General features: G+C 64.2%; 51 protein-coding genes and 1 tRNA gene (2 of these 52 cut by a window edge). 21 read left to right on the top strand and 31 right to left on the bottom strand.

Annotation, left to right across the window (positions count from 1 at the left end; genetic code table 11):
• From FHY55_RS05145 to fghA, 3 genes are all read right to left on the bottom strand, one after another.
• Positions 1 to 2748: the 5' portion of an error-prone DNA polymerase gene (locus FHY55_RS05145; RefSeq protein ID WP_140013165.1), read on the bottom strand. It extends 231 nt beyond the left edge of the window; only the first 2748 of its 2979 coding nucleotides appear in the window; its start codon is at positions 2746 to 2748; its stop codon lies beyond the left edge, outside the window.
• A 187-nt stretch (positions 2749 to 2935) separates the two neighbouring features.
• On the bottom strand, positions 2936 to 3385 hold the full coding sequence (locus FHY55_RS05140; RefSeq protein ID WP_140013164.1) for a YaiI/YqxD family protein: 450 nt from the start codon (positions 3383 to 3385) through the stop codon (positions 2936 to 2938).
• Complete coding sequence (gene fghA, locus FHY55_RS05135; protein ID WP_140013163.1) at positions 3382 to 4209, bottom strand: S-formylglutathione hydrolase; 828 nt, start codon at positions 4207 to 4209, stop codon at positions 3382 to 3384. Before fghA ends, FHY55_RS05140 begins: the two co-directional genes overlap by 4 nt.
• A 193-nt stretch (positions 4210 to 4402) precedes the next feature.
• Here fghA and FHY55_RS05130 point away from each other — a divergent pair, with 193 nt between their 5' ends.
• Together FHY55_RS05130 and FHY55_RS05125 are read left to right on the top strand one after the other, a co-directional pair.
• On the top strand, positions 4403 to 4606 hold the full coding sequence (locus FHY55_RS05130) for a hypothetical protein (protein ID WP_140013162.1): 204 nt from the start codon (positions 4403 to 4405) through the stop codon (positions 4604 to 4606).
• Between the two features lie 106 nt (positions 4607 to 4712).
• A complete protein-coding gene (locus FHY55_RS05125) occupies positions 4713 to 5333 on the top strand; it encodes a TetR/AcrR family transcriptional regulator (RefSeq protein ID WP_140013161.1) in 621 nt (206 codons plus the stop codon).
• Positions 5334 to 5677: 344 nt separating this feature from the next.
• Here FHY55_RS05125 and idi read toward each other — a convergent pair whose 3' ends face one another.
• On the bottom strand, positions 5678 to 6223 hold the full coding sequence (gene idi / locus FHY55_RS05120; RefSeq protein WP_254695421.1) for an isopentenyl-diphosphate Delta-isomerase: 546 nt from the start codon (positions 6221 to 6223) through the stop codon (positions 5678 to 5680).
• 110 nt (positions 6224 to 6333) lie between these two features.
• On the opposite strand from idi, the gene FHY55_RS05115 reads away from it, so the two are divergent.
• Together FHY55_RS05115 and FHY55_RS05110 are read left to right on the top strand one after the other, a co-directional pair.
• On the top strand, positions 6334 to 6822 hold the full coding sequence (locus FHY55_RS05115) for a cytochrome c family protein (RefSeq protein WP_140013160.1): 489 nt from the start codon (positions 6334 to 6336) through the stop codon (positions 6820 to 6822).
• 124 nt (positions 6823 to 6946) lie between these two features.
• On the top strand, positions 6947 to 7963 hold the full coding sequence (locus tag FHY55_RS05110; protein ID WP_140013159.1) for a hypothetical protein: 1017 nt from the start codon (positions 6947 to 6949) through the stop codon (positions 7961 to 7963).
• 120 nt (positions 7964 to 8083) lie between these two features.
• On the opposite strand, the gene FHY55_RS05105 is transcribed toward FHY55_RS05110, so the two are convergent.
• The 6 genes from FHY55_RS05105 to FHY55_RS05080 all read right to left on the bottom strand — a co-directional run bounded on the left by FHY55_RS05105 (position 8084) and on the right by FHY55_RS05080 (position 13557).
• Entirely contained in the window at positions 8084 to 8962 is an 879-nt protein-coding gene (locus FHY55_RS05105; protein ID WP_140013158.1) for an SPOR domain-containing protein, read from the bottom strand.
• Between the two features lie 68 nt (positions 8963 to 9030).
• Positions 9031 to 9663, bottom strand: coding sequence for a uracil phosphoribosyltransferase (gene upp / locus FHY55_RS05100; protein WP_140013157.1), 633 nt, complete (start codon positions 9661 to 9663; stop codon positions 9031 to 9033).
• Positions 9660 to 10646, bottom strand: coding sequence for an adenosine deaminase (locus FHY55_RS05095; protein ID WP_140013156.1), 987 nt, complete (start codon positions 10644 to 10646; stop codon positions 9660 to 9662). The genes upp and FHY55_RS05095 overlap by 4 nt, the downstream gene beginning before the upstream one ends.
• A complete protein-coding gene (locus FHY55_RS05090; protein WP_140013155.1) occupies positions 10643 to 11839 on the bottom strand; it encodes a phosphopentomutase in 1197 nt (398 codons plus the stop codon). Before FHY55_RS05090 ends, FHY55_RS05095 begins: the two co-directional genes overlap by 4 nt.
• Entirely contained in the window at positions 11840 to 13147 is a 1308-nt protein-coding gene (locus tag FHY55_RS05085; RefSeq protein WP_140013154.1) for a thymidine phosphorylase, read from the bottom strand.
• 2 nt (positions 13148 to 13149) lie between these two features.
• Positions 13150 to 13557, bottom strand: coding sequence for a cytidine deaminase (locus tag FHY55_RS05080; protein ID WP_140013153.1), 408 nt, complete (start codon positions 13555 to 13557; stop codon positions 13150 to 13152).
• 391 nt (positions 13558 to 13948) lie between these two features.
• Between FHY55_RS05080 and FHY55_RS05075 the strand changes: the two genes are divergently transcribed.
• Entirely contained in the window at positions 13949 to 16228 is a 2280-nt protein-coding gene (locus tag FHY55_RS05075) for an NADP-dependent malic enzyme (protein ID WP_140013152.1), read from the top strand.
• Positions 16229 to 16247: 19 nt separating this feature from the next.
• On the opposite strand, the gene FHY55_RS05070 is transcribed toward FHY55_RS05075, so the two are convergent.
• A complete protein-coding gene (locus FHY55_RS05070; protein WP_140013151.1) occupies positions 16248 to 16613 on the bottom strand; it encodes a hypothetical protein in 366 nt (121 codons plus the stop codon).
• Positions 16614 to 16885: 272 nt separating this feature from the next.
• On the bottom strand, positions 16886 to 17842 hold the full coding sequence (locus FHY55_RS05065) for a Hint domain-containing protein (protein WP_140013150.1): 957 nt from the start codon (positions 17840 to 17842) through the stop codon (positions 16886 to 16888).
• Between the two features lie 640 nt (positions 17843 to 18482).
• On the opposite strand from FHY55_RS05065, the gene prpE reads away from it, so the two are divergent.
• The 3 genes from prpE to FHY55_RS05050 all read left to right on the top strand — a co-directional run bounded on the left by prpE (position 18483) and on the right by FHY55_RS05050 (position 23549).
• A complete protein-coding gene (gene prpE / locus FHY55_RS05060) occupies positions 18483 to 20372 on the top strand; it encodes a propionate-CoA ligase PrpE (protein ID WP_140013149.1) in 1890 nt (629 codons plus the stop codon).
• 148 nt (positions 20373 to 20520) lie between these two features.
• The gene (locus FHY55_RS05055) at positions 20521 to 22134 is read left to right on the top strand and encodes an ATP-binding protein (RefSeq protein WP_140013148.1); all 1614 of its coding nucleotides are present in this window, start codon (positions 20521 to 20523) and stop codon (positions 22132 to 22134) included.
• On the top strand, positions 22131 to 23549 hold the full coding sequence (locus FHY55_RS05050) for a sigma-54 dependent transcriptional regulator (RefSeq protein ID WP_140013147.1): 1419 nt from the start codon (positions 22131 to 22133) through the stop codon (positions 23547 to 23549). Before FHY55_RS05055 ends, FHY55_RS05050 begins: the two co-directional genes overlap by 4 nt.
• Positions 23550 to 23566: 17 nt before the next feature.
• On the opposite strand, the gene FHY55_RS05045 is transcribed toward FHY55_RS05050, so the two are convergent.
• Positions 23567 to 24736, bottom strand: coding sequence for a MalY/PatB family protein (locus tag FHY55_RS05045; protein WP_140013146.1), 1170 nt, complete (start codon positions 24734 to 24736; stop codon positions 23567 to 23569).
• A gap of 92 nt (positions 24737 to 24828) precedes the next feature.
• Between FHY55_RS05045 and def (FHY55_RS05040) the strand changes: the two genes are divergently transcribed.
• From def (FHY55_RS05040) to FHY55_RS05010, 7 genes are all read left to right on the top strand, one after another.
• The gene (gene def, locus FHY55_RS05040) at positions 24829 to 25350 is read left to right on the top strand and encodes a peptide deformylase (protein WP_140013145.1); all 522 of its coding nucleotides are present in this window, start codon (positions 24829 to 24831) and stop codon (positions 25348 to 25350) included.
• Positions 25351 to 25352: 2 nt separating this feature from the next.
• The gene (def, locus tag FHY55_RS05035) at positions 25353 to 25811 is read left to right on the top strand and encodes a peptide deformylase (protein WP_371707701.1); all 459 of its coding nucleotides are present in this window, start codon (positions 25353 to 25355) and stop codon (positions 25809 to 25811) included.
• Positions 25808 to 26299, top strand: coding sequence for a peptide deformylase (gene def, locus FHY55_RS05030; RefSeq protein WP_140013143.1), 492 nt, complete (start codon positions 25808 to 25810; stop codon positions 26297 to 26299). The genes def (FHY55_RS05035) and def (FHY55_RS05030) overlap by 4 nt, the downstream gene beginning before the upstream one ends.
• A gap of 87 nt (positions 26300 to 26386) precedes the next feature.
• Positions 26387 to 27289 carry a methionyl-tRNA formyltransferase gene (gene fmt / locus FHY55_RS05025; protein WP_140013142.1) on the top strand — a complete coding sequence of 301 codons (903 nt, stop codon included), beginning with the start codon at positions 26387 to 26389 and terminating at the stop codon, positions 27287 to 27289.
• The gene (locus tag FHY55_RS05020; RefSeq protein ID WP_140013141.1) at positions 27289 to 27525 is read left to right on the top strand and encodes a hypothetical protein; all 237 of its coding nucleotides are present in this window, start codon (positions 27289 to 27291) and stop codon (positions 27523 to 27525) included. The genes fmt and FHY55_RS05020 overlap by 1 nt, the downstream gene beginning before the upstream one ends.
• Positions 27526 to 27620: 95 nt before the next feature.
• Complete coding sequence (locus FHY55_RS05015; protein WP_254695420.1) at positions 27621 to 29039, top strand: mechanosensitive ion channel domain-containing protein; 1419 nt, start codon at positions 27621 to 27623, stop codon at positions 29037 to 29039.
• Positions 29040 to 29105: 66 nt separating this feature from the next.
• A tRNA-Gln gene (locus FHY55_RS05010) sits at positions 29106 to 29180 on the top strand.
• A gap of 371 nt (positions 29181 to 29551) precedes the next feature.
• Here the strand turns inward: FHY55_RS05010 and FHY55_RS05005 are convergent.
• The 17 genes from FHY55_RS05005 to FHY55_RS04925 form a co-directional block, all read right to left on the bottom strand.
• Positions 29552 to 32608 (bottom strand): efflux RND transporter permease subunit, encoded by a 3057-nt coding sequence (locus tag FHY55_RS05005; RefSeq protein WP_140013140.1) that lies wholly within the window; start codon positions 32606 to 32608, stop codon positions 29552 to 29554.
• Between the two features lie 4 nt (positions 32609 to 32612).
• On the bottom strand, positions 32613 to 33692 hold the full coding sequence (locus FHY55_RS05000; protein WP_140013139.1) for an efflux RND transporter periplasmic adaptor subunit: 1080 nt from the start codon (positions 33690 to 33692) through the stop codon (positions 32613 to 32615).
• 15 nt (positions 33693 to 33707) lie between these two features.
• Complete coding sequence (locus tag FHY55_RS04995) at positions 33708 to 34280, bottom strand: TetR/AcrR family transcriptional regulator (RefSeq protein WP_140013138.1); 573 nt, start codon at positions 34278 to 34280, stop codon at positions 33708 to 33710.
• A gap of 459 nt (positions 34281 to 34739) precedes the next feature.
• The gene (locus FHY55_RS04990; RefSeq protein ID WP_254695419.1) at positions 34740 to 35426 is read right to left on the bottom strand and encodes a GntR family transcriptional regulator; all 687 of its coding nucleotides are present in this window, start codon (positions 35424 to 35426) and stop codon (positions 34740 to 34742) included.
• Positions 35427 to 35517: 91 nt separating this feature from the next.
• Positions 35518 to 36333, bottom strand: coding sequence for an HpcH/HpaI aldolase/citrate lyase family protein (locus tag FHY55_RS04985; protein ID WP_140013137.1), 816 nt, complete (start codon positions 36331 to 36333; stop codon positions 35518 to 35520).
• Complete coding sequence (locus FHY55_RS04980) at positions 36330 to 37745, bottom strand: FAD-binding oxidoreductase (protein WP_140013136.1); 1416 nt, start codon at positions 37743 to 37745, stop codon at positions 36330 to 36332. Before FHY55_RS04980 ends, FHY55_RS04985 begins: the two co-directional genes overlap by 4 nt.
• Before the next feature lie 78 nt (positions 37746 to 37823).
• Entirely contained in the window at positions 37824 to 38825 is a 1002-nt protein-coding gene (locus FHY55_RS04975) for a DctP family TRAP transporter solute-binding subunit (RefSeq protein WP_140013135.1), read from the bottom strand.
• 38 nt (positions 38826 to 38863) lie between these two features.
• Positions 38864 to 40141 carry a TRAP transporter large permease gene (locus FHY55_RS04970; RefSeq protein ID WP_140013134.1) on the bottom strand — a complete coding sequence of 426 codons (1278 nt, stop codon included), beginning with the start codon at positions 40139 to 40141 and terminating at the stop codon, positions 38864 to 38866.
• Positions 40138 to 40638, bottom strand: coding sequence for a TRAP transporter small permease (locus FHY55_RS04965; RefSeq protein ID WP_140013133.1), 501 nt, complete (start codon positions 40636 to 40638; stop codon positions 40138 to 40140). Before FHY55_RS04965 ends, FHY55_RS04970 begins: the two co-directional genes overlap by 4 nt.
• Entirely contained in the window at positions 40635 to 41345 is a 711-nt protein-coding gene (locus tag FHY55_RS04960; protein WP_140013132.1) for an SDR family NAD(P)-dependent oxidoreductase, read from the bottom strand. The genes FHY55_RS04965 and FHY55_RS04960 overlap by 4 nt, the downstream gene beginning before the upstream one ends.
• Entirely contained in the window at positions 41342 to 42199 is an 858-nt protein-coding gene (locus FHY55_RS04955; RefSeq protein ID WP_210410538.1) for an oxaloacetate decarboxylase, read from the bottom strand. Before FHY55_RS04955 ends, FHY55_RS04960 begins: the two co-directional genes overlap by 4 nt.
• A gap of 418 nt (positions 42200 to 42617) precedes the next feature.
• Positions 42618 to 43670 (bottom strand): ABC transporter permease, encoded by a 1053-nt coding sequence (locus tag FHY55_RS04950; RefSeq protein ID WP_140013130.1) that lies wholly within the window; start codon positions 43668 to 43670, stop codon positions 42618 to 42620.
• Positions 43667 to 45202, bottom strand: a complete 1536-nt coding sequence (locus FHY55_RS04945) for a sugar ABC transporter ATP-binding protein (protein WP_140013129.1) — start codon at positions 45200 to 45202, stop codon at positions 43667 to 43669. The genes FHY55_RS04950 and FHY55_RS04945 overlap by 4 nt, the downstream gene beginning before the upstream one ends.
• Positions 45199 to 45843 carry a DUF2291 family protein gene (locus tag FHY55_RS04940; RefSeq protein WP_140013128.1) on the bottom strand — a complete coding sequence of 215 codons (645 nt, stop codon included), beginning with the start codon at positions 45841 to 45843 and terminating at the stop codon, positions 45199 to 45201. The genes FHY55_RS04945 and FHY55_RS04940 overlap by 4 nt, the downstream gene beginning before the upstream one ends.
• Positions 45844 to 45918: 75 nt before the next feature.
• Positions 45919 to 46845: a D-ribose ABC transporter substrate-binding protein gene (locus tag FHY55_RS04935; RefSeq protein WP_140013127.1), complete on the bottom strand. Its 927-nt coding sequence runs from the start codon at positions 46843 to 46845 to the stop codon at positions 45919 to 45921.
• A gap of 66 nt (positions 46846 to 46911) precedes the next feature.
• Positions 46912 to 47937: a Gfo/Idh/MocA family protein gene (locus FHY55_RS04930; protein WP_140013126.1), complete on the bottom strand. Its 1026-nt coding sequence runs from the start codon at positions 47935 to 47937 to the stop codon at positions 46912 to 46914.
• Between the two features lie 169 nt (positions 47938 to 48106).
• Positions 48107 to 50071 (bottom strand): hypothetical protein, encoded by a 1965-nt coding sequence (locus tag FHY55_RS04925; RefSeq protein WP_140013125.1) that lies wholly within the window; start codon positions 50069 to 50071, stop codon positions 48107 to 48109.
• Between the two features lie 192 nt (positions 50072 to 50263).
• Here FHY55_RS04925 and FHY55_RS04920 point away from each other — a divergent pair, with 192 nt between their 5' ends.
• Positions 50264 to 51580, top strand: coding sequence for a GAF domain-containing protein (locus tag FHY55_RS04920; protein WP_140013124.1), 1317 nt, complete (start codon positions 50264 to 50266; stop codon positions 51578 to 51580).
• A complete protein-coding gene (locus FHY55_RS04915; protein ID WP_140013123.1) occupies positions 51577 to 52299 on the top strand; it encodes a response regulator transcription factor in 723 nt (240 codons plus the stop codon). The genes FHY55_RS04920 and FHY55_RS04915 overlap by 4 nt, the downstream gene beginning before the upstream one ends.
• 115 nt (positions 52300 to 52414) lie before the next feature.
• On the opposite strand, the gene FHY55_RS04910 is transcribed toward FHY55_RS04915, so the two are convergent.
• Positions 52415 to 53107, bottom strand: coding sequence for a GntR family transcriptional regulator (locus tag FHY55_RS04910; protein ID WP_140013122.1), 693 nt, complete (start codon positions 53105 to 53107; stop codon positions 52415 to 52417).
• A 166-nt stretch (positions 53108 to 53273) separates the two neighbouring features.
• Between FHY55_RS04910 and FHY55_RS04905 the strand changes: the two genes are divergently transcribed.
• The 4 genes from FHY55_RS04905 to FHY55_RS04890 all read left to right on the top strand — a co-directional run.
• Positions 53274 to 54461 (top strand): alanine--glyoxylate aminotransferase family protein, encoded by a 1188-nt coding sequence (locus tag FHY55_RS04905; RefSeq protein ID WP_140013121.1) that lies wholly within the window; start codon positions 53274 to 53276, stop codon positions 54459 to 54461.
• Positions 54458 to 55867 (top strand): FAD-dependent oxidoreductase, encoded by a 1410-nt coding sequence (locus FHY55_RS04900; protein WP_140013120.1) that lies wholly within the window; start codon positions 54458 to 54460, stop codon positions 55865 to 55867. The genes FHY55_RS04905 and FHY55_RS04900 overlap by 4 nt, the downstream gene beginning before the upstream one ends.
• A gap of 52 nt (positions 55868 to 55919) precedes the next feature.
• Complete coding sequence (locus FHY55_RS04895) at positions 55920 to 56981, top strand: hypothetical protein (RefSeq protein ID WP_140013119.1); 1062 nt, start codon at positions 55920 to 55922, stop codon at positions 56979 to 56981.
• Between the two features lie 66 nt (positions 56982 to 57047).
• Positions 57048 to 57254, top strand: partial view of a tripartite tricarboxylate transporter permease gene (locus FHY55_RS04890; protein WP_140013118.1) — the 5' end (the start) only. The gene runs 1638 nt beyond the window's last position; only the first 207 of its 1845 coding nucleotides appear in the window; it begins with the start codon at positions 57048 to 57050; its stop codon lies beyond the right edge, outside the window.

The raw sequence follows: 57254 nt of genomic DNA, 5'->3' as shown, positions 1-57254 counted from the left end.
CTCGGCGATGCCCTCGCCCTCCAGCGCCCCGGCGAAAAGCGGCAGCGGCGCATCGCCCTTCAGCGCCTTGGCCTGCCACAGCGCCTCGCGTCGGCTCAGCCCCAGCGTGGCGAACACATCGGCCTCTGCCAGCGCTTCCACCATCTGCGGTGCCACCCCGGCGCGCCGCCAAACCGCAGCCACATCGAGATAGCCGTTGCCCCGCGCCGCGCAGATCCACCGCGCCTCCTCCTCGCGCATCGACCTGATCTGGCGAAACCCGAGCCGCAGCGCCAAACCGCCCTTGCCGTCGGGCTCCATCGTATTGTCCCAAAAGCTCTCGTTGATATCGACCGGGCGCACCTCGACCCCATGCTCGCGAGCGTCCCGCACGATTTGCGCCGGGGCATAGAAGCCCATCGGCTGGCTGTTGAGCAGCGCGCAGGCGAAGATGCCGGGGTGGTGGCGCTTGAGCCAGGCCGAGGCATAGACCAGCAGGGCGAAGCTGGCCGCGTGGCTCTCGGGGAAACCATAGGAGCCGAAGCCCTCGATCTGGCTGAAGCAGCGGGCGGCGAATTCGGCGTCATAGCCGTTCTTCAACATGCCCGCCATGAACCGCCCCTCGAAGTCGCTCACCCGCCCGAGCTTCTTGAAGGTCGCCAGCGCGCGGCGCAGCTGATCGGCCTCATCGGGGCTGAACCCCGCCCCGATGATCGCGATCTGCATCGCCTGTTCCTGAAACAGCGGCACCCCCAACGTCTTGGCCAGAACCTCGCCCAATTCGTCGGAGGGAAACTCCACCTTCTCCTCCCCGTTCCGCCGCCGCAGGAAGGGGTGGACCATGTCGCCCTGAATCGGGCCGGGGCGGATGATCGCCACCTCGATCACGAGGTCATAAAAGCAGCGGGGCCGCATCCGGGGCAGAAAGTTCATCTGTGCCCGGCTCTCCACCTGAAACACGCCGAGGCTGTCCGCCTTGCAGAGCATGTCATAAACGCGCGGGTCTTCCGGCGGCAGCGTGGCAAGGTCAAACCGCTGGCCGTGGTGCTCGGCCAGCAGGTCAAACGCCTTGCGGATGCAACTCAACATCCCCAGCGCCAGCACATCCACCTTCAGGATGCCCAGCGTGTCGATATCGTCCTTATCCCACGGAATTACCGTGCGATCTTCCATCGTGGCATTTTCCACCGGCACCAGCTCATCCAGCCGCCCCTCGGTGATGATGAACCCGCCGACATGCTGGCTGAGGTGCCGCGGAAAGCCCTGTATCTCTTCGATCAGGCTCAGCGTCAGCGTCAGCCGCTTGTCGGCGGGGTCCAGCCCGATCTCGCGCAGTCGGCTGTCCATCATCTGACCAGAGACCGAGCCCCAGCCCCAGATCTGCGAAGACATGGCCGAAAGCGTATCGTCCGAAAGCCCCATCGCGCGGCCCACCTCCCGCGTGGCCCGCTTGCCGCGATAGTGGATCACCGTGGCGCAGAGGCCGGCGCGGTGCCGCCCGTAGCGCTCGTAGATGTGCTGGATCACCTCCTCGCGCCGCTCATGCTCAAAATCAACGTCGATATCCGGCGGCTCGTCCCGCGCCTCGCTGACGAAACGCTCGAAGACCATCGTGCCGATCTCCGGGCTCACGGAGGTCACCCCAAGGCAGTAGCACACCACCGAGTTGGCCGCCGAGCCGCGCCCTTGGCAAAGGATGCCCCGCGAGCGGGCAAACTCCACCACGTCATGCACGGTCAGAAAGTAGGGCTCGTAGCCCAGCTTGCCGATCAGCTCCAACTCATGCTCCAGCATCCCGCGCACCTTTTCCGGTGCGCCCGAGGGGTAGCGCCAGCGCAGACCCGCGCGCGCCAGCCGCGCCAGCCGCTCGCCCGCCGTTTCGCCGCCTGTCACCTCCGAGGGGTATTCATAGCGCAGCTCGTCGAGCGAGAAGGTGCAACGCGCCGCCACCTCGCCCGCCCGCGCCACCGCGCCCTCATGGCCGGCAAAGAGCCGCAGCATCTCCGCCTCGCTGCGCAGCCGCTGCTCGCTATTGGCCAGCGCGGCGCGGCCCAGCTCATCCACCCGGCAGCCCTGCCGGATCGCGGTGAGCACATCGGCCATCCGCCGCCGCGCGCCGTGGTGCATCATCGGGCGGGCCGAGGCCACCAGTGGCACGCCCAGCCGCTTCGCCTCCCGCGCCAGCTGTGCAATGCGCCCGGCGTCCCGCCCGTCATAGCGCGGCGCGGCACAGAGGCTTACCGCCTCGCCGAAGCGCCGCACAAGCCGCTGCGTGACCCTCTGCCAATCGCCATCGGGATGCACCAGAATTTCCAGCCCCTCGCCCCATTCCACCAGATCGCCCACATGCAGCAGGCAGGCCCCCTTCTCTGCCCTCAGCCGCCCGAGCGAGAGCAAACGGCACAGCCGCCCCCACCCCGTGCGATCACGCGGCAATACCGTCGCCTGAAAGCCGCAGCTCAGCACCACCCGCGCGCCGGGCAGCAGGCGCGGCACACAGTCCAGATCCAGCGAGGGGCCCCGCTCTGCCCACTCCGGTGCAGGCGGGCCAATCTCTCCATCTGCCTCGATCGCCGCCCGCCGCGCCGCCACCGAGCGCGCAATCTCCCGGCCCCGTTGATGCGCCCGCACGATGCCCGCCACCGAGTTCTCATCGGCGACCGCCAGCGCCTGCACGCCCATAAGCCCGGCACGCTCCATCAGCTCCTCGGGATGCGAGGCCCCGGTGAGGAAAGTGAAGTTCGATGTGGCAGAGAGTTCGGCAAACACGGGCGATTCCTTCGCCCCATATTTTCACGTTTTGTTCTCGCGCTCAACGGGAGCCGACACGCGCCATCGCGTTGCATTTTCTTGCTGCAAATACTCCATCCCGCCCCTTCGGCCCGGCACCAACGCTCAAGGCAGAGCTGCGCAGGGCGGGCGGGGTGGGTGGGTGGGAGCCTGCCCTGCGCAGCTCTCAGCGTGCCGCGGCCCTGAGTGCCCGGTCCAGCCCGTCTACAAACCGCGCCCTGTCGGCCTTGGAAAACGGCTTTGCCCCGCCGCCCTGCTTCAACGGGTTCGCCGCCCGCAGGTCGGTCATCAAATCGCGCGTCGCCAGCGCCGCGCCCATGTTGCGCGAGGTCAGCCGTTCGCCATCGGGCTTCACCACCAGCGCCCCGGCCTCCACACAGCGGGCGGCGAGAGGGATGTCGGCGGTTACCACCACGTCCCCCTTCCCGGCGTTCTCGGCAATGAAGTCATCGGCCACGTCCAGCCCCTCGGAGACGTAGACCACCTCCACCAGCGGGTTGGCCGAGGGCCGCAGCCCGCCGTTGCAGACGATCTTCACCGGCACCTTCACCCGGCTGGCCACTTGCTCCACCTCGGCCTTCACCGGGCAGGCATCTCCATCGACCCAGATCGTCACTTTGACCAGAGCGCCTCTGCGTGGAAGCTCACGTGCTCTTCCATGAAGCTGGAGACGAAGAAGTAGGAATGGTCATAGCCCTTTTGCACCCGGAAGCTGCCCTCCTGACGCCGCGCCGCCATTGCCTCGCTGAGCGCCTCGGGCTTGAGAAGATCGAGAAACTGGTCGCTGCCGCCCTGATCCACCAGCACCGGCCCGTCAAAGCCGCGCTCGCGCATCAGCAGCGTCGAGTCATGCGCCTCCCAGCCGCTGTCGCCCAGATAGGCGCCGAGTTGCTTTTTGCCCCAGTCGGACTGGGTTGGATGGGCAATCGGCGCGAAGGCCGACACGCTGGCAAACCGGCCCGGCTGGCGCATTGCCAGCGTCAGCGCGCCGTGGCCACCCATCGAATGGCCGGTGATGCCCTGGCGCTCCATGTCGACGGCAAACTCCGCGCCGATCAGCGCCGGCAGTTCCTCGGCCACGTAATCCCACATGCGGAAGTGCTTGGCCCAAAGCTCCTGCGTGGCGTTCACGTAAAAGCCCGCGCCCTTGCCAAGGTCATAGGCCTCGTCGTCGGGCACATCCTCGCCGCGCGGCGAGGTATCGGGGAAGATCAGCGCGATCCCCTGCTCGGCAGCCCATCCCTGCGCGCCCGCCTTGGTCATCGCGTTCTCATGTGTGCAAGTGAGGCCGGACAAATACCACAGCACCGGCACCGGCCCATCCTTGGCTTCTTCCGGCAGGAACAGCCCAAAGGTCATATCGCAGCCACACGCCTCTGAGCCGTGCCGATACACGCCCTGAACCCCGCCGAATGCCCTGTTTTCCGCTACCGTTTCCATCGGCCCGTCTCCTCAAATCAGATTTGCGGCGACTATCTCGGCCCCCTGCCCGAATGTCCACCATCCGCAACGGCGCAGGGCCAAGCGGAGAAAACTGCACCGATCGGTTCAGAAAAATCTTGCAAAACGAACCGAACGGTTTAGATACCCATCTGAACCGAGTGGTTCAGTTCAGATTCGAAAGGATAATCCGATGCTGCGCATCTCTGCCCTCACCGTTCTCATCGCCCTCGGCGCGTCCCTTCACGCTGCCAACGCCGGCAGTTTCGCGACCGACCTGCCCCGCGTGACCTTTACCAGCGCCTCCACCGCAAGCCCCAGCGCGCCCGAGTTGCCTGACCGCTCCCACAGTGCGCCCGCCATCCTTGCCACGGGCACCCAAGCCGGCTCCAAGTGAGCGAAGCCACCACTCTTCCATCGACGGAAAGTTCCGGCGAGGCCCGCATTGCCTTGCCGGAACTAAACTGTCTGGTTTATAGTTGGTCAGGGGAACGGAGTTGGACATGAACGCACCGGTGGGTGAAATCAAACGCGGCAGGAAGTTCGATCAGGTGCTGGAAGGCGCCCGCAAGATCTTTTTGGCTGATGGATTCGAAGGCGCCAGTGTTGACCTGATCGCCAAGGAAGCCGGGGTTTCCAAGGCCACGCTCTACAGCTACTTCCCCGACAAGGGCCTGCTGTTCATGGAGGTTGCCACTTGCGAGTGTCAGCGTCAGGCCGAGATCGCTGTGTCGGAGATCGACCCGAACCGCCCGGTGCGCGAGGTGCTGCGGCTGGTGGCTGAGCGGATGCAGGAGTTCATGCTCTCCGAACTCGGGCGCGGCATGTTCCGCATCTGCGTGGCCGAGAGCTGCCGCTTCCCCGAGCTGGGGCGCGAGTTTTACAAGTATGGCCCCCGCTTTGTGCGCGACAGCATCGTACCGCTTTTGCAAAACGCCGAAGCCCGCGGCGAGCTGCATGACATCGACGATTACGAGCTGGCGGCCTATCAGCTCATGGAGCTGTGCAAGGCCGAGCTTTGGGTGAAATGCCTGATGGGGCTGGAGTGCGAGTTCACCCCCGAAAAGCGCAAACAGGTGATTGACGGCGCGATTGACATGTTCATCGCCCGCTACGGCACCTAACCGCACAACCAAACTTTCTTTTCCTAAGTTTCTGCAACTTACCGCGCGTGAGGTGCATTTTTTCGCCATGCCGTCAAAGGATTGGCCGTGCTGATGCGTATTACCTTCAACGGGCCCGCAGCGGCCCGGTGTGAAACGCACCCGGAGGACAGCCCATGGCACGCATCGCCGCCCTCACCCTGCTCATCGCCCTTGGCGCCACCCTGCGCTTCGAGGCGATGGCCGATAGCAGCGCCTGCGCTCCCACGGCCTGCGCCCTTGAGGTAACGCCCTAGCCGCCCCTCGGGCCATGTGGCCCTCATCCGCTGGTGCGATGAAAGCCGACAGCACGCGAAGCGCTGGCTTTAGCGCTCAAACACGCCCCGGTGCTCTGCCATGTAAATTCGCAGCCAAGGTGTGAAGCGCTCTGGCGTCGCCGCGATTTCGCCCGCGAGCGCCTCCAGCGTCAGCCAGCGCACGGCCTGCACTTCCGCCGAGTCTGGCTGAAGCGCGGCCCCCGGGGCCTCGCCACGAAACATCGCCACGACCTCGTGCTCCACCATGCCGCCGCCCACGTCGGCGCGATATTCTACCTCGCCGACCGGCTCCAGCGCCACGCCGTGCAGGCCCAACTCCTCACCGAGCCGCCGCTCGGCGCACTTCGCGTCATCCTCGCCCCAATGCGGGTGGGTGCAGCAGGTGTTCGCCCAGAGGCCGGGCGTGTGATACTTCTCCGCCGCCCGTTGCTGGATCAGCAGCCGCTCTCCATCAAAGACGAAGACAGACACCGCCTTGTGGCGAAGCCCCTGACGGTGCGCGGCCAGCTTCTCCACCGGCTGTAGCTGCCCCTCCACCCAGGCCGGGATCATCCCTGCCTGCACCTTGGTCGGATGGTCGGCGCCTTTGCTCATCTCTATGAATCCCTGTGCCACAGCGTCGCGTGTTTATCGGGGTGCGGCTTGGCTAACAAGGCAACACGAACGCGCGGGTTCACACAGCACAACCCCTCAAGGAGGAAGCCATGAGAACACCTATCACCGCCATCGCCCTCGCCGCCCTGCTGGCCGGCCCGGCGCTGGCCGAGAGCCATGAGGCCGCAGAGACCGCCGAAACCGAAATGGCCGAAATGCCCGCCCCGAGCGGCGATGCGGCAGAAGGCGAAGCGATTTTTGCAAAGCGCTGCGTCACCTGCCACGTGGTCAAGAACGAGGCGGGCGATACGCTGGCGGGCAAGGCCTCCAAGACCGGGCCCAACCTGTTCAACGTGGCCGGCCACAAGGCCGGGGCGGTTGAAGGCTTTCGCTACAGCAAGGATCTGGTGGCTGCCGGCGAAGAGAACGGACTTGTCTGGAGCGAGGAGAACTTCGTGGCCTACGTGCAGGATCCGCGCGGCTTTCTCAAAGAGTTCACCGGCAACTCGAAGGCCAAGTCGAAGATGTCGTTCCGCCTGAAGGGCGAAGAAGATGCGGCGAATGTTTACGCCTATCTCGTGAGCCTCAACAGCATGTAACCACTTCAGAGTGTGCCGCCCCGCCTCACCGCAGGGCGGCACAGCTTGCCGATTCCCTTGTGAGCGAAAACCCGCTAGTGTTGCCGTAACGAACAAGAGCAATAACGAGCAGGCCACCCCGCGCATGACAGCGCTCAAAGAATATCAACGGTTGGAATGTGCCGGCCTCTGGCGCCCTGAGCCGGAGGCGCAGCGGCAGAATGTTGTCGTCAACTTTGGCGATGCCTCCCTTGCGATCACCGATGGCGCGGGGCGAGTGCTTTCGCATTGGTCGCTTGCTGCCGTGGAGCGGGTGAACCCCGGCGAGATGCCTGCGCTTTATGCTCCCTCTGCCGAAGCGCTGGAGCTGCTAGAGCTTGAAGACGAGACCATGATCGAGGCGGTCGAGCGGGTCCGTCAGGTGATTGCACGGCGCAGGCCGCGCGAGGGCTGGCTGCGGCGGGTGATCCTTTGGGGCGGCTCGGCGGCGTTGGCGGTGGCTGCATTTGTCTGGCTGCCCGGGGCGCTGACCTCGCACACCGTGCGCGTGGTGCCGGAGCCGACCCGCGCAGAGCTGGGCGGGCATGTGTTTCGGGCGATCGGGCGGGTCTCCGGTGCGCCCTGCCGCAGCCCGCGCGGTGACAGGGCGCTGGCCCGGCTGCACACCCGCCTGCGCGCGCCTGAAAAGGGCGGGCTGCTGGTGCTGCGCGGTGGAATCACCAATACCGTGGCCCTGCCCGGCGGGTTGATCCTGATGAACCGCGCGCTGGTGGAGGATTATGAGAGCCCCGATGTTGTGGCTGGCTACATCCTTGCCGAAGCCACCCGCTCCGCGCAGACGGACCCGCTTGAACGGCTGCTGGAACACGCCGGGCTCATCGCCACCATCCGCCTGCTGACGACGGGCGCGCTGCCCGAGGCTGCGCTGGATGCCTATGCTGAGGAGCTCGTGACAGCGCCGCAAGCGCCTGTGCCCGATGAGGCGCTGCTTGCGCGCTTCGCAGAGGCCAAGCTGGCCACGACGCCCTATGCCTATGCGGTGGATGTTACCGGGGAGGGCACCTTGCCGCTGATCGAGGCCGACCCGATGCGCGGTGGCGGTGCGGAGCCCGTGCTGGAAGATGCCGACTGGGTTGCTCTGCAAGGCATCTGCGGCGAATAGGCAGCCCACCACCAGCCCCCGCGACGCAGGCAGGGGGCGAATGGGTTGCCCTCCCGAAACGCAACGCGCCCCGCGAGGTTTCCGTGCGAGGCGCGCTCATTTTCAGAAGTCTCTTGGCCCCTAGCGGACGTAGGCCGAGCTGAAGCCCAGAGCGCGAGCCTTGCGCAGCCCTGCCGTCAACGCGCTTCCGGCCAGCGGGCCGGCCATCACGATGGTCATCCGTTTGCCGCTGCGGGTCATCGCGCGGGTGCGCACCGGAAGGCCCGCGCCGCGCAGCCGCGATGCGGTTTGCCGGGCTTCGATATCGTCAAAGAAGGTGCCCACCTGGACGTAGCGGCCGGAGGAGGCTGCGGCGGGCTGGCGCGTGGTGGCCGGGGCCGAAGCCGCAGAGCGCCGCACAACACGCGGCTGGGCGGCGGGCTGGCGCGGCGCGGGGGCCACCTCGCGACGCACCACCCTTGGCTCGCCGCGTGTGACCGAGGAGGTCGACGACTGGCGGCGGATCACCCGGGTTTCCGTGGTCGTCCGCGTGCTCGCCTGACGGGTTTCAGGCGTTGCCGCGCGGCGCACAACCCGTGGCTCGGAACGCGTGGTGGCAGAAGGAACGGAAGAGCGCTGTTTGACCACCCGGGTCCTCGTTGTGGCCTCGCCCGAGGTTGCCGCACGGGTGCGGGTTTGGGTTTGCGCGGGGGCCGGGCGTGCGGCCACCGTCCGCGTTGGCGCATCGGTCACAACCGGCACGTTTGGCTTGGGGGCCTTGGCAAAGGTGGGGCTGACGCCGCAGATCTGCTTGCGGCCCCGCGTCATGCGCGGAACCCAAGACACCGCGCCCTCAAACCCGGCGCGCACGAAAACGCAGCCCTTGCTGTCAACGTATTGCGCGCCCTTGTAGCTGGCGGGCGGAAATTCCGCCGGGGTGCCCTTGGACTGGGCCTGCGCCATCGCGCCCGAAAAGAGAGATGCAACAACGGCGGCAGCCGAAAGTACACGTTTCAGCATCATGAATGCTCCCCAAAAATATCCAGCAAAGCTAAAGGATTAGCGGCAATGCGTAAAGGGACAAACCATTACTTGGTGCCGAACATCCGGTCTCCAGCGTCGCCCAGACCGGGCATGATATAGCCCAGATCGTTGAGCCGCTCGTCGAGCGCTGCGGTTACAATCGGCACGTCGGGATGCGCTTCTTTCATCCGCGCCACGCCCTCGGGTGCCGCCAAAAGGCAGAGAAAACGGATATTTACGGCACCTGCCTCCTTCAGCTTCGTGATCGCGGCTGCGCTGGAGTTGCCGGTGGCCAGCATCGGATCAACGGCAATGACCATCCGGTCGCCCAACTCGGCGGGCACCTTGAAGTAGTATTCGACCGGCTGAAGCGTCTCCTCATCGCGGTAGAGGCCAACAAAGCCGACGCGCGCGCTTGGAATCAGCTCCAGCACCCCGTCGAGCAGCCCGTTGCCCGCCCGGAGAATCGAGATCAGCGCCAGTTTCTTGCCGTCGAGGACCGGCGCGTCCATTTCCACCAGCGGCGTCTCGATCCGCTTGGTCGTCATCGGCAACTCGCGTGTGACCTCATAGGCCAGAAGCTGGCTGATCTCACGCAAGAGCTGACGGAACACCGCGGTTGGCGTTTCCTTCTCGCGCATCAAGCTCAGCTTGTGCTGCACCAGCGGGTGATCAACGACGGTCAGGTGCTTGGTCATGTCTTAAGCCTCTTCAGAATGTCTTCGCGGGTTTTCTCGTCACAGAAGGCGGCGGCCATCGCGTCTTCGTTCAGCGCGGCAAAGTCGCCCTCGTCCCAGCCGAACACCTCGTTCAGCTTTTCGTATTCCCGCGTCATCGTGGTGTGAAAGAACGGCGGGTCATCGGTGCTCACCGTCACCGCGACCCCGTTTTCGCGCAGTTTCTCGATCGGGTGGTCGTGCCAGTGGCGGAAGACGCCAAGCGCGATGTTGGAGCCGGGGCAGACCTCCAGCGTGATGCCGTTTTCCGCGAGCCGTTCCATCAGCGGGCCATCATGATAGGCCGCCACGCCATGCCCGATCCGCTCGATGCCTTCAAGCTGGTCCAGCGTGGCACGCACCATCTCGGGGCCGCCCCACTCGCCTGCATGACAGGTGAGCCGCAGCCCAGCCTCGCGGGCACAGTCGAAGGCCCAGGCATAATCGCCCGGCTTGCCCACCGTCTCCGCGCCCGCCATGCCGAAACCGGTGATGAAATCGCCTGCGCTCTCAGCGGCGCAGATCGCCGGGGCGCGGGCCTTTTCAGGGCCAAAATGGCGGATGCAGGTGATGATGCCTTTGAGCGTAATGCCCAGATCCTTCTCGGCCTCTTCGGCCACCTCGGCCATCGCCGCACAATACTCCCACCAGGCCTTCACATCGCCGCCGCCGCAGAAATCGGGCGACAGGAAGGTTTCGGCGTAGATCACTCCGTGCTCGGCGCATTGCTCCAGCACGACACGGGTGAGGCGGGCATAGTCCTCGGGCGTGGTCAGCACGGAAGTTGCCGCCTCGTAGACCTTCAGGAACTCCGCAAAATTCGCGTAGGCGTAATTGCCTTGCTCGTCGAAGATGCCGCCGATGTCGGCCTTCTTCTCCTTGGCGAGGGAGCGGATGAACTCCGGCGGCGCGGCGCCTTCGAGATGCAGGTGCAGCTCTGTCTTAGGCAGTTGTTTCCAGCTCACAAAAAGCTCCTCCCCGGCCCCTTCGCCGGTACGTTCAGATGCGCCGCCACGGAGGCCGCTACATCGACAAAGCCGCAATGGCCGATTTCGCCCGCGCCCCTGCCCGCGATCACCACCGGCACCCGCTCGCGGGTGTGGTCGGTGCCGCGCCACGTTGGGTCATTGCCGTGATCGGCGGTGAACACCATCATGTCGCCCTCGCGCAACTTGGCGAGGATCGGTGGCAGGCAAGCGTCAAACCACTCCAGCGCGCGGGCATAGCCCGAAACGTCGCGGCGGTGGCCATAGAGGCTGTCGAACTCGACGAAATTGGCGAAGGTGAGCGAGCCCTCTTCGGCCTCGTCCACAAGCCGCGAAAGGTGCTCCATCAGCACGGCGTCATCGCCCTTCACCACGTCATCAATGCCGTGACCGGCGAAGATATCCTTGATCTTGCCCACCGCATGCACCTTGCGGCCCGCGTCCTGCACCCAGTTGCACAGGGTCGGCTCGGGCGGGGCGATGGCAAAGTCGCGGCGGTTGGTTGTGCGGGTGAAGCCCTCTTCGGGCGAACCCACGAAGGGGCGTGCGATGACGCGGCCAACCTTCATCGCGTGCATGGTCGGGGCGATCTCTTGGCAGAGGTCCAGCAGCCGCTCCAGCCCGAAGCGCTCTTCATGGGCGGCGATTTGGAGCACCGAGTCGGCAGAGGTGTAGACGATGGGCCAGCCTGTCGCCATGTGGCGGGCGCCCTCTTCTTCAAGGATGACCGTGCCGCTGGAGTGCCGGTTGCCAAGCGTCCCGCCCGTGCCCGCCATCGAGGCCAGCGCATCGAGGATGTATTGCGGAAAGGCCGGATCTTCATCTGGGAAGTAGTGCCAATCCCACGGCACCGGCACGCCTGCCAGCTCCCAATGGCCTGAGGGCGTATCCTTTCCCGGTGAAATCTCGGTGGCGCAGCCCCAGAGGCCCGTTGGGTGCCCGGTCGGGCCCTCGCCCACGACGCCGCTGGCCAGAGCGACGGCATCAGCCAGCCCCAGCCCGTCGAGCACCGGCATCTTCAGCGGGCCGCTGCGGCCTTCTTCTGCGCGGCCCTCGGCACAGGCCTGCATGATATGGCCCAGCGTGTTGGAGCCTTCATCGCCGAAGTCCGCCGCATCAGGCGCACCGCCGCAGCCTACGGAATCCATCACAACCAGAAAGGCTCGCGGCATTTACTCCACCCGTCCAAGCACCAGCTTGGGAGGGTTTACCGGGGTCTCGCTCAATTTGAAAGCCGCACGCACCCAAGGCTCAAACGCCTCCACCTCGCTGCGGCGGGCGGCATGGATGCGGGCCAGCGGGCGCTCTTTGTCGACCCGGTCGCCGATTTGCGCAATCTGGCTGAGGCCGACGGAGGGATTGATCCGGTCGCGCGCGCGCTTTCGCCCGCCGCCCATGGCCACCACGGCAAGGCCAAGCGCTTCGGTGTCAATCGCCTCGACGTAGCCCTCGCCTTCGGGCCGCACGCGGGCGGTTGCCGGGGCGGCGGGCAGCCTGTCGCGCCAACGGCCAAGGAAGTCGCTCGGCCCGCCCATCGCGGCGACCATCCGGCCCATCCGCTCTGCGGCCTCGCCGGAGCGGATTTTGTCGAGCACCATATCGGCACCGTCGAAGGCGTTTTTCGTCACCCCCACCATCGCCAGCAATTCGCCGCCCAATTTGGCCGTCAGGTGGCTGAGAGGCCCGGATGCGCCTGAGCCGGTGAGCGTGTCCATCACCTCTGTTACCTCGACCGCATTGCCTGCCGAGCGGACAAGCGGCTGGCTCATGTCGGTGATAAGCGCCCGGGTCGGGCAACCTGCCCCATTTGCGGTTTCCACCAGCGAGCGCGCCAACTTGCGGGCCTCGGCCGGCGTTTTCATGAAGGCTCCAGCGCCGCATTTGACATCCAGCACCAACCCTCCCAGCCCGGCAGCCAGCTTTTTGGCGAGGATCGAGGCGGTGATCAGATCCAGGCTTTCCACGGTGCCCGTCACATCGCGCACCGCGTAGAGCCGCTTGTCGGCGGGGGCGATATCCACCGAGGCAGAGGCAATGGCGCAGCCAACCTCGCGGGTGATCTTTTGCAGCTTGTCGATCGGGATTTCAGCGCTGAAGCCCGGGATCGCCTCCAGTTTGTCGAGCGTGCCGCCGGTGTGGCCCAGCCCGCGGCCCGAGATCATCGGCACGTACACCCCGCAGGCGGCCAGCGCGGGGGCGAGCACGAGGCTGACGCAGTCGCCCACGCCGCCGGTGGAATGTTTGTCGACCACCGGGCCGTCGAGATCCCACTGGAGCACCTCGCCCGAGTCGCGCATGGCAAGGGTCAAAGCCACCCGCGCCTCGGCGCTCAGGGGGGCGTGGCAGACGCCCATTGCAAAGGCCCCCACCTGCGCGTCGCTTACGCGTTCATCCGCGAGCGCATAGGCAAACCAGTCAACCGCCTCCGGGCTCAGGGTTTCGCCCTTTCGCAGGGCATGCAGAACCTTTCGGGCGTCCATGCTCAGGCCTTGTTATCCGGCGTGTTCACCAGATGGCCCGCGCCGAAGGCACCGGGCAGCAGGGCCCCGACCGTGGTTTCCAGAACCTCGCCACGGGTGGTGGCCAGCGTTACCTTCACATCCATTTCGGCAAATTCGGCCAGTTTCTGGCGGCAGCCGCCGCAGGGGGGCACGGGGGCGGGGCTATCGGCAATCACCGCCACTTCGGCGATCTTACTGTCGCCGCCAAGCACCATCGCCGCAATTGCGCCCGCCTCGGCGCAGGTGCCTTCCGGATAGGCCACGTTTTCGACGTTCACACCGCAAAACACTGTGCCACTCTCGGCCCGGATCGCCGCGCCGACCTTGAATTGCGAGTAAGGGGCGTAAGCCTTTTCGCGCGCATTTCGCGCCGCATCGACCAGATTCATCACCCTCTCCGTTTACATTGGCGCCTGCCCGCCCGGCCCACTGGCCGCTCATTGCACGCACATTGTGCTTTCAAACCGCAAAATTCGGCCCGACCCGATAGGCGCGGTCTTCTCTCATGCACCCTTGGCCCTTGGGTCGCACACGACTGCCTCGCACCGCAATACAGTAAAACACTGGCCTTCGAGGATCGGCCAAGCATGGGGCGAGATGCCCGGATTGACCAAGACGTTTTTAACCGGTTCGAGAACGTGGTGAAACAGGAAATTGCAAAATGCAAAAGTCTTGTGACATAGTGGGGCGCGGGCAGGCCACGGGCTTGAACGCGGGTTGGTTTTGTGCCATTCCGCGCTAACCAGATGGTTTAACGTTAAACCACTTCCGGGAGGCCCCATGAACGACACGCCCGATAGCCCGGCAGAAAGCGCCGCGCTGCTCTACCACGCCAATCCGAAACCCGGAAAGCTGGAGGTGCGGGCGACCAAGCCGCTGGCCAACGGGCGCGACCTGTCACTCGCCTATTCACCGGGCGTGGCCGAGGCCTGCACCGCCATCTCCGAAAACAACGCGCTCGCCACCCGCTACACCGCGCGGGGCAACCTTGTGGCCGTCGTCTCCAATGGCACCGCCGTGCTGGGGCTGGGCAACATCGGCGCGCTGGCCTCCAAGCCGGTGATGGAGGGCAAAGCGGTGCTCTTCAAGAAGTTCGCCAACATCGACTGCTTCGACATTGAGGTCGACGAGACCGACCCCGAGAAGCTGGCCGATATCGTCTGCGCGCTTGAGCCTACCTTTGGCGCGATCAACCTTGAAGACATCAAGGCCCCCGATTGCTTTATCGTGGAAAAGATCTGCCGTGAGCGGATGAACATTCCGGTGTTCCACGACGACCAGCACGGCACCGCCATCGTCGTCGGTGCGGCGGCCACAAACGCGCTGCACCTTGCGGGCAAGGATTGGGGCGACATCAAGGTGGTTTCCACCGGCGGCGGCGCGGCGGGCATCGCCTGCCTCAACATGCTGCTCAAGCTGGGCGTGAAGCGCGAGAACGTCTGGCTCTGCGATATTGCCGGCCTCGTTTACGAGGGCCGTGAGGAAGAGATGACGCCGCAAAAGGCCGCTTTTGCGCAGGGCTCCTCCCCCGCCACGCTGGGCGATGTGATTGAAGGTGCTGATCTCTTTCTCGGGCTCTCCGGCCCCGGTGTGTTGAAGCCCGAGATGGCAGCGAAGATGGCTGAAAAGCCGATCATCTTCGCTCTCGCCAACCCCACGCCCGAAATCCTGCCCGACCTCGTGCGCGAGGTGGCCCCCGGCGCGATCATCGCCACCGGGCGCAGCGACTACCCGAACCAGGTCAACAACGTCCTGTGCTTTCCGTTCATTTTCCGGGGCGCGTTGGATTGCGGCGCAACCGAGATCAACGACGCCATGCAACTGGGATGCATCGAGGGTATCGCCGCGCTGGCCCGTGCTACCACCTCCGCCGAGGCGGCCGCGGCCTACAAGGGCGAGCAGCTTACCTTCGGGCCTGAGTACTTGATCCCCAAGCCCTTTGATCCGCGCCTGATGGGGGTGGTCGCCACAGCCGTGGCCAGGGCCGCCTGCGAAAGCGGCGTGGCTGCCCGCCCGATCGAGGATTTTGACGCTTACAAGGCCACGCTCGATCGTTCTGTGTTCAAGTCCGCCCTGCTCATGCGCCCGGTCTTCGAGGCCGCTGCGCAGGCCGAGCGCAAGATCGTCTTTGCCGAGGGCGAGGATGAGCGCGTGCTGCGGGCCGCCGATGCGATGCTTGAGCAAACCACCGATCTGCCCATTCTCATCGGTCGCCCCGAGGTGGTTGAGGCGCGGTGCGAGCGGGCGGGGCTGAAGATACGCCCGGGCCGCGACTTCGAACTGGTGAACCCCGAGAACGACCCGCGCTACCGCGATTACTGGGAAACCTACCACACCCTGATGGCGCGGCGCGGCGTCACCCCCGACCTTGCCCGCGCGGTGATGCGCACCAATACCACCGCGATTGCCGGGGTGATGGTGCATCGCGGCGAGGCCGACAGCATGATTTGCGGCACCTTTGGCCAGTTTCTCTGGCACCTCAACTACGTCCGCCAGATTCTTGCCGACAAGGCGCACCACCCGGTGGCCGCGCTTTCGCTGATGATTCTGGAAGACGGACCACTGTTCATCGCCGATACGCAGGTGCACCAGTTTCCGAAGCCGCATGAAATCTGCGAAACGGTGATTGGCGCGGCCCGGCATGTGCGGCGCTTCGGGCTGGAGCCGAAGATAGCGCTTTGCTCGCACAGCCAGTTTGGCAACCTCGACAGTGAGGGCGGGCGCCGGATGCGCGAGGCGCTGGAGATGCTCGACGACCGCGACCTCGACTTTGCCTATGAAGGCGAGATGCATGTGGATTCTGCGCTAGACCCCGATTTGCGCGCCCGCCACCTGCCCGCCGCCCGCTTCGACGGGGCGGCCAATGTGCTGATCTTCTCGTCCGCCGATGCCGCCTCGGCGGTGCGCAACATCCTGAAGATGCGCGCTGGCGGGCTGGAGGTGGGGCCGATCCTGATGGGCATGGGCAACCGCACCCATATCGTGACGCCGTCGATCACCGCGCGCGGGCTGCTCAATATGTCGGCGCTGGCCGGCACGCCGGTGGGGCACTACAGCTAGAGGCCGATAGCCCGCCGGGTCACTTCTTGCGGGTGGTCAGCACGCCCTCAAGCCCGTTCCCCTTGGGCCCGAGCTTCACCCGATTGCCGCGCAGGGTGACGAGCACGCATTCTTCGCGCCCGCTGGCGCTCATGCCGCCCGGCTTGCCCTTGATGCACAGCCGCGGGCCCTTTACCCGCCAGCGGATCGCCTCAGGCCGAGGCCGCCCGCCGCGCGTTTCTTGCCCGATACCGGTGCCATCCGGGTTGAGGCTGAAAAGGATGGTCTCCTCCCCCCGACCTTCGAAATAGAGCACTTTGCCAGACAGCTGTGCGCGCAGGTCTGAGGCGCTGGCAGCGCCGCTCGTGCTGAGGAGCGCCACGATGAGAGCCGCAATTCCACGCATTTTCTGAACTCCTCGCCAATCCTCACCGGCTTAGCGGCCACGCCCGGGCTAGGCAAGGCGGCGGCTCGGAGCCGGGCGACCGGGCCTAGAACGTTCTTCATATTCGGCTCACGCGCCGTGGCGCCATTACAAGGCGGTCTTCCAAGGAAAATGTCGTCGCGCCCCGTCAATTGGGGGGCAGATAAGAAACCACCCGCGCTGCAGGGGCAACGCGGGTGGTCCGGCCCAAACCTGGGGGGCAAAGGCCGGCTTTCCAGGGCGTCTGCTAAGCCCTAGAAAAACGTGGCCAGCACCGCCGCCTCCCGGCAGCTTGCGACTGGCGCGTTCAATTTCATTGTCAGTTCCGGAAACAGCTGCGCCGCCTCCTGAGATCCGGCGTCCAGCCGGAACTCGGGCGTTTCAGGGTTGAGGTAGAGGCTTTCGGCCAGCAGCCCATTGGCCACCAGCGAAACATGCTCGGCGCAGGCCAAGTGGTGATAGCGGATAGACGGCACCTCGCGGTCCACCCGCACCCCTTTGCCGTTCACAAGCCCCGTGGCCGCCGCAAGGCATCGCTCGGCGCCCACCACCATCTCTGCGGGGCAACCGCGCAACTCCACCCGATGCTGCGGGGACAGGTATGTGTCGCGGAACGGCAGCCCGTTGCCGAAGCTGTTGCGTGCGATGCGGATGGGCCTCCACTTGTCGAAAGCCGGATGGGAGGGAATCTCGACTTTTCGGGACGAGGACCAGAGCACCTCGTGGGCCCGGCCATCCGCATCGCACACCCAGTCGCCCACGCCGATCTCTCCGACCGGGCAGTAGCCGCTTGGAGTTAGAATCACCGTATCGGGGCCAAAGCAGATCGGGGTGAACACCTCGTATGGCGTGTCGTCGATATCAACGATCAGCGCGATCGCACCCAACACGTTTGGCTCACCGTCGGGATAGTGGAAGTAAGTGTTACCCCCAGCCTCAAACACGACTACGTCGCTCTTGGCGCCAAGCGGCACGATGATGAGGCCCGCATCAATGCCAGGCTGAACCGTGCCACTGCCGATGTAGTTGATCGGATCGCCGTTGTAGGTGGCCGTCCCATCGTCGATGTCACCCAGAAAACCGTCGTCATCTTCCAGCGTCCCGGTCTGGCTCCCGCCGAACCCGTTGAGCAAAATCGTTTGCCCGCCAAACAGATCAGTTCCGGCCAGAGACCCGATGTATTCGGTCACATTGATGTCTGCTGTTGCCATAGCTTGGCCCCCGTCTGTCTAGGTGCCCCCACCCAGAACTCGCTAAAGTTGAATCAACGATTACGAATAAAATCAGGGGATGCCGAGTCCTCAACTTTGGGATGAGTAAATTTTTGCCAATTGCCCCTAGGAAGAGATCGTAAGGAGAGGAAACCGGGCTTGGACAGGGAAAATCTTCGCAGCGATTGTTTAGTAAATTGACTCAATGCGCACCCCAGCGACCCACTGTGGCCAGATAGGCAGGGCACGAATCTGGCCCAAATCAAAACTCCCGCGGGATGTGTCAAATCATGTGTGCTTCCTGCAACCTCGGCGGAAGACCGCCACCCCCTGCCGGCATCAGGCGATTTTCTGCGTAGCGCAGGGGCGAGTGGCGGCGCGGCGCAGGCGAGGGCTGGTTTCGCGCCATGCTGGCAGAGAATCAGCGCGCCACCTGCCGGGGGCGAACTCGATCTGCCAGAAATTTGCAAACCCGCGCAGAAGCCCCAAGCGGGCAGCGAAGTTTCCCGGGTTTTGCAAATATTTGCAGCCTGGATTCGCCAAAAATGCAAACCTTATGAGCCATTCTGCCGCGCCCCACACCAGAACGCTTGCCAGAAGCGCACACGGCTCCCTAAGAGGAAGCCGGAGGAGGAGTCACATGGCATATAAAGACGTCTACGCTGCTTGGCAGGCGGACCCGGAGAAGTTCTGGATGGAGGCCGCCGAGGCCATCGACTGGGACGAGAAGCCAAGCAAGGCGCTCTTCGAGAAGGGCGAGCACATGTTCGAGTGGTTCGCCGATGCTCGCGTGAATACCTGCTGGAATGCGGTGGACCGGCACGTCGAAGCCGGGCGCGGGCCGCAATATGCCATCATCCACGACAGCCCGATCACCGGGCGCACTCACAAGATCACCTACTCCGAGCTGCGCAACCGCGTTGCCACCCTCGCCGGAGCGCTGCGGGCCAAGGGCGTCGAAAAGGGTGACGTGGTGATCATCTACATGCCGATGGTGCCCGAGGCGCTCGAGGCCATGCTGGCATGCGCCCGTCTTGGCGCGATTCACTCGGTCGTCTTCGGTGGTTTCGCGGCCAACGAGCTTGCGGTGCGCATCGACGACGCCAAGCCCAAGGCCATCCTCGCCTCCTCCTGCGGCATCGAGCCGGGGCGGATCGTGCACTACAAGCCGCTGCTGGACGACGCGATTGAGCAATCGACCCACAAGCCCGAGTTCTGCGTGATTCACCAGCGCGAACAGGAAGTGGCCCATATGATCGAGGGGCGCGATTTTGGCTGGCACTCGTTCCAGTACGGCGCGACCCCTGCCGAATGCGTGCCGGTTGAGGGCAACCACCCGGCCTATATCCTCTACACCTCCGGCACGACCGGCCAGCCCAAGGGCGTGGTGCGCCACACGGCCGGGCATATCGTGGCGCTGAACTGGACGATGAAGAACATCTACAACGTCGATCCGGGTGATGTGTTCTGGGCGGCCTCCGATGTGGGCTGGGTCGTGGGCCATAGCTACATCTGTTACGGGCCGCTGATTCACGGCAACACCACTGTTGTCTTTGAGGGCAAGCCGGTGGGCACGCCGGATGCCGGCACCTTCTGGCGGGTGATTTCCGAGCATAAGGTCAAGAGCTTCTTCACCGCCCCCACCGCCTTCCGCGCCGTGAAGCGCGAAGACCCGACGGGGGAGCTTGTCGCCAAGTATGACCTGAGCTGCCTCAACGCCATCTACCTCGCCGGCGAGCGCGCCGATCCCGACACCATCGAATGGACCCAGCGCACCACCGGCAAGCCCGTCTATGACCACTGGTGGCAAACCGAGACAGGCTGGACCATCGCCGGCAACCCGGTGGGGATCGAGGCGCTACCGGTCAAGCTGGGCTCGCCCACCGTGGCCATGCCCGGCTACGACGTGCAGATCCTCGACGAGGGCGGCCACCCGATGCCCACCGGCGAACTTGGCGCCATCGCCGTCAAGCTGCCCCTGCCGCCGGGCACCCTTCCCACGCTCTGGAATGCAGAGCCGCGCTTTCGCAAAAGCTACCTCGAGCACTTCCCGGGTTACTACGAAACCGGCGATGCCGGCATGATCGACGAAGACGGCTATCTTTATATCATGGCCCGCACCGATGACGTGATCAACGTCGCCGGGCACCGGCTTTCGACCGGTGCGATGGAAGAGGTGCTGGCCTCCCATCCCGACGTGGCCGAATGCGCCGTCATCGGCGTGAGCGACGCGCTGAAGGGCCAGCTACCCATGGGGTTCCTCTGCCTCAACGCGGGCACCAACAAGCCCCACGAAGAGGTCGTGAAGGAATGCATCGGCCTCGTGCGCTCGAAGATCGGCCCGGTTGCCGCCTTCAAGCTCGCCTGCGTGGTCGACCGGCTGCCAAAAACCCGCTCGGGCAAGATTTTGCGGGGAACGATGGTGAGCATCGCCGATGGCAAGGACTACAAGATGCCCGCCACCATCGACGACCCCGCCATTCTCGACGAGATCAAGGAGGCGCTCTCCACGCTGGGTTACCCAGCGTAACAAGGCCATCAACGAGCGATGGGTCTGGAAAACCTGCCTTTAAAGACAAGTGGCTGCGCAGTTAGGGTTTGTTTAAAACCAGCGATCGTGCAACCTTTGCGGGAATCTCCGATCGACGGCTTTGCGCCACTTACGGCGGGGTCTCATCATGGCTGAAGACTGGCTGCCAGGCTCCGTGCCCTCGCCGGGCACAGAAAAAGCAAACAGCACCATTGAGCTGTTCTCACACGACATTCGCTCGGCTGTAGCCGATGTGCTCAGCGGGTTGAGGTTGGTTGACTTTTCCCAGCTTGATCCAGCCACTGCGGCCCAGCTTCAGCGCGTTTCGACTGCTGGAGAAAGCCTTGCCCGGCTGCTGGACAGCGCCCTGCGCCAGTTTGGAGAGGGCGGGCTGACGATGCCAGAGCGCGATCCGGCGCAGGAGCCGGTGCCCCTGCTGGCGGTGATGCGCAACCTTGAACGCCGCTGGGCCGGTCACGCCCGCGAGCTTTCCATGGCGCTGCGCCTCGATATCGCCGCCGACCTGCCCACAGTGCTGCACCTCGACGCCGGGGCACTCGACAGGGTGCTGGCCAACCTGCTTTCGAACGCGTTCAAATATGCCGATTGGGGCGAGGTGGTGCTTTCTGTCGACATGCGCTCCGGCGATGAGCTGCGCTTCCGCGTGCGCGATCAGGGGCCCGGATTTTCTGACGCGGCGCTGGCAAGGCTGTTTGAGCGCGGCGGCAGGCCCGGTGGGCAGACCAAGCCGGGCAGCGGGCTGGGGATGCACATTGCCAAGGAGATCGCCACCCGGTTGGGCGGGCAGCTTCAGGTTTCGAACTCCAGTGAAGGCGGGGCTGAAGTTTCGTTGTTGCTGCCACGTCAATCTTGGGCATGGCACCCCTCTGCCGGGGCCGACCTTGCAAGCGCCGATGCGCCACCGACGCTGCCCGATCTGTCGGGCCTCACCGCGCTGGTGGCGGAGGACAACGCCACCAACCAGCTGCTCTTCACCCAGATGCTCGACCACCTCGGCGCAGCGTGGAAGCTGGCCCCGGATGGTGCAGAAGCCCTGCGCCTGCTGTCGGGCGGCGGGTTTGACTTTGCGCTGGTGGATATCGATATGCCCGAGCTTTCGGGCACCGAGGTGATCGCTCGCACCCGCGCGCTGAAGGGCGACACCCGGCTTATCCCCATGCTCGCCGTCACCGCCTATGTGCTGCAGGAACATCGCGAGAAGATCTATGATGCCGGGGCCGATGGGATCCTTGCCAAGCCGGTCGGCTCGTTGGCAGCCTTTGGCCAGTCCATAGCCACGCTGATGCTGCGCACCCGTGGCACCGCGCCGCGCCAGATTGAGGCTACGCCAGAGCCTCCCCGCAGCCATGAGGGCCCGCCGCCGGACTTTTGCCCGGAGCGGCTGGATCGGCTGATCGCAATTTCGGGCGATGATGGCGGGCGCGAATTTCTCAGCCGTCTGCACGCCGACCTTTGCCGCAGCCGCATCTCGCTGGCGCAGGCGGGGGCGATCGGAAACGCCGATGAGATCCGCGCTCAGACCCATGTGATCATCTCGCTCTCCGGTGCCGTTGGCGCCCTACCCCTGCAAGACCTTGCCAATCTCGCCAATGCCGCCGCGCATCGCGCCGAACCGTCTGAAAGCCTCGCCCGCACTCTGGTGGAGATTGACAGCCGCCTCGCCGGTCTGATCAAGAGTATCAGCGCCGAGATCTCCAGCCGCTTCGAGGGCGAACGCCCCACCAGGGAGGCCTCTGAATGACGCCCGTGCTGCTCATCGAAGACGTCGCGTCGATGCAGTTGGTGTATGAATCCGTGCTCAAGACGGCGGGCCACAGCGTGGAAAGCGCCTCAACCGCGGCAGACGGGTTGCAGAAATTCCGACAGCATAGGCCCGGAGTGGTGCTGGTGGACCTCATGCTGCCTGACCGCGACGGGCTGGAGCTGATCGAGGAGTTCATCGCCGCAGACCCGTTTACCCATGTGATCGTCATCACCGCCAATGGCTCGATCAACCGCGCGGTGGAAGCGATGCGCGCAGGGGCGTGGGAGTTTTTGGTCAAGCCTTTTGATGAGACCCGCCTGCTCGACGCGGTGTCGGGCGCCACGGCAGACCACGCCCGAGCCACCGGGCAGCACAATGGCAACGGCCATCTGACCGACCCGGCGCCGAGACTGCCTGCCGCCGAACAGACCGGCCTCATCGGCTCCTCCACACCGATGCGCGAGGTGATGCACAAGATCGGCTCGGTTTCGCGCTCCATGGCCACGGTGTTCATCTCGGGCGAAAGCGGCACGGGCAAGGAGCTCTGTGCCCGCGCGGTGCACGACACATCGTCCCGCGCCAATGGGCCTTTCATCGCGCTGAACTGCGGGGCCATTCCCGGCGACTTGCTGGAAAGCGAGGTGTTTGGCCACCTCAAGGGCAGCTTTACCGGCGCGCTGGCCGACAAACCGGGCGCTGCTGCGGCGGCGGACGGGGGCACGCTGTTTCTCGATGAAATCTGCGAGATGGACCTCGGGCTACAAACCAAGCTGCTGCGCTTTCTGCAAACCTCCACCATCCAGCCCGTCGGCTCCACCAAGCCGCGCAAGGTAAGCGTGCGCATCCTTTGCGCCACCAACCGCGACCCGCTTTCGGAAGTGCGTGCAGGGCGTTTTCGCGAGGATCTATATTATCGCCTTCACGTGGTTCCGCTCCACCTGCCGCCCCTGCGCGAGCGCGGGCGTGACGTGATCGAGATTGCCCACCATGCGCTGGCAGAATTTGCTGCCGAAGAGAACAAGCGCTTCTCCCGGATTTCGCCCGAGGTCGAAGAGCTTTTTTGCACGCTCGATTGGCCGGGCAACGTGCGGCAGTTGCTGAACGTGCTGCGCAATGTGGTGGTGCTGCATGATGCCGAAGAGGTGCAGCTTTCGATGCTGCCGATGGAGCTTCACCACGAGGTGGAAGCCCGGGCAGAAGCCGCGCGCGTTGCCCACCGGGACGCCGCCGAGCGCCCTGCCCCCGGCCCGGAGCTTGACGGGCTCATCGGCAAGCCAATGGCAGAAATCGAGCGCTTGGTGATCGAAGAGACCATCGCGCGGGAAGGCGGCTCTGTGCCTCGTGCCGCCCGTATCCTTCAGCTTTCGCCCTCAACGATCTATCGCAAGCGCGAAGGCTGGCAGAAGGACTAGCCTGCCCTCCGGGGGCCCTATTGCAAATCGCTGAAGGCCGCCTGCATCCGCTCCACCGCCTCGGCGACCCGTGCCCGAGGCGTGGCGATGTTGAAGCGCAGAAAACTCTCGCCGCCCTTGCCGAAGGTGTCGCCATGATTCACCGCGATCTTGCCGACCTTCTCCACCCGGCCTGTGAACTCTGCCTGCTCCATGCCAGTGCCGGAAAAATCGACCCAGCTGAGATAGGTCGCCTCCAGCGGCATCGAGGCAAGGCCGGGAATGGCTGAAATTCCCTCGTCGAAGACCTTTCGGTTGCCGTCCAGATAGGCACAGAGCGCGTCCACCCACTCTGCGCCCTCGGGCGAATAGGCGGCCTCGGCCATAAACAGGCCAAAGGAGTTGGGCGAGAGGCCCAGCGCCGCCATGCGGGTGGCAAAGCGCGCCCGCAGGCGCTCGTCGGGGATGATCACGTTGCCGGTGTGAGCACCGGCGATGTTGAAGGTTTTGGTGGTGGAACTCATCATCACCAGCCTGTCTTCGATGCCCTCGATCAGCGCCATAGGCGTGTGGTTTTGGCCGGGCATCAGCAGGTCGTGGTGGATTTCGTCCGACACAAGCACAAGGTCATGCCGCTTGGCGAAGGCGGCCACACCTTCCAGCTCGGCACGGGTCCAGACCCGGCCGCCGGGGTTGTGGGGCGAGCAGAGCACCAGCATCTTCTCGCGGCCTGTCATCTGCGCATCCCAAGCGTCGAAATCCATTTCGTAGCGCCCGTCGCGCAACGCCAGCGGGCATTCCACCACCTCGCGCCCTGCTGCTTTGATGACCCGCGCGAAGGCATGGTAGACCGGCGTCATCAGCACCACGCCATCCCCCGGCGCGGTGAAGGCATCGACGCAAAGCGCGGTGCCGTTGACCAACCCGTGGGTGGTGTGAATCCAGCTGTCTTCCACCTTCCAGCCATGACGCTCGGCCATCCACCAGCGGATTGCCTCAAGATAGCCGCTGTCGTCGCCGTAGTAGCCATAGAGCCCATGGGCCGCCATCTTCTCGACGGCGCCTTGAACGCAGGCGGGGGGGCGGAAATCCATGTCGGCCACCCACATCGGCAGGCCGGTATCGGCGGGCACGCCGTAGATCGCTTCCATCTTGTCCCATTTCGCGGAATGGGTGCCTCGGCGTTCGATGATCTCGTCGAAATTCATGGTGGCTCCTTGCTTCGTCGCGAAGCTAACGCAGCGCACGCCGGGTGCAACCCTTGTTGCGCCGCGCCCGCGCCTGTCCTAAATCCCCTCTCATGGCCCTGCGTGATATCCTCATCCACCCCGACCCCCGGCTCAAAAAGCCCGCCGACCCTGTGACCGCGTTCGACCGCGAGCTCCGGCGGCTGGCCGATGACATGTTAGAAACCATGTATGACGCTCCCGGCATCGGGCTGGCCGCACCGCAGATTGGCGAGATGCACCGGCTGCTGGTGATGGATTGCATCAAGGACGATGCCGAAGAGGCCCGCCCGATGGTGCTGATCAATCCGCAGATCGTGTGGTCATCGGAAGATCAGAACACCTATGAAGAGGGCTGCCTCTCGATTCCCGAGCAATATGCCGATGTCACCCGCCCGGCGGAGGTGAAGGTGCGCTGGCAGGGGCTTGATGGCGGTGAGCAGGAAGAGCAGTTCAGCGGGCTCTGGGCCACTTGCGTGCAGCACGAGATCGACCATCTGAACGGCAAGCTCTTCATTGATTATCTCGGCCCGATGAAGCGGCAGATGATCACCCGCAAGATGCAGAAGCTGAAGCGCGAGAAGGCCCGCGCTTGACCGTGCTGCCGATCGTCCAATGGCCGGACGACCGGCTAAAGGCCATCTGCGCGCCGGTGGGCGATGAAGACATGGCCGCGCTGGCCGCGGATATGCTGGAGACCATGTATGCCGCCCCGGGCCGTGGCCTTGCCGGGCCGCAGGTGGGCGTGCTGCGCCGAATCTTCGTGATGGATGCGGGCTGGAAGACGGGAGAGGCGACGCCGCGGGTGTGCCTTGACCCGGTTATCACGCCTCTGGGCGAGGAGATGGCGACGATGGAGGAAGGCTGCCTCTCCATCCCCGGACGTCCGGTGCAGGTAACACGGCCCGCGCGCATCCGGCTTGATTATCGCGATCTGGACGGCGACGCGCAGAGCGTGGAGCTTGAGGGGGCCGAGGCGGCGATTGCGCAGCACGAGGCCGACCATCTCGACGGCAGGCTCATCATCGACGGGCTTGAAGGGGAGGCGCAGGCATGAGCGCTCGCCCTTTCATCCCCTGGCCCGACAAGCGCCTGCAAACCGCTGCCGCTCCGGTGGGCGAGATCACCGACGAAATCCGCGCAATCTGGGATGACATGGTGGACACGATGGAGGCCATGCCCGGCTATGGCCTCGCCGCCCCGCAGATTGGGGTGATGCTGCGACTCGCAGTGGTGGATTGCTCCAAGGAACGCGGGCAGGCGGTGCGGCTGGCCGACCCCGAGATCACCATGCTGGGCGAAGAGCTATTCGACTGGGAAGAGGCGAGCCCGAATGTGCCGGGGATTTCGGCCAAGCTCTCGCGCCCGTCGCGGGTGGCGGTGGCCTATACCGACGAGAGCGGCGCGCGGGTGGAAAAGAAGTTTGAAGGCCTCTGGGCGACCAGCGTGCAACACCAGATTGACCATCTGGAGGGGCGGATGTTCTTTGACCGGTTGAGCCGGGTGAAGCGGCAGATGCTGTTGAAGAAGGCCGCCAAGCGGTAGCGGCGTGAGCGGTGGGTTTTACCCACCCTACCAGCGCTGGAAGAGTTTGAGCAGAGTCGGGGCCTGTCCCGACGTAGGGAGGGCGGAATGCGGATCATTTTCATGGGAACGCCAGAGTTTTCGGTGCCCGCGCTCAATGCGCTGCATGACGCGGGCCACGAGATTGCCTGCGTCTACACCCAGCCGCCTCGCCCCGCCGGACGCGGCAAGAAAGACAGGCCCTCACCCGTGCAGGCCCGCGCGGAGGCACTGGGGCTGGAGGTGCGCCACCCGGCCCGGCTGAAGGGCGCGGAGGAGCAGGAGGCTTTTGCAGCGCTGGGGGCCGATCTGGCCGTGGTGGTGGCCTACGGGTTGATCCTGCCGCAGGCGGTGCTGGATGCGCCGCGATTTGGCTGCATGAACATCCACGCCTCGCTGCTGCCGCGCTGGCGTGGGGCCGCGCCGATCCACCGGGCGGTGATGGCGGGGGATGCGGAGACGGGCGTGTGCATCATGCAGATGGAGGCAGGGCTGGATACCGGGCCGGTGCTGCTGCGCGAGAGCACGGCGATTGGGGCGGAGGAAACGACGGGCGATTTGCACGACAGGCTCAGCGAAATGGGCGCACGGCTGATCGTGAGCGCCGCCGAGCGCGCAGGCGCGCTGGAGCCGATACCACAGCCCGAGCTGGGCGTGAGCTATGCCGAGAAGATCGACAAGGCGGAGGCGGCAGTGGATTGGACCCGCTCGGCCAAAGAGGTCGACTGCCACATTCGCGGCCTCTCCCCCTTCCCCGGCGCCTGGACGGACGTGGACGGCGAGCGGGTGAAGCTGCTGCGCTCGCGGCTGGCCGAGGGCAGCGGCGCGCCGGGTGAGGTGCTGGGCGGCTTCACGGTGGCGTGCGGCAGCGGCGCGGTGGAGGTACTTCAGGCGCAACGACAGGGCAAAAGGCCAATGGAGGCCGCCGAACTCTTGCGCGGGCTGACGCTTCCGGGCAGGCTCGGGGCCTGATGTATATCGTTCTGCTTCTCATTGCCGGGGCCGCCGCCGGATTTGCCATCAACCGCGCCACAGAGCGCCGCTTCGATGACGAGGTGGCCGCGGTGATGGGCGCGGGCGTTGTGCTGCTGTGTTACCTTGGCCTGCTTATGCTGCCGCTGCTCTTCTTCGTGCTGAAATACCTGCTGATCCTTGCGGTCATCGCCGGAGCCGCCGCCGCGCTCTACTTCGTGGTGAAGAAACGCTAGACGGCAGCTGCGAAGAGCGGTCGCGCCGCAGGTGCAGGACCGCGATGAGCTGCGCTGCGCAACGGGGCTTTTCCCCGCCGCCCGGCCCGCCTACCATGGCACGACATTACAGCACCCACGGATTTGACCCGATGCGCATTGCCCTACGCTGCCTGCTCCTCAGCCTTGCCCTCCTGCTCACCCTCCCCGCCCCCATGGCCCGCGCACAGGAGGCCGGCGAGAGCCAGCCGACGGGCACCATCGGGGTGGAAGAAAGCCGCGAGCAGGATGCGGCCATCGCCCAGCGCATTCGTGCCATCCTGAGCGAGCTGGAGGGCTACCAGGATGTGACCGTGGCGGTGAAATCCGGCATCGTCACCCTGCGCGGCACCACGCTGGACGCCGCCAAGGCCCGTGCGCTGAATGATCTCGTGGCCCGGGTCGACGGTGTGGTTGCCATCGAGAACGAAGTGGTGGAAAGCACCGACGTCGTGGAGCGGCTCAACCCGGCGATGGAGCGCTTTCAGGAGCGCATCGGCCAGATGATCGCCTGGGCTCCACTGCTGATCATCGCCTTCGGCGCCTTCCTCATCGTCGCCTTCATCGGGGTTCTGCTGGCCCGCATGAAGCAGCCGTGGGACCGGCTCGCGCCCAATGCCTTCATCGCCGACATCTACCGGATGCTGCTGCGGCTCGCCTTCGTAGTCGCCGGTATCGTGGTGGCGCTGGATATCCTCAACGCCACCGCTCTGCTGGGCACCATCCTCGGTGCCGCCGGTATCATCGGTCTGGCCATCGGTTTTGCTGTGAAGGACACGGTGGAGAACTTCATCGCCTCGATCATGCTCTCGATCCGCCAGCCGTTCCGGCCCAATGACGCCATCGAGATCAACGGCGACGAGGGCAAGGTGATCCGCCTGACCAGCCGTGCCACGATCATCCTCAGCTGGGACGGCAACCACATCCGCATTCCCAACTCCACGGTGTTCAAGAGCCGGATCGTGAACTTCTCGCGCAACCGCGAACGGCGCGTGCTCTTCGAGATCGGTTTTGAGGGCGACATGGACATGGAGGCGGTGCGCCTCATCGCCGAACAGACGGTGCAGGCACTGCCCTTCATCCTCGAAACCCCGGCCGCCAAGACATGGATCGACCGTATTTCGGATGCGGGCATCATCCTGACCTGCACCGGCTGGATCGACCAGACGGAAACCTCGCTGCTGCTGGCCAAGGGCGAGGCGCTGCGGCAGGTCAAGGGCGCGCTGGAGGCCCATGGGCTGACCGTGCCAGACACCACCTATCGCCTGCGCCTCGATCCGCCCATCGGTGCCCTGCCCGCCGCCGCACCGGGCGAGGCAGAGCGCACGCCCGTGGCCACCCCGCAAGAGCCCACCGCGCCCGCGCCCGCCCCGGTGACCGAGTTCGCCGAAGTCGCCGCGACGGAGGAAAAGGAACTGGAAGCGATGGTGGAGGCGGAGCGCGCCGAGGAAGGACACGAGGACGACCTGCTGGATCACAGCACGAAGGTGGAATAAGCCGCATTTTCCCACGCCGGGGGGCTTGCGCAGCGGCGCGAGACTCAGTAGGAACCCCCTCGCTGTTGGGGTGTAGCCAAGCGGTAAGGCAGCGGTTTTTGGTACCGTGTACCGTAGGTTCGAATCCTACCACCCCAGCCAGCAGCCCCCTTGCATAGCATTGCACTACGGTGCCCAAGGCAGCGCCCCTCTTTCAGAGACGTTTATAGCAACCGGATGGCGTGAGCATGACTGCGCCGCGCAACTGCTTATGGGCGGTACGACAGATGCCAGCCCGGGCATCTTGTTTGCGTCCACCTGAGCCAACGCCACTCATGGGTTTGGCTGGCGATGGCCACCCTTCATCGCCTCCGCTTGGTAGCTGCTCCCGTTCCGCTTTTGCATCACAAGCGCGCCGGTTCTTGCTGTCGCAGACCACTTCCAGCGAGTGCCCCGGACGCGCCCTGCCCACTGCATGGCCCTACCGTGCTCGGTGGCGCACCGGTTTTCCGACCGCCACCGAGCACATTCCATCAGGCCGGCGTGGCTGCCATGGCGGCTTTCGCTCTTAGGTCCGTTTTGCGGAACATCACGAAATAGAACACCGGGGCCGCGATCAGGGTGAGGACCGAGGCGAAGGCGAGGCCGCCCATGATGGTTGCCGCCATGGATTGGAAGAAAGCGTCGGTCAGGAGTGGCAACATGCCAAGGATCGTCGTTGCCGCCGCAAGGAAGACAGGCCTCAGTCGCGAGGTGGATGCGGAGACGATGGCGTCCTTCAGTGGCATGGCGGGGTTGTCTTCACGGGTCAGGTCGATTTCTTCAACCAGAACGATGCCATTCTTGATCAGCATGCCGGAGAGCGACAGGAGCCCAAGCAAGGCGGTGAAGGTGAAGGGCAGACCCGAGCCCAGAAGCGCGAGGCTCACACCATTGACCCCCATCGGCACCAACAGCCAGATGATGAGCGGCTGACGCAGCGCGTTGAACAGGAGCACCGAGATCAGGATCATGATAATGGCGCTCAGAGGCAATTGGCTGCCGAGCGAAGCCTGCGCATCGGTGGAACTCTCCAGCTCCCCGCCCCACTCCATGCGGTAACCTTCGGGCAGGGTCATGGCCTCCACGGCATCCTGCACCTCTGCCTGCACCTGTGCTGCGGTCATCCCACGCGGTATGTCGGCACCCATGGTGATCACCTGCATGCGATCACGGCGGTGCAGCAGCGTATCCTGCGGCTCAAAGCGGAAGCCGTCGATCACCTGCTCCAGCGATACAAGCGTGTTGCCGCTTTCGGAGTAGATCGTGTGATCGGTCAGGGCGAGGTCGGCGTCACGGGGCGAGCGGATGACGATGGGGATCTGGCGGTCGCCTTCACGGAAGGTGCCCGCGTCGATGCCTTCGGTTGCAAATTGCAGCGTCTGAGTGATCTGGCTGCGAGAAATGCCGGCATCCTGAGCCCGGTCCTCGGCATAGATCGGGCGCAGCACCAGCTCGCGTTCTCGCCAGTCCTGACGCAGAGCAACGACGTTGTCGGAGGCGGCCTTCATCCGCGCCATCGCCTCATCGGCAAGGTCGCGGAGCACATTGGGATCACGGCCGGAGAAGCGCACCTCGATGGGCGCACCGCCGCCGGGGCCAAAGGCCAGCCGCTTCACCCGGAACTCGCCTTGCGGAAGCGCTTCAGTGGCAAAGGCTTCGAGCTCGTCCATCTCGTCTTCGATCACGTCAAGCGAAGAAACACGCACGATCAGTTGGCCGTAGCTCGGGTTCGGATCCTCCGACTGATAGGTCAGCATGAAACGCGAAGCCCCCTGACCGGTGAACGATGTCACCGCCTGCACGTCATCGCGCTCGGCCAGCCAATCTTCCATCACGGAGAGGTCGGCAGAGGTTTGGTGGATCGACGCGCCCTGCGGCAGCTTGTAGTCGACAAAGTAGAGCGGCGTGTTGCTGTCGGGGAAGAACTGCTGTTTGACTTGGCCGAAGAGCATATAGCACACCGCCGTCCCCCCGATCAGCGCGGCGATCACCAGCCAGCGCAGCTTGAGCGAGGCGCGTAGAACCGCCGCGTAGCCGCGAAACAGCGCACCATCATAGCCATCGCCGCCACCTGCAGCGCCGCGCTTGAAAAAGTAATGCCCCAAAAGCGGCGTCGCGCTGATGGCGAGCACCCACGAGAGCAGCAGCGAAATTGCAATCACAGCAAAGAGGGAGAACAGGAACTCGCCTGTAGCATCCGGCGAAAGCCCGATCCCGGCGAAGGCCATGATGCCAATCACCGTCGCGCCAAGCAGTGGGATTTGCGTTTTGCTGGCTGCCTCTGTCGCGGCCTCACGCGAGCTTTTGCCTTGCCGCATGGCGATCTGCATTCCCTCCGCCACAACAATGGCGTTGTCCACCAGCATCCCCATCGCAATGATCAGCGCACCGAGAGAGATCCGCTCCATCTCGATGGAGACAAGGTTCATGAAGAACAGCGTTCCCACCACGGTCAGCAACAGGGTAGAGCCCACGACAACCGCCGCGCGCCAGCCCATGAAGAGGGCCAGCACCACGACCACGATACCCACCGACATCGCGAGGTTTACGAGGAAGGCGTTGGAGGCCTCCTCAACCACCGTGTGTTGACGGTAGACCGATTGCACCTCGATCCCGAGGGGCAGGGTTTCGCGCAGTTCGGCGAGCCGCGCATCCACGCGCTTGCCGACCTCGACGATGTTTTCGGTGGCGATGCCGGCCACCCCCAGCGTGAAGGCATCCGTGCTGTTGTGGCGCACGATGAGCTCGGGGTTGGCTTCGGGGCCGCGATAGATATGCGCGAAGTCGGTGAGGTTGACGATTTGCCCGCTAACACCGAGGGAAAGCGCCGCAATCTCGGATACGCTGTCAGAGCCCTCGGGCCGCTGAACCAGCATGCGTCCGTCCGTGCTTTGCAGGGTGCCGCCATCGACGATCTCGTTGGCGCTGTTGACGGCCCCGAGGATCGCGGTGGGCGGAATACCCATTGTGGCGGTCAGCGCAGGGTCCGGCTCAATGTAGATCACCTCGTTGGGCACGCCCGAAAGGGCCACGTCCGATACGCCGTCCACCGTCAGCAGTTCGCGCCGCAGATAGGTGGAAAGCCGGTTGATCTCGGCGTCCGAATAGCCGGGCGCGGTGACCGCATAGTAAAGCCCGTAGACGTCGCCGAAACTGTCGTTGACGAAGGGCGCGGTGGCCCCAGAGGGCAGCGCCGCCTCCCCCACCCTGTTCCTGAGCTTGGTCCAGATCTGCGGCAGTTCCGAGCCGTCGTAGTTGTCTTTCATGTTCACCGTGATCCAAGACAGACCCGGCTGGTTCATCGACTCGATATCCTTGACCTCGCTCATCTTCTGGATTTGCGATTCAAGCGGCTCGGTGACCTCAAGCGCCACCTCTTCGGCCGAGGCGCCCGGATACTGGGTGACGACCACGGCGGTCTTGATGGTGAAGGCCGGATCTTCCAGACGGCCAAGCGATGCAAAGCCCCAGATGCCGCCCAGCAGACAGATCAGCATGACGATCCAAGTATAGACCGGCCGGTCTATGGAGGCGCGCGCGATATCCATGGGCTCAGTCTCCGAAACCGGTGAACCGACGCACTTGCGTGCCGTCGGCAAGCTGGTCACCACCGATGGCAACAACCTCCTGCCCGGGCTCCAGCCCGGCGGTTACGGCAACGGTGCCACGGTCGGTTGGTGTGATCTCCACGGGCGTGGCGGTGACAGTGCCCGTCTCGGCACCTGCGGGTTCGAAAACCATGACGCTGGTGCTGCGATCATTCTCTATCACGATCGCCGAGGCGGGCAGTTCGATGCGGCTGGCACCGGTGTTCAGAACCGCGTTGACCTTGGCCGAGGCGCCGGGGAGCACGGTGATGTCCTCAGGTGCGGCCATGCCGAGGGTCAGGCGATAGGTCTGGCCAACCTCCGCCGTCTCGGCGTTGAACTCGCGGATCTCCAGCGGGAACGTGCGCTCACTTGCGGGGAATTGTGCGGTGAGGGTGAGGTCTGGATCCTGTCCGGCACGTTGAAAAAGCGTCTCCGGCACGTCGATCTCGATCCTGAGATCCGACATGTCGTGCAGCCGCACCACGGGCGTGCCGGCATTGACGGTGGAAAAATTCGGCACCAGCCGGGCGGCCACGATGGCGTCAAAAGGCGCTTGCAAGGTGGCATTGCGCAACGAGCGTTCGGCATCCTGTTGCGCAATGTTGGCAAGGTCCACCTGCGTCTGCGCGTCTTCCAGATTGGTTTCCGTAACCGCCGAGCCAACGAGCTTCTGATACCGCTCCAAGGTGCGGGTGACTTGGGCAGCGCGGGCTTCGGCCTCGTCGAGCGCCAGTTGGAAGGGTTCGAGATCCATACGTGCAACCAGCCCGCCCTCCGGCACCGATGCGCCTTCTTCAACCGGAAACTCCACAACCTGACCCCCGACCTGAAAGGCCAGATCGACGGTTTCACGGGCCACGACCTTGCCGAAGAAGGCCCGACGCAGCTCACCCGCCCCGGCGGTCACCTCGGTGAGCTTGACGACAGGCGTTTCGGCGCGAGCCGGCGCGATGAAGGCCCCAAGGGCAACGGTCGTCGCAAGGGCTGCGAGCCCCAAATGGGTCAAAGCGTGCCGCCCGGCGACACGGGGCAAAGAGATCATCGGGAGGTTCCTTATTCAGTTGCCATTCGGCTGCCCGGTCGCTGCGAGGCAGAGTTGGCGCAGCGTGGCGAGTTGGGTTAAAAGATGGTCGCGGTCGCGCGCATTGAGGCCTGCCGCCTTGGACGCCCGTTGCAAAAGTTCTGACAGCGCGACCACGTCGAGCCCCCTGTCGTTCAGCGTAGCAGCATATGGCGCGAGGATTTCTGCAAACACGTCGCGAAATTGCTGGTGGGCGGCTTCCATGCCTTCTTTGCTGCTGTCATGGACGCCATCAACGAAGTCTTCGGCATTGGGCATCGCTGCAACCATGTCATAGCCTGCGACCACGGTTTGTTCGAAGACGAGGTCAAGCTGCTCACCCAGCGTGGACCGTGTTCGTCGGCCAGCTTCGATTCCGGCAAGAGCACGTTCGGTGAAGCTTCTGATCAGCGCGCGGAGGATGTCGCCCTTGTTTCGGAAGTGGTTGTAAAAAGTCTGGCGCGATACACCGGCCTCCTCGCAGAGGTCGCTCATACTGCTTCGCTTCACGCCATAGCGCGAGAACACCTGCAACGCGGCGTCGAGCAATGCTTGTTCAGCTTCGTTCATTCGGCACACCTAAACTATACCGTTCAGTACGTGGACAACTGAACTAAGATTGTCAAGCTGCTATCGAAGAGATCGATAAGGAATGGTGTGGATACAAAAATTCTGCCTTCCGATTGCGCGATCCGCTGATTGGAGCGGCATCGCGGCTCTCACCTGCCCCGATTCGAGGGAAAATAACCGCGCCACAGCCGGGCCAACGGCCAGACGGATAGAGGCAACCGAACGATCAGGTTGGTGTGGTGCCGATACAATTGCAGAGGTTAACGACGCACGCGGGTCGACGGTTCCACGACGACCGGCAATTTGCAGGCCGCCTCACTAGCCTCATCGCCCACAGGCCATAAAAGCGGAATCTGCTGAATCCGGACAGCAGTGCCGATCGAGTCATTATCGACTCGCCATTCATCGTGATTGCGTACCTAAGCACCTTACTGGAAGTCAGCGAAGATCCCGCCGTTATCACTCGCCTGCCGCGCTGCGCGACAATTCGTCGATGGCATCGGTTCGGATCGAGGTGATGTGCTTGCCCAGAACATCGTGGACCTGTTCCCAATCCCCGCGCTTCAACCCCTCAACGATGGCAACGTGCTGGTCAAAGCTGTCTTCGCGGCGCTGCTTGAAGCGGGCATTCAGCGCCGTGCGGATCGTGGCGATACGAGCTTCCACAAGGTGAAAGGCGTTCTGCACCAGGCCGTTGCCGCAATGGTCGAAGAACAGGTTATGAAACTCCGTATCGATCCGCACATAGCCAATCTCGTCACCCGCCTGCATCCGCTCGCGCATTCTGTCCAAGGCATCGTCCAGCGCGGTCAAAAACCCCTCCCGGTCGGCAGCCATGGACAACCGCAGCGCCTCGCGCTCAAGCATCAGTCGATAGTCGCAAATTTCCGCAACTTCCTCGCCGGTCGGGTTGAAAACGAAGCTGCCGCGCTTTGGCTTGATCGTCACCAGCCCGGTAAACTGCAAGGCATTCAGCGCATCGCGAACGGGTGAGCGGCTGACGCCGAATGCAGTGGCCAGCTTGTCTTCCGAGATGTTCTCACCAAAGGCAAACTGCCCGTCGATGATCGATGCGCGTATGCGCTCTACGACGATCTCCGTCAGCGTCTTGGGCTGTTCGATCTGCATCCCGGGTGTTGCAGGCATCTGGCGGGCTTTCCCTGTATCGTCGGCGGTTGGGAGGTTCTATCACGGAGCCCCCCACCGGTGAAGGAATCCGTGGTGAGCATGGCCTTGTTCAGTAGCGGGCGACGCTCTCGGTGGGCGCGGTTTGGGTGCCCAGCTGCGCGTCGCGGTCCTGCGCAGAGGCGCGGGCCGCGTCCACGAGGAAAGACACATCGTTGACCCCGGCGACCAGGTTGAAGCCCTTTTCGCGCAGGGTCGCCCAGTCGCGCCCACCGCCCGGCACCGTGGCCAGAAGCTTGCCAGCGCCCCGAACCTTGGCCTCCACCTCGGCAAAGGCCGCCTGTGGGCTCGCGTGATCCATATCCTCGATATGGCCCATGGTTGCGGCCAGGTCGTTCGGGCCAAGGAAAATTCCGTCGATCCCCTCGACGCCCGCGATCTCGGCCAGCGCGGCAACGCTTTCCGGGGTTTCGCATTGCACGAAGAGCAGCACATCGTCGTTTGCCGTCTGCACGGCATAGTCGGGACGGGTGCCATAATCGGAGCCGCGCACAATCGGCGCTGCATAGCCACGCCCTATGCCGCCCGCTCCGCGCTGCGGGTAGTGACAGGAGGCCGCGATGCGGGTTGCCTGCTCCACCGTGTTCACCATCGGCACGATGATCGACCGAAAGCCCCGGTCCATCGCCTTCTTCAAGGTCGTGTCAGAGCCGTCCGGCACGCGCAGGAGGGTCTCGCCACCCGCCGCTTCAACGGCCCGGGCCACGGCGACCCATGTTTCAAGGTCGCCGATGCCATGCTCGCCGTCGATCAGCACGGTGGGCCAGCCATGCCGCACGAGGATCTCCGCGATGTCGGGATGCCCCAGTTCGGCCCAGGCGGCGGTGACGAACTTGCCGGACAGCAGACGGGATTTTAGGGGGTTCATGTGCGATCTCCGATAGGGGCGTCGATAACCTTGCCCGGGTTGAGCAGCCCTGCCGGATCGAGCGCGGCCTTGATGCGGGCCATCAGCGCCAATTCCTCGGCCGAGCGGGTATAGGGTAGGTAGGGTTTCTTCAGCAGTCCAATACCATGTTCGGCAGACACGGTGCCGCCGAAGTCGCGCACCGTATCGTAAACGATAGCGCTGATCTGGCTCATCGGCTGGTCGGCGGCGGCGCGGTCAAGTGCCACGATGTGCAGGTTCCCGTCGCCGATATGCCCGTAATAGACGCTGAGCGCCTGCGGCATCGCCGCGGCCAGACGCGACCGGCAGGCATCGGCAAAGGCATCCATTGATGTGACCGGCAGGCCAATGTCGAAGGCGCAATGAGGGCCGAGCCGCGTCATGAACTCGCCGCAGGCATCGCGCACGTCCCAGAAGCGCTGTACATCCGACAAGCTCTGGCTGATGGCAGCATCCTCCAGCAAGCCAGCCTCATAGACCTTCTCGACCCATGACATGAAGCGCGGACCGTCAATCTCTTCTTCCAGCCCTTGGGTTTCGAGCAAGACATAGTAGGCGTGCTGCCCCTCCAATGGCGAGCGTGTGCCCACCGTCTCGGTCACCACCTGCCAGTAGTCGGGCCACATCACCTCAAAGGCCGACAGCATCGGCCCGAGCCCGCGCCGGGCCTCCGCCAGCAGTTTGACCACATCTTCGTAGGAACCGAGGCCACAAAGCGCCGCGTTTACGCAACCGGGCTTAGGGTGCATCCGCAACACCGCACGGGTGACGATGCCGAGCGTGCCCTCTGAGCCTATGAAGAGCTGTTTCAGATCATAGCCCGCGTTGTTCTTTAGCATCTTGTTCAGCCCGCTGACCAAGGTGCCGTCCGGCAGCACGTATTCGAGGCCGAGGATCATCTCACGGGTCATGCCGTAGCGGATCACCCGATTGCCGCCCGCATTGGTGCCGATATTGCCGCCAATCAGGCAGGAGCCGCGCGCGCCAAGGTCCAGCGGAATGAAGAACCCGGCCTCATCGGCGGCCTTTTGGATCACTTCCAGCGGGGTGCCCGCGCGCACTGTCATGGTGGCGCTGGCGGGGTCGATCTCTTCGATCCCCGAAAACCGCTCAAGCGAGATCATCACCGCGCCATCAATCGGGTGGGCCCCACCTGCCAGGCCGGTCAGCCCGCCTTGGGGCACCATGGGCACGCCCGCCTCGGAACAGTGCCGCACCGCCTCTGCTACAGCCTCGGGCGTATCCGGGCGGAGCACGGCCAGTGGAGTTACATCCGGAAGAAAAGAAGTGTCATGCAGATTGCGCGCCGGAATATCGTCGCCTGCCAGCAACGCCGGGCCCGGGAAGGCCTCGGCAAGGCGAGCGATGAAGGAGGCGGTGTCGAGCGGCATGGGAGTGCGATCCTTGAAATTGGGTGGACCGGCACGCGGGGGAGAGCCACGCGCCGGTCCCGTCAGGCCCTTGCGGGCTTAGTTGCGAATTTTGGCCAGCTCTTCGGACAGCCGGTCAAAGTTTTCCTTGCCGACGGAGTCCATCGAGGTCTCGTAGACGGGCGCCACCAGTTCGCGCAGCTTGGCCATTTCCTCGGCGGGCATTTCTGAGATTTCCATGCCTTCGGAGGTCAGCTTCTCGGCGGATTCACCCACAGCAGCGCGCGAGCGCTCGATCTGCGCGTCGCGGGCGCTTTCGGCACAGGATTGAATCAGCGCCTGCTCGTCGCCGTTTAGCCCTTCCCAGACACCCTTGTTCACCAGAACCGGGTTGGGCGAATAGGCGTGACGGGTGAGCGTGAGATACTTCTGCACCTCGTAAAATTTCGTCGCTTCGATCAGCGGCAGCGGGTTTTCCTGCCCGTCAACGGCGCCGGTTTCCAGCGCGGTGAACACCTCGCCAAAGGCCATCGGCACCGGGTTTGCACCCAGACGGCGGAAGGTGTCGAGGAAGATCGGGTTTTGCATCACGCGGAAGTTCAGCCCCTCGAAATCCGACACCGCCATGATCGGGTGCTTGGAGTTGGTGGCGTTGCGAAAGCCGTTTTCCCACATCGACAGCATCACGAGATCATGCTCAGGCATCTTCTCGGCGACATAGTCGAAGAACGGGCCGGTCATGATCGCATCAACCTCGGCGTCGTTCTCGAACATGAACGGCAGGGTGAACACGCCCAGCGCTGGTTCAATGCCCGCGATTGCAGCAGAGCCCGTCACCACCATCTCGATGGAGCCGGAGCGCGTGGCCTGCGTGGCATCGGCATCATCGCCGAGCTGGCCCGAGTAGAAGGCGCGCAGCTTCATGTTGCCGCCCGAGCCCTCTTCCATGCAGGCCGACATCGCCTCGATGCCGGTGGCAATCGGGTGATCCTTGGCCGCGCCGCTCGAGATTTTGAAAGTGTGGCTGCCGTATTCGGCGGCAAGCGCCGGGCTTGTCAGGGCCGTGGCAAATGCCAGAGCCGCGAGAGTCTTCAGTTTCATATCAGGTCTCCTCCTTGTTTATTCAGTCGAGAACGCGCTCAGCGCAGCCAATCCAGCGGCGTGAGAACGAGTTGCGGAAAGATCACCAGCAGCGCGAGCACGATAATCTGCGCAATGAGAAACGGCGCCGCGCCCTTGGCCACCTTATGCAGCGGCACGCCCGAGACCCCGGCCGAGACGCTGAGAACGATGCCAACGGGCGGTGTCACCAGGCCGATGGCGCAGTTGATGACGAAGAGCACGCCAAAGTAGATCGGGTCGATCCCCGCCTCCTCAACCACGGGCAGCAGCACCGGCGCGAGGATCAGGATCGTTGGCCCCATGTCGAGCATGGTGCCGATCATCAGCACGAGCGCCATGATGACGATCAGCAGCAGGGTTGGGCTGTCGACCAGCGGGCCGACGAGGTCGAGCACGATGCCCGACAGGTCCGCCAGTGTGATGAACCATGCCGTGGCCAAGGCGGTTGCCGCCAGCATCATCACCACGGCCGAGGTCAGCGCCGCGTCGCGGAACACGCGGAACAGCTGGCTCACCTTCAACTCGCGGTGCACCACCATGCCGACGAAGATGGCATAGACTGCGGCGATTACGGCGGCCTCTGTTGGGGTCACCACGCCAAAGCGGATGCCGCCGAGGATGATCACAGGCATGCCCAGCGACCACAGGGCCTTGCGGGTTTCGCGCAGGCGCACATCCCAGCCCTGCCTTGGCTGCGGCTGCACATTGTCGCGCCGCGCCACGATCAACCAGGCGACGATGGCACCAAGCCCCATCATCACGCCGGGCACGATGCCTGCCATGAACAACTGGGTGATCGAGAGGTTCGTGGCCACGGCAAAGATGATGTAGGCAATGGAGGGCGGAATGATCGGTGCGATAACACCGCCCGAGGCCATGAGCCCGACAGAGCGCGCCTCGTCATGCCCCGATTGTTTCATCATCGGCAGCATGATCGCGATCAGCGCCGCCGAGTCTGCCGCCGCCGACCCGGAGAGCGAGGCAAGGATGATCGCAGCAAAGATCGCCACCACGCCCAGCCCGCCGCGCACATGCCCGACGAAGGCCATGGCGAAGCCGATGATCCGTTTTGACATGCCGCCCGCGTTCATCAGCTCTCCGGCGAGCAGGAAGAACGGGATCGCCAGCAGAGAAAAGTTGTTCGCCCCGACGACCATGCGCTGCGAGATCACCTGCGCGTCAAACAGGTCCATGTGAAAGCCCATGACGGCGGCGCAGATCAGCAGGGCGAAGGCAACCGGAACGCCGATCGACAGGGTAATGGCGAGGGTAACGATGAAGAGGGCGAGGGTCATTCGGCCACACTCCGCTCCGAGGTCGGCAGGCCTTTCAGGCGGCCGGTCGCATAGCCCAGCATCCGCAGCCCGGCCATCAGGCCGATCAGAGAGGACATCGGGATCAGCACCCCGAACACCCAGAACATCGGCATCCGTGTGACCGGCGCGATGTTCGTTGCGTTGACGTGGAATTGCGCCAACGACCCCCAGAGCACCATGATGCAAACCGCCAGCACCAGCCCGTTGGCGACAGTCAGCAGTACGCGCCGCACCGGCTCGCTCACGCTCGTCACCACGAGGTCAAACCCCATGTGCATGTTGTGCCGCATGGCGACGATGGCCCCGAGGAAGATCAGCCAGACAAAGAAGAAGCGTGACAACTCCTCGCTGATGTCGATGCCCGACCCAAAGCCGTAGCGCAGCACCACATTTGCAAAGACCATGATAGTCATGCCCGCCAGCAGGAAGACGAGCACCACCTCCAGCGCCTTGAAGAAATAATCGACCAGTTTCACCGTCGCCCTCCCGCGATGCGAATGATTTCGCCCGTGGTATAGGGGGCGTCGAACAGCAGCCATTCCGCTGCCTGCGCCACCTCACCAGCGGTGCCCATGCGCCCCATGGGGATGCCCTCGGCAGCCTGCGCGCGCGCGTTGGGCGCGGTCATGATGGCGTCTTGTATAGGCGTGTCGATGATCCCCGGCGCCAGCGCGTTAACCCGCATATCAGGCGCAAAGTCTCGCGCCATGGCACGCGTCAGCGCCATGATCGCACCCTTGGACGCGCCGTAGGCGGCAAAGCCCGGCCCACCACCATTTTCGCCAGCGATGGATGAAATGTTGACGATACTGGCCGTCGGGTGCCCCACCCGCGCCTTGGCAAACGCCTGCGTAACCAGCATCAGCCCCACAAGGTTGACGTGGAAGACGGATTGAAGGTGGTCAGCGTCAAGCTCGGCCCAATCCATCCGCTGGCCCAGAATGCCCGCGTTGTTCACCAAATGCGTCACGCCATCCAGTCTTGCCGTAGCCACGGCGTCGGGGTCTGAAACGTCGATGATCGCAGTGCTGACCGCGTCTTCGCCAAGCTCCGCGCGTGCCGCGTCCAGCGCCGGGCCCGAGATGTCCCAGAGGATCGCCCGCGCGCCGCGTGCCACAACGGCTCGCGCGGTGGCCAGCCCGATGCCAGAGCCTGCGCCGGTGATGAGGACAACCGCCGTCATTCGCCGTGCCTGTGGGCAAAAGCCTGATGTCCGGCCAGGTCCACCACGTCGCAAAACTCTGCATAGCTGAGCGCCCCGGCGGTGGCCGGCCGGCCCTCGACCTTCAAGGCAGCCAAAGCGTCTTGCGTGGCGCGCGCCGCGGTAAAGAGCGCCGTCACCGCATACATGACAACGGCAAAGCCCATCTCCTGCACCTCGTCCGTGGTCAGCAGCGCGGCATCGGTGCCGTCGACAAGGCTCAAAACCTTCGGTCCCTCGACCCGCTTTGCGATGGCCTCAACCTCGGCGCGGGTTTTCACCCCGTCGACGAAGACAAGATCAACGCCGGTATCCCGGTAACGCGCCGCCCGCGCGACAGCTTCGTCCATCCCCATGGCCGGAAGCGCATCGGTGCGTCCGATGATGACCAGATCACTCTTGCGCCGCGCCTCGACCGCCGCCGACAATCGGGCCGCGCCCTCCTCGGGAGACACCAGCCGCACGCCGGCCAGCTGGCCGCAGCGCTTGGGAGAAACCTGATCTTCCAGATGCAGCGCCGCAACGCCGCCCTGCATGTATTCCCGCACCGTCCGCGCCACGTTCAGCGCGCCACCATAGCCGGTGTCGGCATCGGCGATCACCGGAATATCCACAGCCCGAACCATCGCGCGGGCATGGTCGGCCATTTCCGTCTGCGTCAGCAATCCAAGGTCTGGCTGGCCCAGCCGCGCGGCCGTCGCGCCGAGCCCCGTCATGTAGACGGCATCAAAGCCCTGCGCCTGCACAATGCGGGCCGTCAACGGGTCTGGTGCGCCGGGCGCAACGGTCAACAGCCCACGCCTCAGCCGGTCTCGCAAAACGGTATCGCTGGTCACGTCATATCCTCCCCGGTCGTCGGCGCTACCACGCATCCAAACCATTTGTCCATGACGTGTAACATGTAACATGTGAGCCTTGTCAAGCAGTGTCGTTTCCGGGGCTATTTGCCTTGCCCTGAGCACCCCGCAGCCGGAAATGGCCGGGCGACGAGCACGGCTTGGCAAATTTCACTGCTGTCGAAGAAACGGGCACAGGTGGAAGGGGCTGACTCACCGCCAGCGCGTGCTTTCGTCAGATCCGCTCACGCGGCCAACAGCCTATATGCGACGCGAGGGTCTGCTTGTCGGTTTGCGAGTAGAGGGCATCAAAACCCCTGAAAAGAAAGGTTGCGCGAAAGGCTGACCAAACGCCTTACATAGCGGCCTTCCTGTCAGCCATCGCAATCGCCCCTCTTACTGGCCAAAGGCGCCAGCCCTAGCTTGCGGCCTCCTGCGCCAGTGCGACCCTCGCCTGCAGTCGGCTTTGCGCCTGATCGACCACCACGGCGGCAACGATCACGAGGCCCTTGATCACCATCTGCCAGAACGACGAGACCCCCATCATGATGAGTCCGTCTGACAGTATGCCAATCACGAAGGCACCGATGATGGTGCCCCAGATCCGGCCCCGCCCGCCCGACATGGAGGTGCCGCCCAGCACCGCCGCCGCAATGGCGTTGAGTTCAAAGAACTCTCCCGTTGCCGGGTGAGCCGCCTTGAGCTGGGAGGCGATGATGATGCCCACAATCGCGGCCATGAGGCCGGAGAACATGTAAACAAAGGTTTTGACCCGCCGCACCCGAACGCCGGAAAGCTCGGCCCCGCTCTCGTTGCCCCCGGTGGCGTAGATGTGCCTGCCCAGCGGGGTGCGCTGCGCGATATAGGTTGCCACCAGCGCCACCACGATCAGGATCCAGATCATCAACGGGACACCAAAAAGAGTGCCAGCCCCGATCAGCGGGAAGGTGTGCGAGCCGTATTCTGGGTTTCCGTTCAGGTTGGGAAAGGTCCGCCCACCCGACATCAGCAGCGCTGCGCCGCGGGCGATGTAGAGCATCCCCAACGTCGCAATGAAGGGGGCCACATTGAGCCGCGTGATCAATAGCCCGTTCACCCAGCCGACGAAAACGCCGACGAGACAGACGAGCAGCACGATTTCCAGCGTGTTGAACTGAATCGACCAGCCGAGGCCAAGGTCTATCCCGTTGAGGATGAGATAGCCCGCGATCATCGAGGTCAGGCCAACAACTGAGCCCACCGACAGGTCGATGCCCCCGGTGATGATCACGTAGGTCATGCCGATAGCGAGGAAGGCGTTGATCGCCACGTGCTTCGAGATAAGCACCGCATTGGCCACACTCAGGAAGTTGGGCGCGGCGAAGGAGAAGTAACCGAACACGAGGATCAGCGCCACGAAGGTGCGCGCCTTCAGCAACAGAAGGAGCCAGTTGGTTCCGCCCTTGGTTGGTGTGTCTGCCGTGGCGCTCATGCCGCGTTCTCCTTGGTATTTACGCCGGGCGTCGCGGCGGCAATGACCTCCGCCGCCTCGGCCTGCTTGTCGAATGTTCCGGTGACCCTGCCGTCCGCCATCACCAGGATGCGGTCGCTCAGGGCCATGCATTCCTCGATCTCCGAGCTGCAAAACAGCACCGCCAAGCCATCGACCGCGAGCTGGCGCATCACCCTGTAGATTTCGGCCTTGGCCCCCACGTCGACACCGCGCGTGGGCTCGTCCATCAGCAAGATCTTGGGTTGGGTCATCAACGCCTTGCCGATGACCACCTTCTGCTGGTTGCCCCCAGAGAGGGACGAAACCGGGTTTTCCTGGCTGGAGACCTTGATGGTGAGCCGCTTGATGAACTCCATCGCCCGCCCCGCCTCGCGCCTGAGATCAAGGTGAAAGCTGCGGGCCAGTTGCCCGAGCGACGACAGGGTGAGGTTTTCACGGATCGCCATGATCTGCACGAGGCCGTCCTTCTTGCGATCTTCCGGCACCAGCGCGATGCCGCTGGCGATGCGGTCGGCAATTGCGCCGCTCCGGATCTCCTTGCCGTCGATGAAATAGCGCCCTCCCGAGGTGCCGGGATGTCGGCCGATGATGCACTCCATCAGCTCGGTGCGGCCTGCGCCCATCAGCCCGTAAATTCCGACGATCTCGCCGGAGCGGACCGAGAGAGAGACATGGTCAACATGAAACCCGCCGCCCATTTTGGGCAGCATGACGTCTTCGGCACGAAAGGCCTCATCCCCCGGTTCATGGCTGATCGGTTCGGCAAAGTCCTTCGACTTGCCGCCGATCATCGCCTCAACGATCCAGCGCAGGTCGACCCCGTCCATGCTGCGGGCACCTGTAATTTCGCCGTCGCGCAGCACGGTGATGTAATCCCCGAGCCGGATCAGCTCTTCCAGACGATGCGAGATGTAGACGATGCCGACGCCATGCGCCTTGAGTTCGTCAATCAGCCGGAACAGCACCTCAACCTCCACGGCCGACAGGGCTGAGGTTGGCTCGTCAAGGATCAGGATGCGGGCATCCTGCGCCAGCGCCTTGGCGATCTCCACGATCTGCTGCTGGCCGATCCGCAGAAAGCCGAGCGGGGTGTCCGGGTCGATGTCCTGCTCCAGCCGCTGAAGGATCTCCCTGCTGCGAGTCCGCTGGGCGGCGATGTCCAGATGCACCCCGCCGCGGGTTAGCTCGTTGCCGATGAAGATATTCTCGGCCACCGACATCTCGGGAAAGAGGTTCAGCTCCTGAAAGACAATCCCAATGCCCGCCTTCACGGCATCATCCTTGTTGTGAAACTGCACCGGCTGGCCATTCATGGTGACCTCGCCCTCGGTCAGCGCCTCCACCCCCGAGATCACCTTCATCAGCGTCGATTTGCCTGCACCGTTCTCGCCGACCAGCACGTTGACGGCGCCCATGCGGATATCAAAATCGACCCCCTTCAACGCGCGCGTGCCGGGGTAGACCTTCACCGCATCGCGGATGGAAAGCCCGATGGGATGATCTTCACTCATGGCAGAAAGGTCACTTCGGTCGGGGTGACAAGGATTGCCTCGCTCGCCGTGCGCAGCGGCGTCACCCCGAAGAATTGCACGGTGCTCCCCGCAAGCTCCCCTTCCGGAAGCGTGATGCGGGCGGTGACCTCGTCGTTCAGGGCACGGGCCAGCTTGGCATATTCGATCTGATCGCGAAAATCGTCGAAGTTGTAAAACGGCACCCCGTCGCGCAGGGCCGTGCCCTTGATGACCGGCCCCATCTGCAGCGTTGTGTCGGCCTCGCCGTCATCATCGGTATCCAGCGTCAAGGTCCGCGCCCGGCTTTCGAGATTGGCCTCGACCACCACGCCCTCACCGGAGACGGGAAAATTCCATGCGGCACCGGCCCCGCTGCCACGTTGCGCACGGGCGGTGCCGATGGCTTCGATATCCGCCGCGATCCCGGCACGCAGTTCGCCGATCTCCACTGCGTTCTCCCGCAGGTGCGGCAATAGCTGTGGCTCGAAACTCTCTTCGAGCCGCTTGGCGTTGCGGGCGTCGTCGCCCTCGGGGCCTGCGGGAATTTCACTGTCATCGCCATCGGAGTCGAAGACGATCTTGCAGCCCGACGCCGATGTGAGTGCCGCCGCTGCGAATGCGAGCAGGAGTGGCCTGATCATGAGTTGTTTCCTCGCTCAGTGAAGACAGCGCCCCGCGCGTGACATGCACGCGCGGGGCGCATAGTGCACCGTCGCTTACTGCAGCGCGAACGTCTCGAGTTGGCTGGCGTTGTCGCCGTTCACCAGCACGCAGTCCATCAGCTGCTTTTCGTCGAGCCCAGTGGAGCCAGTCTTGAGATACTGATCAGCCTGCAGAACAGCCATCTGCGCCTGTGCGTAAGCAGGCTGAAGCACGGTGGCCTTGATGCCGCCCGCAAGGATCGAGTCGCGCACGTCGTTGGAGCCATCAAAGCCCACCACGATCACGTCCGTCCGGCCAGCGGCCTCCAGCGCGGCCCAAGCGCCCATTGCCATGGTGTCGTTACCCGAGATCACGCCCTTGATGTCTGGGTTGGCCTGAAGCATCGATTCCATCACCGTGAAGGCCTCGGTCTGCGACCAGTTGGCAGTTTGCTGCGCGACCATCTCCAACTCGGGGTATTGGTCGATCACGTCATGGTAGCCTTGGCTGCGGATGCCTGCGTTGGTGTCGCTCTCCTTGCCAACCAATTCGGCGTATTTGCCCTCTTCGCCCATCAGGCGCACGAACTCCTCGGCCCCGAGTTGCGCGCCTTGGTAGTTGTTCGAAACGATCTGGCTGACGGCCACGCCGGTCTCGGTGATCTCGCGGTCGATCAGGAACGAGGGGATGCCCGCGTCCTTGGCCTTCTGCACGGCAGCCACCGAAGCATCGGCCCCGGCGTTGTCGAGGATGATCGCAACCACACCGGCGGCGATTGCGCTGTCAAAGAGTTCCGATTGCTTGTTGGCGTCATCGTCATGCACGAGCACCATTGTCTCGTAGCCCAGTTCTTCCGCCTTCGCGGCGGCGCCATCGGCCTCGGCCTTGAAGAAGGGGTTGTCGTGGCTCGGGGTAATGATCGCAATGGTATCGGCTGCGGCCATGACCGGTAGCGTCATCAGGGCCGTCGCGGCGGCCAGTATCTGGGTCTTGAATGTCATGTCTTTCTCTCCTCCGTGTTGACCGGCGCCCCAACTTTCGGGCTCCGGATTTTATTCGCGCCGCCCTCAACCAAGGCTGTCGGGCCGCACGCTCCTCCCTTTGGCCGCCGAAACATAGGCGGCCTCCACCAGTGCCAATGTCTTGAGATTGTCGGCACCAGAGGTTTCCGGCGCCGTGCCCTCCGACAGGCACCGGATGAAATGATCTTGGATGGCAACCACGCTTTCCTGAATGTTGTGCCAAGGCCGCTCCGCCCATTCGAGCACGGGCGGCGAAACGTCCAGCTGCTCCTCCGCCCCGTCTGCCTGCACGGTCAGCCGGTAACCGGCATCCAGCCGGATCGTGCCCCGGGGCCCGTCGATTTCCAGCAGGGTCTCGGGGAAGGTCTCCGGGCTGCGGCGCGTGCCGTAGGAGCAGTCGACAACGCTCGCCATGCCGCTCTCATGGGTCAGCAGGATCGTGGCCACATCCTCCCCCGCGATTTTCGGGTTCACGCGATGGGTCACAGCGGCAAGGCGCTCCACATCGCCCATCAGTGCACGCGCGATATCGAGCACGTGAATGCCGAGATCCTCAATGATGAACCGTTTGCCTTCAGCGAGGTAAGGCTGGCCAGAGAACACATCGTAGCCCGAGCGAAACGATGCGCGGCAGAAAAACGGGGCGCCGATACGGCCTGAACGCACAAGCTCGATCACCCGGCGCACGGCGGATTGCCAGCGAAAATTCTCATGCACCATCAGTGTTTTACCGGCGTTGTCGGCGGCCTCCACCATGGCCCTGGCATCCGCCAGGTTCTCGGCAAAGGGTTTTTGGCAGATCACATGCGCCTCATGCCGCAAGGCCAGTTCAACAAGCGGCCGGTGGCTGGGCACCGTGGTGATGATGTCGACAAAATCGAGGGCCCCGTCGCGCAGCATCTGCTCGGCGCTGGAATAAACATGCGCAACGCCGAAGGCCTCCGCCGCCTCGCGGGCTTTTTCCTCATCAAGGTCGCAGAGCGCCACGATCTCGGCACCTTCAACCATCTTCCATGCATTCAGGTGATTGCCGGCAAAAAAGCCGGTGCCGATGATTCCACCTCTCAGCATTGTCTCCCCCTCGTTCTCCTCCGGCCCTCGCCCGCGACAGTGTAGAGAGAGGCCGTGCGCCAATTAAGGGGCGTTTCAGCCAGATGGCTGCGGCAATCCGCAGATGGCCGCGGCCGCGGGTACATCGGCAGCAGCAACGCCGCCCATCGTGTTTGCCTGGCCCTCTCCGTCACGCTTGCGCCCCCATCGACAAAAAGCCAACGGCATAGGGGGCGAGGCTGAGCTCCTGCAATGGCACACGCGGTGCGGTGCGCAGCCAGTCGGAATCGGCCATCGCCGATCGGGCGCTGCCCCGATCCAACACAAGCGCCAAACTCATCTCGGGCAACGTAACGGTACGGCGCACCTGTGAAAGGTTGGCGATCATGATCCGTGTTTGCCCCTCAACCTTTGCGCCGTAGGCGACGACGCCCTCGGGAAGCCCCGCCATCATCACGCCCGGAGCCCCTGCCAAGCGCCGCGCCTCCCGGTGAACATGAAACAGCGGCACCACGACGCCCTCGCCTTGATCGAAGCCGGGCTGGGCGTGGGCTTGCGGGGTGTAGGCAAGGCCAAATGGGCCAGTGGGGGCCGCAAGGCAAAGCGCTTCCACATTGGATTGGCCGGTGCTCGCCAGAACACCCACGGCCCAAGCAGCCGCGAAAAGGCCACGGTGGCGCGGGTCGGGGCGGGCCATCGTCTCACGCAGTTGTTCAGGGTTATCCGAAACCTTTGCGCCGTAGGGGTTGGTTCTCATACCGATAGACACCAGCCCCAGCCGATAAGCCGCCTGCCCCGCCAGTGCCTCTGCGCTCCGAAAGACCTGCGGCAGGGCCTCCAGAGTTTCAACCACGGAAAGGTCGTCGCTGGCATGCACCGTTGCCGAGTTGCCGTGAAAGACAAAGTCGCACAGCTCCGGCTCCGGCGGGCACCGGTTGAACTCGGTGAAATTGGTCAGCATGCCCCCACCGATGAGCGCCTCGGGGAAGGCCTGTCGTGACATTTCGACAAGGGCGGAGGGCGGCGGCCCATCGGGCCAGGTCGCCGTGGGTTGATAACTCTTGAGGTATGCCTCGGTCAAAGCGATCACCCGGCGCGGCACAATGCCAGCCGTAGCAATGCGCGCGGCCAGCGCCTCTATCGCCGCCTCGGGGCGGGCGTCATCAAGCACCAGTTCAAGGTCGATCTCCACCGCCAAGGTCCGGGCCAGTTGAAAGACCTCGTCGAGGAACGCGGCGCTCGTCGTCGCATCAATGCGCAGGAGCAGGTGTGACGTGCCGCATAACCGCGTGGCGTCAAGCGTCGGCGCACCGCCGAGCCAGCCTTCTTCAAGAACCAGCCCAACATCGGGCGCATTCCGGCCAAGCAATTCAACGCGCGGCGGCGTGTCACCGCCCTGGGGCGTCGAGGCCAAGAGGCTGCCGGAGAAGGAAAACGAGGCCCGCTGCGTCTGCGGCTCGGCGATCTCGTAGGTGAAAGGCTCCTTGAGCGGCACACAATAGGTTTTGTAGGAGGCATCCGACCAATTGCGCTGGTCTTCCATCTCGAAAACCTCACCCTCGAAGCGCATGTCCACCGCTGCCGGGCCAATGCCATAGGCAAGCCCTGCAATGTCTTTCATGGGCTGTGACGGCTTGATCAGTTCCGGAAACCGGGCATCCTCGCTCGATCCGTCAGGGTGTGTGAGCGTCACCGGCGCGCCCGTGAGCCCGCGTATCGGATGCAACACCGTCAGCCCGGCACGGTTGGTGGCAAACGCACCCCCCTTCGGCGTCATCGTCACCGCAACCGACAGCGTGCCCTCCTCGCTGGCAGAAAATTCGACGGTAAGGGCCAGCCGCCCGCCATCGATCGATTGCTCGATGCGGCCAGTGATGCGCCCTTCGGACCATGCCGTTGCCTCATCGAGCGTAACAGCCGCATAGGTGGCCCAGTTTTCATCGCGGATCGGCCAGCTGATCGCGCGCACCAACTCCACACCATGCCAAGTGATCCGGCGGATCGACTGGTCGGAAAGCAGAAAGGAGAGGGGGCCGAGCGCAATGCGGCGCCAAGGCACCGGGGGCTCGTCCGTGCCGAACGTCACCACCAGATCGGCTCGCTCCTGCTCCGGCGCAGGGCTCTCGCCTCCTGCGGCCTCCAACTTGCTGTCCAATGTGGCTCCTCCCGGCTGACAGGCTAGCCCGGAGCGTCGCATTCAACAGGCTCTGATACGGGCAATCGCCTTCGGCAACATGCAGGAGCCCTTGCGGGAATCCGCAGCCAATGGCGCGTGCCCTCGCATCGCGGCACCTTGGCGGCTGCCGGGGGAGCGCGTAGCATCGCGTCGCGGAGGAGGAGGCGCATAATGATGGACGGTGCGGAAACGGAGCTCGATCACTACCTTGCCATATCGCGCGCCGTGGCCGGTGAGATGGATTTGCAGAACGTTCTCAATGGTATCGCCGGTGCTGTAAAATCCAAGCTCCTGGATTACCACCACCTCGACGTGGCGGTTGTCTTGCCGGGCGACCGCTCAAAACACTTCGCGCTCGAAACCGGCATCGAGACGGTCTGGAACCGCGATGGTGAGGGCCGACCAAACGAACTCGCGCCAGTGCGGCAAGTGCTCAGCGGCGAGATCGGCAACCTCGTGACGGGCGATGCATGGGCCGATCCGCGCTTTCACTTCGACGGGGCCGACGATGCGCCGATTTTCGAGGCCAACCTGCGCAGCCGCATCCATGTGCCGCTGACCGTCCACGGCGACGTGATCGGCGTGCTCAGCTTCTCTTCTCCCCGGAGAGACGCCTACGGGCCGGATGATGTGCGCAAGGCACAGAACGTGGCCGACCTGATCGCGCCCTATTTCTACGCCGTCATCATGTCGGACCAAGCCAAATCCTCGGCGCGGGCTGAAGGCGCGGCGCGTGGGCGGGAGCATAGCCTCCGCCACGGCGCCCAGCGGCTGACCGAAGCGATGGAAACCGAGCGCCTTCGTCTTGGCATGGAACTGCACGACCAAACCCTCGCCGATCTATCCACCGTCTACCGGCGCGTGTCGCGGCTCGCCGCCGAACCGGGCGCTGACAGGACCGAGTTGCAGGAAATCGCCAAGGCGGTTTCCCGCTGCACCGTCGAGTTGCGCAGGATCATCGAAAACGCCAAGCCGGGTGTGCTCGACCTCTTCGGCGTCTCCCAGGCAATCGAGGCCCAGCTTGAACGGGCGACTCAGGGCCTGGATCGCGACGTGGCCACCGTGGTGACAGACAAAACCGGCGGCCTGCTCGACAAGTCTGAATACCGACTTCAGCTCGCCGTGTTCCGCATCGTGCAGGAGGCTGTGACCAATGCGGTCAAGCACTCTGAATGCAGCGTCATCGAAGTCCGGCTTTCCACCGGCGAGCAATGCGTAACGATCGCGGTCACCAATGATGGTCGCGTCCCGGCGGAAGGGTGGCGTAGATCCGGGGGCGGCGTAGACAACATCCGCACGCGCGCGGCACTCATCGGAGCCGAAGTTGCATTTGAGCGGGATCCAAGCGGATCGGGCAGCAGCACCGTACTGCGCATCCCCTGCGACATCGTGCATGCGGGCCAGCCGCCCGGCGCCGTTGCCACCGCCAGCCCGGTTGAAAGCGCTGCCGCTTCGCCCGCAAGTCATCGCGCCGAGCGCGTCCAATGAACATCCTCATCGCTGAAGACGATCCCTTTCACCGCTCTTTTCTTGCGAGCACCGTCCGCGAAGCCCTGCCCTCCTGCGACTCTCTCTTCGAGGCGAGCGGAGGGCAGGAAGCAATCGACCTCGCCGAGGCCAACGAACTCGACGGTGTGGTCATCGACCTGCAAATGCCCACTATCAGCGGAATCACGGCCGCCTCCCGGATCTGGGAGAAGAGGCCCGATATGCGCATCCTCTTCTGGTCGAATTACTCCGACGAGGCCTACGTGCGGAACGTCTCGCGCATCGTACCGAAAGAGGCGGTTTACGGCTATCTCCTGAAAACTGCTTCGGCCCAACGGCTGGCGCTGGCGATGATGAGCATCTTCCTCGAGGATCAATGCGTCATCGACAGAGAGGTGCGGGGCGTCCAGCAAAGGGCGATGGATGTCCATCAGGGGCTGTCCAATACCGAGTTTGAAGTCCTGACAGACATCGCGCTCGGCCTGACCGACAAAGCCATTGCCACCCGGCGCGGAATCTCGACCCGCTCGGTGCAAAGCCGGCTCAAGCAGCTTTACGAGAAACTCGGCATCGACCAACTCCCCCACGACGAAGATGGGCCGATTTTCAACTCCCGCGCACGCGCCGTGGCAATTGCCCTTTCGCGCGGGCTGCTGAACTACGAGGGCATGTCTTTGGGCGAGTCCAAACTGCGGCGCTGGCTCGAAGACGGTAAGTAAGCCTGCGTTGCTCCGCCAAGGCCTCAGCCGGCGGGGGAGCGAAACGGCTTGATTTACTCAGGTCATGTTCATGCACTGGCGATGCTGGATAGGGACCGCTGAGCGGCGCTTTGGCCTAGCCTGAGTTCCGTCCAACAAAGGGCAGGTCGCCGCTGGCAATGGCCTTTCGCACCGATGCGAGCTTGTTGCCAAGGTGGCTCTCAAGCAGCAAGGCCATGCGATCCCCATCGCGGGCTTGGAGGGCGGCGAGAATCTCGGCGTGTTCTTCTACCGCCTGCTTCCAGCGATCCGGCGACAGGTTGGCAAGAAAGCGAGCGCGGCGGATACGCCCTGCGAGCGCTCTGTGGGAGGCCATCAGCACCTCGTTGCCGCTGCCCTCCAGAATGGCGCGGTGAATTTCCTGATTGGTCTGAAAGTAGGCGGGGCGGTCCTGCCGCTCGAACTGCGCTTCAAGCGCCACCTGCAGGTCGGCGATATGCGAGATGTCCTCGTCGCTCATCATGGAGCAGGCAAGCCGGCCCGCCAGCCCCTCAAGCGCCATAAGGACGGGAAACACATCTTCGATGTCCTTTTCGTTCAACTCGGCCACCCGCGCGCCCCGGTTTGGCGTAAGCGTCACCAGCCCCTCGGAGGCAAGCACCTTCAGCGCCTCCCTCAGCGGGGTGCGCGACACGCCAAAGGCCTCGGTGAGCCACTTCTCGTTGATCTTGTCACCCGGCACCATGTCGCCATCGGTCACAAGGTCACGCAGGCGGTCGACAAGCACGTCGTGCAGGGGCTGTCGGCTGATCGGTTCAACTTGGTTCATCGGCGGGGCCTCCAAAACCTCGGGTAACTCACGGCTGGCATCATAGCGGCGCGATGCCTTTCATAACAGATGTTGATTTTGAATTCAAAATTCATTATTCCGATTCTAGAGGAGAAATGCACGGCTGCCAGCACCAGGTGTTGCGGCCGATACGGGAGGAGCAGCCATGTCAGGGCGCCATCATCTATTCATTCCGGGTCCGTCGAACCTGCCCGACCGGGTGCTGCGCGCCATGGATCGCCCTACGATCGACCATCGCGGCCCAACGTTCAGGGCTTTGACGTTCGAGATGCAGCGCCGTCTGCGCTGGGTCTTCGGCTGCGCGGGGCCCGTGATCACCTACCCCGCCTCCGGAAGCGGCGCTTGGGAGGCCGCGATGGTCAACACGCTCTCGCCCGGTGACAAGGTGCTGATGTGCGAGACCGGCCAGTTTGCAACGCTCTGGCACGATATCGCCGGGCGCCTCGGGCTGGAGGCAGAGCTGATTGCAGGCGATTGGCGCCACGGCGCGGATGCCGAGGCGATCGGTGCGCAGTTGCAGGCTGATACCGGCCACACGATCAAGGCCGTCTGCGTCGTTCACAACGAAACCTCAACCGGCTGTACCAGCGACATCGCCGCCGTTCGCCGCGCGATGGATGCCGCGGGCCATCCGGCCCTGCTGATGGTCGATACGATCTCGTCACTGGGCTCCCTGCCCTACCGTGCGGATGATTGGGGCGTAGATGTCACCATCGCCGGCTCCCAGAAGGGCCTGATGCTGCCGCCCGGCCTGTCGTTCAACGCCGTTAGCCCGAAGGCGCTTGCGGCCAGCGAAACGGCAAAGCTGCCCAAGTCCTACTGGGCCTGGCAGCCGATGATTGCGCTCAACGAGAAGGGGTTCTTTCCCTATACGCCCGCAACAAACACCCTCTACGGCGTGATCGAAGCGCTGAAAATGATGGAAGAAGAGGGGCTCGACGCGATCTTCGCCCGCCATGCCCGCCACGCCGCCGCCACCCGCGCCGCGGCCGCCGCATGGGGGCTGGAGTTGCAATGCGCAGACCCGGCCCAGGCCTCAGATGTGCTCACGACCCTGCGCGTGCCCGAGGGCCACTCTGCCGATGCCCTGCGCGCCACCGCGCTGGAGCGCTTTGACCTGTCGCTCGGCAACGGCCTTGGCCGGTTGGCCGACAAGGTCTTTCGCATCGGCCATTTGGGCGATCTCAACGACCTGTCGCTCATGTCCGCCATCTCCGGGGTGGAAATGAGCCTAGGCCTTGTGGGTATACCGCACCGCAAGGGCGGCGTTCTGGCGGCAATGGACGTGCTCGCCGGAGCGCCCGAAGCCATGGCCGAAAGAGGTGCAGCATGAGCGCAGAAACCTATCGCCTCGTCCGCGATATCCGCGTCGATGACAGCTACGATGTGTTCGTAGCCGGTGGCGGACCCGCCGGCGCATCAGCCGCCATCACCGCCGCGCGGCTCGGCCTCAAGGTGCTGCTGGCCGAGGCCAATGGCTGCATGGGCGGCATGGGCACCTCTGCCTATGTCACCACCTTCGGCCCCATGGGCGACGGCGAGCGCCCGCTTGTCGGCGGTTTCTGCCGCGAGATGGTGGAAAACATGCACCAGCGCGGCTTTCTCGGCCCCGGTGTCACCCCTGACTTCTGGGCCAAGCACTACAACCGCTGGATTCCCTTCCACCCCGAGGGCCTCAAGCAACTGCTCGACGAGAAGGCCGCCGAGGCCGGGGTGGACGTGCGCTATTTCACCAAGGTGATCGACGCCGAAACAGATGGCAGCCGCATCACTGGCGCAGTCATCAGCAACGTCGAGGGCTACACCTTCATCAAGGCCAAAACCTTCATCGACTGCACCGGCGACGCCACGCTTTCGGCCCTTGCGGGTGCCGAATGCAAGGTGGCAGGCGTCGACTGGACAGACCTTGCCCCCGGCACCGTTTGCTCCCTCGTCGGCAACATGAACTGGGACGATCCGGCCTATGGCGGCACCTACGAGGGGATCGACGAGGTCAAGATGCGCACCCGTAAGGAGCTGCTGCCGCAGGCGGTGGAGGAGGGGCACTTTTCCGAGCCCTTCCGCTTCATCCCCGGCATGAACAAGCTCGGCAACCGCATTGCCAACATCAACGCAGGCCATGTCTATGGCATGGACGGGTTGGACGCCGAGAGCCTGTCAAAGGGCATGGTGCGCGGGCGCGAGGTGGCGCGGGAGTTCGTGGAATTCTACCGCAAATACGTGCCCGGCTGCGAAGACATCGAGCTGGTCGCCACCTCCCCCAACATGGGCGTGCGTGATACCCGCCGGATCGTGGGCGAGTTCACCCTTACCATCGAAGATTACCAGGCACGGCGCCAGTTTCCCGATCAGGTCTGCGTCTACAACCGCCCCCCCGACAATCACCCGACCAACAGCTCGCCCGAAGAGTTCGAGCGCTTCAAGCGTGATTTCGAGGGCGTGGGCAAGCTCGACCGGGGCGCCTCGGTGGGCATCCCCTATTCGATCCTCGTGCCCAAGGGCTGGGAGAACCTCTGGGTCGCGGGCCGCTGCCACTCCAGCGGCAACGCGGTGCACGGCTCGATCCGGGCGCAATCGGCGGCCTACATGATGGGTCAGGCGGCCGCGACGGCTGCAAAACAGTCGATCGACACCAGCCAGCCCGCTTGCGATCTGAACACCGAGACACTGGTGCAAAGCCTGCGCGGCGCGGGGTGCTACCTGCCGCAGGAGAGCCTGAGCCGACAGATGACACGCTAAGACCCCGTTGCCGGAGGAGGCGACGGGTTTCACCCTAAGGGAGGAGAGACACATGTTCATGAAGGCACTGGCCGCAGCAGGTGGCCTTGCAGCGGGGCTGGCGCTGGCCACACCCGCAGCAGCAGAAGCGAGCTACGAGGGCGAGACCGTCACGGTCATCATCAACCTCGGCGCAGGCGGATCAACAGGCGTGATGGCCCAGCTTTTCGCCAACCACTGGAAAGAGAAACTCACCGGCAACCCCGATTTCGTGGTGACGCCCGTGACCGGCGGCGCGCAGATGAAAGGGATCATCGAAGCCCAAAACGCCCGCCCCGACGGCACCACGACGGCCTGGGTGGCTTGGTCGGGCCCAACCCGCGCCATCGGCCCGGCAGCGCAGCGGGTGGACTGGAGCAAGTTCGACGTGATCGCAGGCATGGGCGTGCCTTCGATGGCCTATATGCGCAACGATGTGGGCGGCGGCGTCTCCTCGGTGGACGACCTGAAGGGGCTCGAAGGCATTCGCATCGGCGGCTACCGCCCGGGTTCTTACCTGGACCTGACGGCGCGGATCTCGCTCGATATCCTCGGCATCCCGCATGATTACACCACCGGCTTCGGCGGCGGCTCCAAGATCGTGGCCGCGCTTCAACGCGATGAGGTGAACTTTCACGTCACACCGGCTGGCAACTACTTCGGCGGGATCGAAGACAACGTCGTGGGTGAAGGCATCGGCCTGCCGCTGTGGTACTACGAGCTTGAAGGCGCCGAAACGGGCGATGCCTTCGGCGATATGCCCAGCTTCGCCTCGGTTGCACAGGACATGACCGGCCAAGCCCCCTCCGGCCCGCTCTGGGAAACGCTGCAATGGCTCAACGAGGGCATGGCAGGCGTGACATGGTTTATCGGCGTGCCCGCTGGCGTGGATGAGGAGCAACTGGCCCTGCTGCGTAGCTCCTTCGCTGAAACCATGCAGGATCCCGCCTTCCTCGAAGAGGTCGCGGCCACCACCGGCATCGTGCCCACCTACACCTCGCACGAAGCGATGGAAGCGCTGATCGAAGGGCTCAACAACGTGGACCCGGCGATCTCCGAAACGGTCAAGGGTTACATCGCGTCCGGCTCCGAATAAGCTCGGACCTTCGGCCAACAGGCGCGGCGGCAGGCTCGCTGCCGCGCCAGACCAGACGGGGCACTCATGTTCGACGCATTCCTGGCCGGCCTCCAGCTTGTTTTCACCTGGCCTTCGCCGCTCTACCTGATGATCGGCGTGGCCGCTGGCATCTGGCTGGGCGCAGTGCCCGGCCTTGGCGGCATCACCGGTGTCGTCATCATCCTGCCCTTCACCTTCGGCATGGATACGGTGCCCGCGCTGGCGCTGATCCTCGGCGTGTTTGCCGTCACC

Origin of the sequence: Oceanicola sp. D3, assembly GCF_006351965.1 — a bacterium.
GTDB lineage: Bacteria > Pseudomonadota > Alphaproteobacteria > Rhodobacterales > Rhodobacteraceae > Vannielia.
Note: the sequence above shows the minus strand (reverse complement) of the source record. Positions and strands in the feature narration are given on the sequence as shown.

Coding starts and splice junctions, on each gene's coding strand:
- fghA (WP_140013163.1), bottom strand. CDS start 4,209: ATGGAAACGGTAGCGGAAAACAGGGCATTCGGCGGGGTTCAGGGCGTG.
- FHY55_RS05130 (WP_140013162.1), top strand. CDS start 4,403: ATGCTGCGCATCTCTGCCCTCACCGTTCTCATCGCCCTCGGCGCGTCC.
- FHY55_RS05125 (WP_140013161.1), top strand. CDS start 4,713: ATGAACGCACCGGTGGGTGAAATCAAACGCGGCAGGAAGTTCGATCAG.
- idi (WP_254695421.1), bottom strand. CDS start 6,223: ATGAGCAAAGGCGCCGACCATCCGACCAAGGTGCAGGCAGGGATGATC.
- FHY55_RS05115 (WP_140013160.1), top strand. CDS start 6,334: ATGAGAACACCTATCACCGCCATCGCCCTCGCCGCCCTGCTGGCCGGC.
- FHY55_RS05110 (WP_140013159.1), top strand. CDS start 6,947: ATGACAGCGCTCAAAGAATATCAACGGTTGGAATGTGCCGGCCTCTGG.
- FHY55_RS05105 (WP_140013158.1), bottom strand. CDS start 8,962: ATGCTGAAACGTGTACTTTCGGCTGCCGCCGTTGTTGCATCTCTCTTT.
- upp (WP_140013157.1), bottom strand. CDS start 9,663: ATGACCAAGCACCTGACCGTCGTTGATCACCCGCTGGTGCAGCACAAG.
- FHY55_RS05090 (WP_140013155.1), bottom strand. CDS start 11,839: ATGCCGCGAGCCTTTCTGGTTGTGATGGATTCCGTAGGCTGCGGCGGT.
- FHY55_RS05085 (WP_140013154.1), bottom strand. CDS start 13,147: ATGGACGCCCGAAAGGTTCTGCATGCCCTGCGAAAGGGCGAAACCCTG.
- FHY55_RS05080 (WP_140013153.1), bottom strand. CDS start 13,557: ATGAATCTGGTCGATGCGGCGCGAAATGCGCGCGAAAAGGCTTACGCC.
- FHY55_RS05075 (WP_140013152.1), top strand. CDS start 13,949: ATGAACGACACGCCCGATAGCCCGGCAGAAAGCGCCGCGCTGCTCTAC.
- FHY55_RS05070 (WP_140013151.1), bottom strand. CDS start 16,613: ATGCGTGGAATTGCGGCTCTCATCGTGGCGCTCCTCAGCACGAGCGGC.
- FHY55_RS05065 (WP_140013150.1), bottom strand. CDS start 17,842: ATGGCAACAGCAGACATCAATGTGACCGAATACATCGGGTCTCTGGCC.
- prpE (WP_140013149.1), top strand. CDS start 18,483: ATGGCATATAAAGACGTCTACGCTGCTTGGCAGGCGGACCCGGAGAAG.
- FHY55_RS05055 (WP_140013148.1), top strand. CDS start 20,521: ATGGCTGAAGACTGGCTGCCAGGCTCCGTGCCCTCGCCGGGCACAGAA.
- FHY55_RS05050 (WP_140013147.1), top strand. CDS start 22,131: ATGACGCCCGTGCTGCTCATCGAAGACGTCGCGTCGATGCAGTTGGTG.
- FHY55_RS05045 (WP_140013146.1), bottom strand. CDS start 24,736: ATGAATTTCGACGAGATCATCGAACGCCGAGGCACCCATTCCGCGAAA.
- def (WP_140013145.1), top strand. CDS start 24,829: ATGGCCCTGCGTGATATCCTCATCCACCCCGACCCCCGGCTCAAAAAG.
- def (WP_140013143.1), top strand. CDS start 25,808: ATGAGCGCTCGCCCTTTCATCCCCTGGCCCGACAAGCGCCTGCAAACC.
- fmt (WP_140013142.1), top strand. CDS start 26,387: ATGCGGATCATTTTCATGGGAACGCCAGAGTTTTCGGTGCCCGCGCTC.
- FHY55_RS05020 (WP_140013141.1), top strand. CDS start 27,289: ATGTATATCGTTCTGCTTCTCATTGCCGGGGCCGCCGCCGGATTTGCC.
- FHY55_RS05015 (WP_254695420.1), top strand. CDS start 27,621: ATGGCACGACATTACAGCACCCACGGATTTGACCCGATGCGCATTGCC.
- FHY55_RS05005 (WP_140013140.1), bottom strand. CDS start 32,608: ATGGATATCGCGCGCGCCTCCATAGACCGGCCGGTCTATACTTGGATC.
- FHY55_RS05000 (WP_140013139.1), bottom strand. CDS start 33,692: ATGATCTCTTTGCCCCGTGTCGCCGGGCGGCACGCTTTGACCCATTTG.
- FHY55_RS04995 (WP_140013138.1), bottom strand. CDS start 34,280: ATGAACGAAGCTGAACAAGCATTGCTCGACGCCGCGTTGCAGGTGTTC.
- FHY55_RS04990 (WP_254695419.1), bottom strand. CDS start 35,426: ATGCCTGCAACACCCGGGATGCAGATCGAACAGCCCAAGACGCTGACG.
- FHY55_RS04985 (WP_140013137.1), bottom strand. CDS start 36,333: ATGAACCCCCTAAAATCCCGTCTGCTGTCCGGCAAGTTCGTCACCGCC.
- FHY55_RS04980 (WP_140013136.1), bottom strand. CDS start 37,745: ATGCCGCTCGACACCGCCTCCTTCATCGCTCGCCTTGCCGAGGCCTTC.
- FHY55_RS04975 (WP_140013135.1), bottom strand. CDS start 38,825: ATGAAACTGAAGACTCTCGCGGCTCTGGCATTTGCCACGGCCCTGACA.
- FHY55_RS04970 (WP_140013134.1), bottom strand. CDS start 40,141: ATGACCCTCGCCCTCTTCATCGTTACCCTCGCCATTACCCTGTCGATC.
- FHY55_RS04960 (WP_140013132.1), bottom strand. CDS start 41,345: ATGACGGCGGTTGTCCTCATCACCGGCGCAGGCTCTGGCATCGGGCTG.
- FHY55_RS04950 (WP_140013130.1), bottom strand. CDS start 43,670: ATGAGCGCCACGGCAGACACACCAACCAAGGGCGGAACCAACTGGCTC.
- FHY55_RS04945 (WP_140013129.1), bottom strand. CDS start 45,202: ATGAGTGAAGATCATCCCATCGGGCTTTCCATCCGCGATGCGGTGAAG.
- FHY55_RS04940 (WP_140013128.1), bottom strand. CDS start 45,843: ATGATCAGGCCACTCCTGCTCGCATTCGCAGCGGCGGCACTCACATCG.
- FHY55_RS04935 (WP_140013127.1), bottom strand. CDS start 46,845: ATGACATTCAAGACCCAGATACTGGCCGCCGCGACGGCCCTGATGACG.
- FHY55_RS04930 (WP_140013126.1), bottom strand. CDS start 47,937: ATGCTGAGAGGTGGAATCATCGGCACCGGCTTTTTTGCCGGCAATCAC.
- FHY55_RS04920 (WP_140013124.1), top strand. CDS start 50,264: ATGATGGACGGTGCGGAAACGGAGCTCGATCACTACCTTGCCATATCG.
- FHY55_RS04915 (WP_140013123.1), top strand. CDS start 51,577: ATGAACATCCTCATCGCTGAAGACGATCCCTTTCACCGCTCTTTTCTT.
- FHY55_RS04910 (WP_140013122.1), bottom strand. CDS start 53,107: ATGAACCAAGTTGAACCGATCAGCCGACAGCCCCTGCACGACGTGCTT.
- FHY55_RS04905 (WP_140013121.1), top strand. CDS start 53,274: ATGTCAGGGCGCCATCATCTATTCATTCCGGGTCCGTCGAACCTGCCC.
- FHY55_RS04900 (WP_140013120.1), top strand. CDS start 54,458: ATGAGCGCAGAAACCTATCGCCTCGTCCGCGATATCCGCGTCGATGAC.
- FHY55_RS04895 (WP_140013119.1), top strand. CDS start 55,920: ATGTTCATGAAGGCACTGGCCGCAGCAGGTGGCCTTGCAGCGGGGCTG.